General features: G+C 64.1%; 54 protein-coding genes (1 of these 54 running past the window's edge). 29 read left to right on the top strand and 25 right to left on the bottom strand.

Annotated features, from left to right (window positions below):
* On the top strand, positions 1 to 1115 hold the 3' portion of the coding sequence (locus VPH47_RS19310) for a VOC family protein (RefSeq protein WP_368851531.1). It extends 250 nt beyond the left edge of the window; the window shows 1115 of its 1365 coding nt (coding positions 251-1365); its start codon lies beyond the left edge, outside the window; it ends in the stop codon at positions 1113 to 1115.
* A 147-nt stretch (positions 1116 to 1262) separates the two neighbouring features.
* Here the strand turns inward: VPH47_RS19310 and VPH47_RS19305 are convergent, their stop codons facing one another.
* Positions 1263 to 2777 (bottom strand): acetyl-CoA hydrolase/transferase family protein, encoded by a 1515-nt coding sequence (locus VPH47_RS19305; RefSeq protein ID WP_110710856.1) that lies wholly within the window; start codon positions 2775 to 2777, stop codon positions 1263 to 1265.
* Positions 2778 to 3141: 364 nt separating this feature from the next.
* Here VPH47_RS19305 and glnE point away from each other — a divergent pair, with 364 nt between their 5' ends.
* Positions 3142 to 5937, top strand: coding sequence for a bifunctional [glutamate--ammonia ligase]-adenylyl-L-tyrosine phosphorylase/[glutamate--ammonia-ligase] adenylyltransferase (glnE, locus tag VPH47_RS19300; RefSeq protein ID WP_368851530.1), 2796 nt, complete (start codon positions 3142 to 3144; stop codon positions 5935 to 5937).
* Positions 5938 to 6343: 406 nt separating this feature from the next.
* On the opposite strand, the gene VPH47_RS19295 is transcribed toward glnE, so the two are convergent.
* The 5 genes from VPH47_RS19295 to VPH47_RS19275 all read right to left on the bottom strand — a co-directional run bounded on the left by VPH47_RS19295 (position 6344) and on the right by VPH47_RS19275 (position 9737).
* A complete protein-coding gene (locus tag VPH47_RS19295) occupies positions 6344 to 6904 on the bottom strand; it encodes a queuosine precursor transporter (RefSeq protein ID WP_087921316.1) in 561 nt (186 codons plus the stop codon).
* Between the two features lie 75 nt (positions 6905 to 6979).
* Entirely contained in the window at positions 6980 to 7492 is a 513-nt protein-coding gene (locus VPH47_RS19290; protein ID WP_368851529.1) for a hypothetical protein, read from the bottom strand.
* 29 nt (positions 7493 to 7521) lie between these two features.
* Positions 7522 to 8373: a DUF2145 domain-containing protein gene (locus tag VPH47_RS19285; RefSeq protein WP_368851528.1), complete on the bottom strand. Its 852-nt coding sequence runs from the start codon at positions 8371 to 8373 to the stop codon at positions 7522 to 7524.
* A 48-nt stretch (positions 8374 to 8421) separates the two neighbouring features.
* The gene (locus VPH47_RS19280) at positions 8422 to 8649 is read right to left on the bottom strand and encodes a hypothetical protein (RefSeq protein ID WP_110710861.1); all 228 of its coding nucleotides are present in this window, start codon (positions 8647 to 8649) and stop codon (positions 8422 to 8424) included.
* Positions 8650 to 8777: 128 nt separating this feature from the next.
* Complete coding sequence (locus tag VPH47_RS19275; protein ID WP_368851527.1) at positions 8778 to 9737, bottom strand: mitochondrial fission ELM1 family protein; 960 nt, start codon at positions 9735 to 9737, stop codon at positions 8778 to 8780.
* 126 nt (positions 9738 to 9863) lie between these two features.
* On the opposite strand from VPH47_RS19275, the gene VPH47_RS19270 reads away from it, so the two are divergent.
* Entirely contained in the window at positions 9864 to 10454 is a 591-nt protein-coding gene (locus VPH47_RS19270; protein ID WP_110710863.1) for a malonic semialdehyde reductase, read from the top strand.
* Between the two features lie 86 nt (positions 10455 to 10540).
* Complete coding sequence (locus tag VPH47_RS19265) at positions 10541 to 11248, top strand: YceI family protein (RefSeq protein WP_005415047.1); 708 nt, start codon at positions 10541 to 10543, stop codon at positions 11246 to 11248.
* A gap of 221 nt (positions 11249 to 11469) precedes the next feature.
* On the opposite strand, the gene VPH47_RS19260 is transcribed toward VPH47_RS19265, so the two are convergent.
* Complete coding sequence (locus tag VPH47_RS19260; RefSeq protein WP_180859617.1) at positions 11470 to 11871, bottom strand: hypothetical protein; 402 nt, start codon at positions 11869 to 11871, stop codon at positions 11470 to 11472.
* A gap of 208 nt (positions 11872 to 12079) precedes the next feature.
* Here VPH47_RS19260 and VPH47_RS19255 point away from each other — a divergent pair, with 208 nt between their 5' ends.
* Positions 12080 to 12913 carry a hypothetical protein gene (locus VPH47_RS19255; protein ID WP_368851526.1) on the top strand — a complete coding sequence of 278 codons (834 nt, stop codon included), beginning with the start codon at positions 12080 to 12082 and terminating at the stop codon, positions 12911 to 12913.
* A gap of 191 nt (positions 12914 to 13104) precedes the next feature.
* On the opposite strand, the gene VPH47_RS19250 is transcribed toward VPH47_RS19255, so the two are convergent.
* Positions 13105 to 13902, bottom strand: coding sequence for a siderophore-interacting protein (locus VPH47_RS19250; RefSeq protein WP_368851525.1), 798 nt, complete (start codon positions 13900 to 13902; stop codon positions 13105 to 13107).
* A 59-nt stretch (positions 13903 to 13961) separates the two neighbouring features.
* Complete coding sequence (locus tag VPH47_RS19245; protein ID WP_368851524.1) at positions 13962 to 14522, bottom strand: PadR family transcriptional regulator; 561 nt, start codon at positions 14520 to 14522, stop codon at positions 13962 to 13964.
* A 585-nt stretch (positions 14523 to 15107) separates the two neighbouring features.
* On the opposite strand from VPH47_RS19245, the gene aceE reads away from it, so the two are divergent.
* Both aceE and VPH47_RS19235 read left to right on the top strand, forming a co-directional pair.
* Positions 15108 to 17795: a pyruvate dehydrogenase (acetyl-transferring), homodimeric type gene (gene aceE, locus VPH47_RS19240; RefSeq protein ID WP_368851522.1), complete on the top strand. Its 2688-nt coding sequence runs from the start codon at positions 15108 to 15110 to the stop codon at positions 17793 to 17795.
* A gap of 152 nt (positions 17796 to 17947) precedes the next feature.
* A complete protein-coding gene (locus tag VPH47_RS19235) occupies positions 17948 to 19888 on the top strand; it encodes an NACHT domain-containing NTPase (RefSeq protein ID WP_368851521.1) in 1941 nt (646 codons plus the stop codon).
* 274 nt (positions 19889 to 20162) lie between these two features.
* On the opposite strand, the gene VPH47_RS19230 is transcribed toward VPH47_RS19235, so the two are convergent.
* From VPH47_RS19230 to VPH47_RS19220, 3 genes are all read right to left on the bottom strand, one after another.
* Positions 20163 to 20531, bottom strand: coding sequence for a hypothetical protein (locus VPH47_RS19230; RefSeq protein WP_368851520.1), 369 nt, complete (start codon positions 20529 to 20531; stop codon positions 20163 to 20165).
* Positions 20532 to 20984: 453 nt separating this feature from the next.
* Positions 20985 to 21410, bottom strand: coding sequence for an energy transducer TonB (locus tag VPH47_RS19225; RefSeq protein WP_368851519.1), 426 nt, complete (start codon positions 21408 to 21410; stop codon positions 20985 to 20987).
* A gap of 90 nt (positions 21411 to 21500) precedes the next feature.
* Entirely contained in the window at positions 21501 to 21626 is a 126-nt protein-coding gene (locus VPH47_RS19220; RefSeq protein WP_368851607.1) for a hypothetical protein, read from the bottom strand.
* Between the two features lie 679 nt (positions 21627 to 22305).
* Here VPH47_RS19220 and VPH47_RS19215 point away from each other — a divergent pair.
* The 5 genes from VPH47_RS19215 to VPH47_RS19195 all read left to right on the top strand — a co-directional run bounded on the left by VPH47_RS19215 (position 22306) and on the right by VPH47_RS19195 (position 28261).
* The gene (locus VPH47_RS19215; protein WP_368851518.1) at positions 22306 to 23352 is read left to right on the top strand and encodes a helix-turn-helix transcriptional regulator; all 1047 of its coding nucleotides are present in this window, start codon (positions 22306 to 22308) and stop codon (positions 23350 to 23352) included.
* A gap of 58 nt (positions 23353 to 23410) precedes the next feature.
* A complete protein-coding gene (locus tag VPH47_RS19210; protein ID WP_180854870.1) occupies positions 23411 to 24511 on the top strand; it encodes a chemotaxis protein in 1101 nt (366 codons plus the stop codon).
* A gap of 63 nt (positions 24512 to 24574) precedes the next feature.
* Positions 24575 to 26230 carry a hypothetical protein gene (locus tag VPH47_RS19205; RefSeq protein WP_368851517.1) on the top strand — a complete coding sequence of 552 codons (1656 nt, stop codon included), beginning with the start codon at positions 24575 to 24577 and terminating at the stop codon, positions 26228 to 26230.
* A 703-nt stretch (positions 26231 to 26933) separates the two neighbouring features.
* Complete coding sequence (locus VPH47_RS19200; protein ID WP_368851516.1) at positions 26934 to 27944, top strand: hypothetical protein; 1011 nt, start codon at positions 26934 to 26936, stop codon at positions 27942 to 27944.
* Between the two features lie 68 nt (positions 27945 to 28012).
* The gene (locus tag VPH47_RS19195) at positions 28013 to 28261 is read left to right on the top strand and encodes a hypothetical protein (RefSeq protein ID WP_368851515.1); all 249 of its coding nucleotides are present in this window, start codon (positions 28013 to 28015) and stop codon (positions 28259 to 28261) included.
* A 356-nt stretch (positions 28262 to 28617) separates the two neighbouring features.
* Here the strand turns inward: VPH47_RS19195 and VPH47_RS19190 are convergent, their stop codons facing one another.
* Entirely contained in the window at positions 28618 to 28803 is a 186-nt protein-coding gene (locus VPH47_RS19190; RefSeq protein WP_368851513.1) for a hypothetical protein, read from the bottom strand.
* Between the two features lie 79 nt (positions 28804 to 28882).
* On the bottom strand, positions 28883 to 29011 hold the full coding sequence (locus VPH47_RS19185) for a hypothetical protein (protein ID WP_368851512.1): 129 nt from the start codon (positions 29009 to 29011) through the stop codon (positions 28883 to 28885).
* A gap of 366 nt (positions 29012 to 29377) precedes the next feature.
* Here VPH47_RS19185 and VPH47_RS19180 point away from each other — a divergent pair, with 366 nt between their 5' ends.
* The 6 genes from VPH47_RS19180 to VPH47_RS19155 are packed head-to-tail and all read left to right on the top strand — an operon-like array spanning position 29378 to position 33246.
* A complete protein-coding gene (locus VPH47_RS19180; RefSeq protein WP_368851511.1) occupies positions 29378 to 29605 on the top strand; it encodes a PAAR domain-containing protein in 228 nt (75 codons plus the stop codon).
* 2 nt (positions 29606 to 29607) lie between these two features.
* Positions 29608 to 30048, top strand: a complete 441-nt coding sequence (locus VPH47_RS19175) for a DUF4123 domain-containing protein (RefSeq protein WP_368851510.1) — start codon at positions 29608 to 29610, stop codon at positions 30046 to 30048.
* Positions 30038 to 30391, top strand: a complete 354-nt coding sequence (locus tag VPH47_RS19170) for a hypothetical protein (RefSeq protein ID WP_263469223.1) — start codon at positions 30038 to 30040, stop codon at positions 30389 to 30391. Before VPH47_RS19175 ends, VPH47_RS19170 begins: the two co-directional genes overlap by 11 nt.
* A gap of 2 nt (positions 30392 to 30393) precedes the next feature.
* Positions 30394 to 31113 carry a Tox-REase-5 domain-containing protein gene (locus tag VPH47_RS19165; RefSeq protein WP_368851509.1) on the top strand — a complete coding sequence of 240 codons (720 nt, stop codon included), beginning with the start codon at positions 30394 to 30396 and terminating at the stop codon, positions 31111 to 31113.
* Complete coding sequence (locus VPH47_RS19160) at positions 31110 to 31811, top strand: Imm52 family immunity protein (protein ID WP_180854863.1); 702 nt, start codon at positions 31110 to 31112, stop codon at positions 31809 to 31811. The genes VPH47_RS19165 and VPH47_RS19160 overlap by 4 nt, the downstream gene beginning before the upstream one ends.
* Before the next feature lie 10 nt (positions 31812 to 31821).
* Entirely contained in the window at positions 31822 to 33246 is a 1425-nt protein-coding gene (locus tag VPH47_RS19155; RefSeq protein WP_368851507.1) for a GAD-like domain-containing protein, read from the top strand.
* A gap of 230 nt (positions 33247 to 33476) precedes the next feature.
* Here the strand turns inward: VPH47_RS19155 and VPH47_RS19150 are convergent, their stop codons facing one another.
* The gene (locus VPH47_RS19150; RefSeq protein WP_368851506.1) at positions 33477 to 35108 is read right to left on the bottom strand and encodes a hypothetical protein; all 1632 of its coding nucleotides are present in this window, start codon (positions 35106 to 35108) and stop codon (positions 33477 to 33479) included.
* Positions 35109 to 35444: 336 nt separating this feature from the next.
* Between VPH47_RS19150 and VPH47_RS19145 the strand changes: the two genes are divergently transcribed.
* Together VPH47_RS19145 and VPH47_RS19140 are read left to right on the top strand one after the other, a co-directional pair.
* On the top strand, positions 35445 to 36590 hold the full coding sequence (locus VPH47_RS19145) for a YncE family protein (RefSeq protein WP_368851505.1): 1146 nt from the start codon (positions 35445 to 35447) through the stop codon (positions 36588 to 36590).
* A 168-nt stretch (positions 36591 to 36758) separates the two neighbouring features.
* Positions 36759 to 37613, top strand: coding sequence for an HNH endonuclease (locus VPH47_RS19140; RefSeq protein WP_368851504.1), 855 nt, complete (start codon positions 36759 to 36761; stop codon positions 37611 to 37613).
* Positions 37614 to 37728: 115 nt separating this feature from the next.
* Here VPH47_RS19140 and VPH47_RS19135 read toward each other — a convergent pair whose 3' ends face one another.
* Positions 37729 to 38028, bottom strand: coding sequence for a hypothetical protein (locus VPH47_RS19135; RefSeq protein WP_350259799.1), 300 nt, complete (start codon positions 38026 to 38028; stop codon positions 37729 to 37731).
* Between the two features lie 177 nt (positions 38029 to 38205).
* A complete protein-coding gene (locus tag VPH47_RS19130; RefSeq protein WP_164161749.1) occupies positions 38206 to 38685 on the bottom strand; it encodes a DUF4440 domain-containing protein in 480 nt (159 codons plus the stop codon).
* A 220-nt stretch (positions 38686 to 38905) separates the two neighbouring features.
* On the opposite strand from VPH47_RS19130, the gene VPH47_RS19125 reads away from it, so the two are divergent.
* Both VPH47_RS19125 and VPH47_RS19120 read left to right on the top strand, forming a co-directional pair.
* A complete protein-coding gene (locus tag VPH47_RS19125) occupies positions 38906 to 39718 on the top strand; it encodes an alpha/beta fold hydrolase (RefSeq protein ID WP_368851502.1) in 813 nt (270 codons plus the stop codon).
* Between the two features lie 40 nt (positions 39719 to 39758).
* A complete protein-coding gene (locus VPH47_RS19120; protein WP_162621973.1) occupies positions 39759 to 39902 on the top strand; it encodes a hypothetical protein in 144 nt (47 codons plus the stop codon).
* A gap of 122 nt (positions 39903 to 40024) precedes the next feature.
* On the opposite strand, the gene VPH47_RS19115 is transcribed toward VPH47_RS19120, so the two are convergent.
* Positions 40025 to 40705 carry a hypothetical protein gene (locus VPH47_RS19115; protein WP_368851501.1) on the bottom strand — a complete coding sequence of 227 codons (681 nt, stop codon included), beginning with the start codon at positions 40703 to 40705 and terminating at the stop codon, positions 40025 to 40027.
* 132 nt (positions 40706 to 40837) lie between these two features.
* On the opposite strand from VPH47_RS19115, the gene VPH47_RS19110 reads away from it, so the two are divergent.
* Complete coding sequence (locus VPH47_RS19110) at positions 40838 to 41497, top strand: hypothetical protein (RefSeq protein ID WP_368851500.1); 660 nt, start codon at positions 40838 to 40840, stop codon at positions 41495 to 41497.
* 106 nt (positions 41498 to 41603) lie between these two features.
* Positions 41604 to 42572, top strand: coding sequence for a polysaccharide deacetylase family protein (locus VPH47_RS19105; RefSeq protein ID WP_368851499.1), 969 nt, complete (start codon positions 41604 to 41606; stop codon positions 42570 to 42572).
* Between the two features lie 3 nt (positions 42573 to 42575).
* Here the strand turns inward: VPH47_RS19105 and VPH47_RS19100 are convergent, their stop codons facing one another.
* Both VPH47_RS19100 and VPH47_RS19095 read right to left on the bottom strand, forming a co-directional pair.
* Positions 42576 to 43418: an MnmC family methyltransferase gene (locus tag VPH47_RS19100; protein WP_368851498.1), complete on the bottom strand. Its 843-nt coding sequence runs from the start codon at positions 43416 to 43418 to the stop codon at positions 42576 to 42578.
* Positions 43419 to 43601: 183 nt separating this feature from the next.
* Positions 43602 to 44021, bottom strand: coding sequence for a hypothetical protein (locus VPH47_RS19095; protein WP_368851497.1), 420 nt, complete (start codon positions 44019 to 44021; stop codon positions 43602 to 43604).
* A gap of 90 nt (positions 44022 to 44111) precedes the next feature.
* On the opposite strand from VPH47_RS19095, the gene VPH47_RS19090 reads away from it, so the two are divergent.
* Complete coding sequence (locus VPH47_RS19090) at positions 44112 to 44396, top strand: hypothetical protein (RefSeq protein ID WP_087921363.1); 285 nt, start codon at positions 44112 to 44114, stop codon at positions 44394 to 44396.
* 88 nt (positions 44397 to 44484) lie between these two features.
* Here VPH47_RS19090 and dmeF read toward each other — a convergent pair whose 3' ends face one another.
* Complete coding sequence (gene dmeF, locus VPH47_RS19085; protein WP_180847738.1) at positions 44485 to 45459, bottom strand: CDF family Co(II)/Ni(II) efflux transporter DmeF; 975 nt, start codon at positions 45457 to 45459, stop codon at positions 44485 to 44487.
* A 50-nt stretch (positions 45460 to 45509) separates the two neighbouring features.
* On the opposite strand from dmeF, the gene VPH47_RS19080 reads away from it, so the two are divergent.
* The gene (locus tag VPH47_RS19080) at positions 45510 to 45794 is read left to right on the top strand and encodes a metal-sensing transcriptional repressor (protein WP_110710900.1); all 285 of its coding nucleotides are present in this window, start codon (positions 45510 to 45512) and stop codon (positions 45792 to 45794) included.
* Between the two features lie 124 nt (positions 45795 to 45918).
* On the opposite strand, the gene VPH47_RS19075 is transcribed toward VPH47_RS19080, so the two are convergent.
* Positions 45919 to 46290, bottom strand: coding sequence for a MerC domain-containing protein (locus VPH47_RS19075; RefSeq protein ID WP_110710901.1), 372 nt, complete (start codon positions 46288 to 46290; stop codon positions 45919 to 45921).
* 69 nt (positions 46291 to 46359) lie between these two features.
* Between VPH47_RS19075 and VPH47_RS19070 the strand changes: the two genes are divergently transcribed.
* Positions 46360 to 47685, top strand: a complete 1326-nt coding sequence (locus VPH47_RS19070; protein WP_368851496.1) for a GTP-binding protein — start codon at positions 46360 to 46362, stop codon at positions 47683 to 47685.
* A 78-nt stretch (positions 47686 to 47763) separates the two neighbouring features.
* Here the strand turns inward: VPH47_RS19070 and VPH47_RS19065 are convergent, their stop codons facing one another.
* Both VPH47_RS19065 and VPH47_RS19060 read right to left on the bottom strand, forming a co-directional pair.
* Positions 47764 to 49371, bottom strand: a complete 1608-nt coding sequence (locus VPH47_RS19065; RefSeq protein WP_368851495.1) for an ATP-binding cassette domain-containing protein — start codon at positions 49369 to 49371, stop codon at positions 47764 to 47766.
* Positions 49372 to 49596: 225 nt separating this feature from the next.
* Complete coding sequence (locus VPH47_RS19060; protein ID WP_368851494.1) at positions 49597 to 50496, bottom strand: LysR family transcriptional regulator; 900 nt, start codon at positions 50494 to 50496, stop codon at positions 49597 to 49599.
* Positions 50497 to 50724: 228 nt separating this feature from the next.
* On the opposite strand from VPH47_RS19060, the gene VPH47_RS19055 reads away from it, so the two are divergent.
* Together VPH47_RS19055 and VPH47_RS19050 are read left to right on the top strand one after the other, a co-directional pair.
* Entirely contained in the window at positions 50725 to 51903 is a 1179-nt protein-coding gene (locus VPH47_RS19055; RefSeq protein WP_368851493.1) for a serine hydrolase domain-containing protein, read from the top strand.
* Complete coding sequence (locus VPH47_RS19050; protein ID WP_368851492.1) at positions 51900 to 53084, top strand: MFS transporter; 1185 nt, start codon at positions 51900 to 51902, stop codon at positions 53082 to 53084. The genes VPH47_RS19055 and VPH47_RS19050 overlap by 4 nt, the downstream gene beginning before the upstream one ends.
* Positions 53085 to 53408: 324 nt before the next feature.
* Here the strand turns inward: VPH47_RS19050 and VPH47_RS19045 are convergent, their stop codons facing one another.
* The gene (locus VPH47_RS19045) at positions 53409 to 55025 is read right to left on the bottom strand and encodes an EAL domain-containing protein (protein WP_368851491.1); all 1617 of its coding nucleotides are present in this window, start codon (positions 55023 to 55025) and stop codon (positions 53409 to 53411) included.
* Between the last annotated feature and the right edge of the window lie 4 nt (positions 55026 to 55029).

Here is a 55029-nt window from a genome sequence, read left to right as displayed (position 1 = left end):
GCCGCCTGTTCGCGGTGATGGGCATGTACCCGGTCGGCTACTACGACCTGTCCGTGGCCGGTGTGCCGGTGCACTCCACTGCGTTCCGCCCGCTGACCGGCGCCGCGCTGGCGCAGAACCCGTTCCGCGTGTTCACCTCGCTGCTGCGCCTGGAGCTGATCGAAGACGAAGCGCTGCGTGCCGAATCGGCGCGTATCCTCGAACGCCGCCGCATCTTCACCGAGGGCGCGCTGGCGCTGATCGACCAGGCCGAGCGTGACGGCGGGCTGTCGCAGGCCGATGCCGAGCGCTTCGTCGATGAAGCGCTGGAAACCTTCCGCTGGCACGGCGATGCCACTGTCGATCTGCCGACCTACCACGCGCTGCACAACGCGCATCGCCTGGTGGCCGACGTGGTCAGCTTCCGCGGCCCGCACATCAACCACCTGACCCCGCGTACGCTGGATATCGATGCCGCACAGGCGGCAATGATCGAGCACGGCATGGCGGCCAAGGCGGTGATCGAAGGCCCACCGCGCCGCACCTGCCCGATCCTGCTGCGGCAGACCAGCTTCAAGGCACTGGAAGAAGCCGTGCATTTCCCGGACAGCGAGGGTGGCGATGCCGGCACCCATACCGCGCGCTTCGGCGAGATCGAACAGCGTGGCCTTGCGCTGACCCCGAAGGGCCGCGCGCTGTACGACCAGCTGCTGTCGCAGGCCCGTGATGCCGGTGGCGAAGGCAGCACGGGCGGCGACTACGGCCAGCGCCTGCAGGCGGTGTTCGCCAGCTTCCCGGATGACCACGACACGCTGCGCCAGGAAGGCCTGGGCTATTACCGCTACCAGTTGACCGATGCCGGCCGCGCCGCGCCGGAGCGCGTGGCCGATCTGCCCGCCGAAGTACTGGTGGCCGCGGGCCTGGCCACCGCCGACCCGATCGTCTACGAGGATTTTCTGCCGGTCAGTGCCGCGGGCATCTTCCAGTCGAACCTGGGCGGCGAAGAACAGCGCGCCTATGCCGCGCACGCCAACCGCGAGGCCTTCGAGCAGGCGCTGGGCGTGGCGGTGAATGACGAGTTCGAGATCTACGAGCGGCTGCAGGCCGAATCGCTGGCGGCGCTGCGCACCGCGTGAAGGTAGAGCCGGCCGCTGGCCGGCTGTACCCGATGTCCGTACCTGGGGTCAGAGCCCTTTCCTGCGGAAAGAGATCCGACCCCGACGTTGCGCATGACCGGGGTCAGATCCCTTTTCGGCAGAAAAGGGCTCTGACCCCCAACGCAGTCAGCCCTTCATCGTGCCGGTATCCAGCCAACGCTGGTGCCACGACAGCGCTTCCGGCAGCAGGTGCGGGGTGTGCTTGCCGTAGCTCTCGCGGCTGGCACGGTCAAAGTAGTCCTGCAGCTGCGCGCGGAAATCCGGATGCGCGCAGTTGTCGATCAGCACCTGCGCGCGCTTGCGCGGGGTCAGGCCACGCAGGTCGGCCAGGCCCTGTTCGGTGACGATCACCGACACGTCGTGTTCGGTGTGGTCGACATGGCTGGCCATCGGCACGATCGCCGAGATGGTGCCGTTCTTCGCGGTGGACGGGCTCAGGAAGGCCGACAGGAAGCCGTTGCGGGCGAAGTCACCGGAACCGCCGATGCCGTTCATGATCCGCGTGCCCATCACGTGCGTCGAATTGACGTTGCCGTAGATGTCCACCTCGATCATGCCGTTCATGCCGATGCAGCCGAGGCGGCGCACCAGTTCCGGATGGTTGGAGATCTCCTGCGTGCGCATGATGATGCGTTCGCGATAGAAATCGATGTGTTCCTTGAACGTCTCGTTGGCCTGCGGGCTCAGCGCGAAGCCGGTGCACGAGGCATAGCTCAGCACGCCGTCGCGCAGCAGGTCGAGCATGCCGTCCTGGATCACTTCGGTGAACGCGGCCAGATCGCGGAAACCGCTCTTGGCCAGGCCGGCCAGCACCGCGTTCGGAATATTGCCCACGCCCGACTGCAGTGGCAGCAGGTTCGGCGGCAATCGGCCCTTCTTCACTTCGTGCTTGAGGAACTCGATCAGGTGCGAAGCGATCTGCTCGCTGGTCGCATCGATCGGGCTGAACGGGCTGTTGCGGTCCGGGCCGTTGGTGCGCACCACGGCCACGATCTTGTCCGGGTCGCAGCGCAGCGCGGTATCGCCGATGCGGTCGTTGGCGTTGACCAGCGGAATCGGCTTGCGGTGCGGCGGCAGCGCGGTGCCGTAGTAGATGTCATGCATGCCGTCGACGCCGGCCGGCTGCCATTCGTTGACCTCGACGATCACCTTCTTCGCCAGGTCCAGCCAGGTCTTGTTGTTGCCGACCGAGGTGGAGGGCACCAGCGAACCGTCTTCGCGGATGGCCGAGACTTCGATCACGGCGGTATCGATCTCGCCGTAGAAGCCGAACCACACGTGCTGGGCCACGTGGCTGAGGTGGATGTCGATGTAATCCAGTTTGCCCTCGTTGATGCGGTTGCGCGCATCCGGGTCGCTCTGGAACGGCATGCGCATGGCGATGCCATCGGCCTTGGCCAGCGCGCCATCGAGTTCCGGCGCGGTGGAGGCGCCGGTCATCAGCTTGATCTGGAAGGGCTGGCCCTGGGCGTGCACCGATTCGATGCGACGGGCCAGTTCAACGGGGACGGCCTTGGGGTACCCGGAGCCGGTAAAGCCGCTCATGGCCACGGTTTCACCGGGCTGGATCAGCGCGGCTGCGGCCTCGGCGGAGACCACGCGGTCACGGAGACGCGCGTTGGCGATGCGATCAACAGACATGACGACAGTGTTTCTGGGGGGAATCCCGATTATCGGCCATCCTCCTCCGTACGGGGGGTTCTACCTTCGTGGAATGGCTTTTCCCCGCAGGGGTTACCCCTACCCACCGGTTTTGTTTTGCAGTGCAGCGTGCAAAGTGCTTTCGCAGCCCGCACGATGGCCCTGCATCCCGACGTGGGGGAGGGAGCAGAGCCCGCTGGCAGTTCGCTGCAAGCGGGCTTTTTTATTGCCTGTCGTCCAGTATGAATACGCAGCATCCATTATTGGTAGTGCCGGCCGCTGGCCGGCAACTGCAGGAAGCTGCTGCGGAATCATCGGATCTGCCGGCCAGCGGCCGGCACTACCGGGTCGATACAATCAGCCCATGACCCTCGCCCCCGCCGATCTGCCCACCTCCCTGCAGCCCCTTGTCGACCGCGCCCTGGCGCGCCTGGCCCAGGTCCTGCCCGAGCCCGTTCCTGCCGAGCTGCTGCCGCTGTTGACCCGGCTGGCGGTGGCCAGCGACTTCGCGCTGGACACGCTGGTGCGGCAACCGGCGCTGCTGGCGCAGCTGGCCGCCCCCGGCTGCCCGCCGATCCCGGCGCCGATGCTCGATCCGCTGCAGCCCAGCGACTGGCCGGCGCAGATCCGGCGCTGGCGCACGGCGATGTCGACGCGGCTGATCTGGCGCGACCTGACCGGTCTGGACGACGTGGCGCAGACCCTGGCCGGCGCCACCGCTTTGGCCGAAGACTGCCTGCGGCTGGCGCTGGACGCCCTGCAGCAGGAATTCGCCCAGCGCCACGGCGTGGTCCGCGACGGCGAAGGCGCGCCGCAGCAGCTGGTGGTGTTCGGCCTCGGTAAGCTCGGCGGTGGCGAACTCAACTTCAGTTCCGATGTGGACCTGGTCTACGCCTACCCGCATGGCGGCGAATCCGACGGCCCACGCGCACTGGCTGCCGAGGAGTATTTCGCGCGCCTCGGCCAGCGCCTGGCCAAGCTGCTGGACGAGACCACCGTCGATGGCTTCAGCCACCGCGTCGACCTGCGCCTGCGCCCGTTCGGCAGCGCTGGTCGCGTCGCGCTCTCGTTCGCGGCGATGGACCAGTACTTCCAGCGCGAAGGCCGCGACTGGGAACGCTATGCCTGGCTGAAGGCGCGCGCGGTCGCCGGTGATATCGAGGCCGGTGAGGCGTGGCTGCAGACCCTGCGTCCGTTCGTGTATCGCCGCTACCTGGACTTCACCGCGCTCGATGGCCTGCGCGAAATGAAGGCGGCGATCACCGCCGAAGTCGCACGCCGCGAATTGCACGAAGACATCAAGCGCGGCGCCGGTGGCATCCGCGAGATCGAGTTCCTGTGCCAGGCGCTGCAGCTGATCCGCGGTGGCCGTGAACCGGCGCTGCGCGAGCGCCGGCTGCTGGTGGCGCTGGAGGCACTGGTCGCGGCCGGGCAGATCGCGCCCGAGGACGGCAGTGCGCTGCGCGAGGCCTACCTGTTCCTGCGCCGGCTGGAAAACCGCCTGCAGATGCTGCGTGATGCACAGACGCATGTGCTGCCCAGCGATGCGCTGGACCGTGAACGCATCGCGGTCGGTCTGGGTTATCCAGACTGGGAGGTGTTGCGTGCGGCGTTGGCCGAACAGCAACAGCGGGTCAGTACCGAATTCGCCGCGCTGCTGGCGCCGCGCAAGGGTCAGGCCGCGCCCGACGCGCTGGCCAACTACTGGCGCAGCCTGCCGGAAGGCAGCAATGCACCGCTGCTGGCCGAAGCCGGTTTCCTCGATGCCAACGGCGCCGACCAGTCGCTGCGCGATTTCGCCCAGGGCACCGGCGTGAAGTCGTTGTCCGATGCGGCGCGTGCGCGGCTGGACCGCGTGCTGCCCGCGCTGCTGCATGCGGCCACGCGTTCGCCGCAGCCGGATGCCGCACTCAAGCGCGTGCTCGGCCTGTTGCAGGCGGTACTGCGCCGGACCAGCTATCTGGCGCTGCTGGACGAGCAGCCCAGCGCGTTGGCGCGGTTGGTGGACGTGCTGGCGCGCAGTGCGCTGCTGGCCGAGCGCCTGGCCGCGTACCCGCTGCTGCTGGACGAACTGCTGGACGTGCGCGTGTCCGGGCCGATGCCGGATGCCGCCGGCATGCTGGCCGAGTGCCAGCAGGTGCTGGCGGTGGAAGATCCGGAATCCGCGCTGCGCTGGCTCAATGAAACGCGGCTGGCACTGAGCTTCCGCATGGCGATGGCCACGCTGGATGGCCGTCAGGGTGCAGTGGACAGCACGCGGCAACTGGCCGAGCTGGCGCAGGCGGTGGTGGTCACCGTGCTGGCGATGGCCGAGGCGGACATGCGCGCCGCGCACGGTGAGATTCCCGGTGGCCGTTTCGCGATCATCGGCTACGGCAGCCTCGGTGGCCTTGAACTGGGCTTCGGTTCCGATCTGGACCTGGTGTTCCTGCACGACAATCCAGCCGGCGTGGATGCCAGCGATGGCGCGCGTCCGCTGGAACCGGGGCGCTGGTATGCGCGGCTGGCGCAGAAGGTGATGGCACTGCTTGGGGCAGTCACTGCCGCCGGGCGCCTGTACGACATCGACGTGCGCCTGCGCCCGGATGGCGGCAAGGGTTCGCTGGTGTCTTCGTTGGCCAGTTACACCGAATACCAGCGCGAACGTGCGTGGACCTGGGAGCACCAGGCGCTGGTGCGCGCGCGTGGCGTGGCCGGCGATGCCAGCCTGTTGGCCGACTTCGAGCACGTGCGTGCGCAGACGCTGGGCCGCGAACGCGATGCCGGTGTGCTGTATGCCGACGTGCTGAAGATGCGCGGCCGCATGCGCACCGAACTGGACCGCAGCGATGCCGCGCGGCTGGACCTGAAGCAGGGTGCGGGTGGCGTGGTGGACCTGGAGTTCCTGCTGCAGACCGGCGTGCTTGCGCGCAGTGCCCAGCATGCGGCGTTGCTGCAGCCGCGCGACACGCCGTCGTTGATCGATGCGTTGGCAATTGCGGGATTCCTGCCGGAAGACACCGCGCAGGCGCTGCACGGGGCACATGCCACGCTGCTGGACGTGGGCCTCGCCTGCACGCTGGACCGTCGCCCGCGGCTGGCCCCGACCACGCCCGCGATTGAAGAGGCGTGTGCCGCGATTACGGCGGCGTGCATCGCCGCGGAGCTGCCATTCGCCTGAGGATCAATGATCTGACCGTTGGCTTGCCGTTGGTAGGTGCCAACCTTGGTTGGCACAACCCATCAGCGTTCACGACCCCGGCAACAGCGTGCCAACCAAGGTTGGCGGCTACCGGATCAATGGCCCGGCGATGACCTGCCGGATCAATGATCTGGCCGTTGGCTTGCTGTTGGTAGGTGCCAACCTTGGTTGGCACAACCCATCAGCGTTCATGACCCCGGCAACAGCGTGCCAACCAAGGTTGGCGGCTACCGGATCAATGGCCCGGCGATGACCTGCCGGATCAATGATCTGGCCGTTGGCTTGCTGTTGGTAGGTGCCAACCTTGGTTGGCACAACCCATCAGCGTTCATGACCCCGGCAACAGCGTGCCAACCAAGGTTGGCACCTACCAGAGCGCCGGCGGTCAGCTGGTGGCGCGCAGCGGCGCCATCTTCCACAACAACGCACGGAACGGGGCCAGCAGGCACACGCCGATCGCCAGCTTCACCGCCAGATCGCCGGCGGCCCAGCTCACCCACGGCAGGGTGGAACCGGCAAAGGCGATCGACCAGAAAATGGTGGTATCCACCGTCGCACTGCAGGTCGTCGCGACCATTGGCGCACGCCACCAGCTGCCACGGCGCAGGCGGTCGAATACGGTGATGTCCAGCAGCTGGGCCACGATGAAGGCCGAGCAGGAGGCAATGGCAATGCGCGGGGTGGCCACCCAGATCGACAGCAGCACTGCCACCGCAAAACCAATCCACGCCACGCGGCGCGCCGGGCCCGGGCCGAAGCGGCGGTTGATCAGGTTGCTGACCAGGAACGCGACCGGATAACTGAAGGCACCCCAGGTCAGCCAGTCATTGATCGGGTACTGCACCAGCACGTTGGACAGCAGCACCACCGCGCCCATGGCCAGTACCGCCAGCACCAGGGCGCGGGCGGTCAACGGGGCAAACACAGGGGCAGGACGCACGGACATGGCGAGCCAGGAGGACAAAGGGGATCGCCCATTATCCGCCCGGCCCACGGCAAAACCAAAACCGGCCGTTCAGCTTTACAGCGCTTCGCTCATCACATCGCCGGCGGCATAGGCGGTCGGCACATAGGCCAGCGCCTGGCCCTGTGCGCTCTTCACGGTCCAACCAGCACCGGCTTCGGTTGGGTCGAAATGCACCTGCTGGCCGACCACGAAGGCCGCCGTCTGGCCCTCGTGCACGCGCGCCGGCCAGCGCAGGGTGGCGGTCTGGTCGGCCTTGTCCGGTACCTGCAGCAGCACCTGGCGCTCGCCCTCCGGCGTGGTCTCCACCTTCTTCACTTCCATCGGTGGCAGCGGCACCGCCTTGGTGCGGCGGGCCCTGTCACGGCGTTCGCTGGCCTTGAACGGCGCCTTGGAGAGTTCGGACAGGCCTGCCGACGCCGCAAGGGGAACCGATACCACGATCAACGAGGTGATCAGCACGCTGGCCTCGCTGCTGTTCAACTGCGGCGCAGCGCCGGCATGGACGGTGGGCACCAGCAGCGCCGAGAGCAGCAGGGCAGAGGCAGGCATACGCAGGTAACGGAGCATCGGGACCTCCAGGTCGCAAAAAAGGGAATTCAGGGCGTGGCTGCGGCGGCTCCGGCCACCGGCACGTGGGGGATCACCAGTTCCTGCTGCAGCTGGCTGCGCTGGTGCAGGAAATCGAACACCGATTCCACCGTCACGACCGAGTAGTTGCCGGAGATGCGTTCGCCGGCGGGGTGGTCGGTGGTGGTGGCGTTGGCTACGAACAGGCGTGCGCCCACGCGCTTGCCCAGGCCGATATGCAGCACGCTGGGCTGGTACTTCTGCTGGCGCAGCCACTGCTGGGCCTGTTCGCGCTTGACGATGGCCGGTGCGCCATCGGCCTGTGCCATCGCTGCTGCCAGCACTTCCAGCACCCACTGGTTGGAGTTCTGGTAGTCGGTGGCGAACGGGTAGGCGACCACGTTGTACCTGGTTTCGTGCAGCGCCTTGGGCTGGATCGAGGGCGACACCAGCATCGCGCGCAGTGCTGCACGCAGCGGTGCCGACGGTACGCCGATGCGCAGATCGGTATGGCCACCGCTCTCGCCGACGAAGTTGCCCAGTCCTTCGTGGTACAGCTGCGAGCTGTCGGTCTTGCAGCGGTTGAGCAGGTGCATCGCGCGCCAGCGGCCATCGTCCTCGCGCAGCAGGAAGGCCAGGTGGCTGTGGCGCAGGCCGTAGCGGCTCAGGTCCTGACCGCCACGTGCAGCCACCACCACGTCCACATCGGGCAGCGCATCCAGACGCTCGGCGGTGGTCCACGCCACGTCCAGCATTGCCGCCTGCGACGCCACGCTGGGGTAGCGCTCGCGGCACTCGGTGCTGTTGGCCCATGCCGGTGCGGTCGCCAGCAGGCTGGCGATCAGCAGCGCGGCGCGGGGCAGGCGGGAGAAACGATCCATGTCGATACCTTCAACGGCGGGCAGGCCCGCGCGCCGATCATACGCCGGTCAGCGCAGCGGGCGGTCCACGCCCTTGCGCTTGAGTTCCTTGTCGCAGGCGTCACTGATGGGAGCCACCGGCAGTGGCGGGCGCTGGCCCTTCGGATCGCGCAGCGCCGGTTGTTCGCGGTACGCGTCCAGCTGCTGCTGGCATTGATACGAGATTGGATCCAGCTCGGTGGGCGTGGTGGAACACGCGGCGAGCAGGGCCAGGGGCAGCAGGAGCAGGGTACGCATGAAGACGTTCAGAGTGATGGGGGAAGGTGGACTCTAACCGCGCAGCTGGATCGAAATGTTCAGAAAACGCTGCGCACCCGGCATTTCCGTGATGCCAGGCGCCCAGGATTGCCGGCCAGCGGCCGGCACTACCCCGCTGCCAGGCGCTGCTTCACTTCTGCCGCGATCCGCGCGGTTTCGCGCAGTGGCTCGATGCGGTCGTACTGCCAGTCCAGCCAGCGTTCCTGCAATCGCCCGCGCTCGCGCAGCTGCTGCTGGAAACGCGCCAGCCGCCCCTGCGCGGTCTCGGCCAGGGCCACCATCACCGGCATGCGCGTGGCGCAGGCCTCAGAGAGCAGGTTCACCGAATCGGGTGAGACCACCACGCGGTTGGCCCAGCCGAGCAGGCCCCCATACGGGTTCACGCCATCGCCGCCATCACCCCAGATCACGTGCGGCAGGTCGGCGAATTTCGCGCGCAGGATCTCGGCCAATGCCGGCGGCGTGCGCCGCGAGGTGGTCGCCAGCAGGCTGCCGCCTTCGCTGCGGATCTGCTCGGCCAGCGCCTGGAACACGCGAACCATCGCCGCTTCGTCCCACGGTGCCAGCGGCGTCGGCCCGCCCACCAGCAGCGCGGTGCGTGGGCCGGGCAGGGTACTGAAGCCGGCAAACGCGGCGCGGCCCCAGGCCAGCCAGTCATCGTCCACCGGGTTGAGGCTGCCGAGCAGGGTCAGCACGTTGCTGCCACGCAGGGCATCGTGCTCGGGCACCACGACCACATCCCAATGGCGGGCGCCGATGCGCGGGTCGAGGACCTGCACCACCTGGCTGCCGCGTGCGCGCAGGACGCGCAGGGCACCGGCGGCCTGGCGGCCACAGCCGATCGCCAGCGCCGGGGCCTCGGCGGCCAGTGACGCGAAAGCCTCGCCATAGCCGTTCACATCGCCCGGCAGGCGCCGCGGCGACAGCCAGCGCCAAGGCGCGCGCGGCTGCAGGACCAGCGGTCGGTGGGTGCCCTGGCGCAGCGCCGAGGCCAGCGCGACCGCCTGGCGGACATTGCCCGCACGGCCGTCAGTGACCGTCCACGGCGCGCTCGATCGTTTCACCATTGGCATTAATTCGTTTCAGCCCTGCTGGGTGTTGCAACAGTCGCGACACTCTACACTGCGGCTCGTCGATTCGCCCCGCGCCGCCCGCGGGCACTGACTTCCCTTAGCCGCCCTGGAGATCCACCGATGTCCCACGCGCTCGACGCTGCTGCCCTCGATCAGCTGTTCCGCACTGCCCGTACCCAGAACGCCTTCCTCGACAAGCCGGTCCCGGCCAGCCTGCTGCAGGAACTGTACGACCTGGTGAAGTGGGGCCCGACTGCGGCCAACACCACGCCGGCCCGCTTCGTCTTCGTCACTTCGAAGGAAGCCAAGGAAAAGCTGGCCCCGGCCCTGTCCGAAGGCAACCTGGCCAAGACCATGGCTGCCCCGGTCACCGCCATCATCGGCTTCGACCTGGACTTCCACGAGAAGCTGCCGTACCTGTTCCCGCACACCGATGCCAAGGCCTGGTTCGACGGCCCGCAGGAAGGCCGCCACGAAGCCGCCATCCGCAACGGCAGCCTGCAGGGTGCCTACCTGATCCTGGCCGCGCGCGCGCTGGGCCTGGATGCCGGCCCGATGTCCGGCTTCGATGCGGCCAAGGTCGACGAAGCCTTCTTCGCCGGCACCGCCATCAAGTCGAATTTCCTGGTCAACCTGGGTTACGGTGACCCGGCGGGCCTGTTCCCGCGTCTGCCGCGCCTGTCGTTCGACGAAGCGGCGCGCATCGCGTAAGTCGCTGTATCGGTTTCGGGCCTGCCGTCCCGCGGCGGGCCCTTGCTGCACCGTGTACCTACCCTACGATCCGGAGAGTTCCTGAGATGAGCGCCACCCGTAAACTGCTGCTGCCGCTGGCCCTGACCCTGGCCATCGCCGCCTGCTCCAAGCCGGCCGACACCGCGGCCCCGGCTGCCGATGCTGCCGCCCCGGCCACCACTGAGCAGGCCGCCACCCCGGCTGCCGATGCCGCCGCTGCCGCGCCGGCCGCCGAAGCGATCAAGATCGCCTCGGGCACCTACAAGCTGGACCCGAGCCACACCGACGTGCTGGCGCAGTGGAGCCACTTCGGCTTCTCCAACCCGAGCGCGCACTTCGGCAACGTCGAAGGCACCCTGGTGTACAACGCCGAAGACGTGACCAAGTCCACCGTGGAAGTGAAGCTGCCGCTGAGCGGCCTGAACAGCTTCACCGCCAAGTTCGACGAGCACCTGAAGAGCGCCGACTTCTTCGACGCCGCCAAGTTCGCCGATGCCACCTTCAAGAGCACCAAGGTGGAAGCGGCCGGCACCAACAAGCTGACCGTCACCGGCGACCTGACCATCAAGGGCATCACCAAGCCGGTCACCCTGGACGTGACCGTCAACGGCGGCGGCGAGCACCCGATGGCCAAGGTTCCGGCCGCCGGCTTCGATGCCACCACCACCCTGAAGCGCAGCGATTTCGGCGTCGGCGCCTACGCCCCGAACGTCAGCGATGAAGTGAAGATCCGCATCACCACCGAAGCCACCGGCGAAAAGCCGGCGGCTTGATGCACCCCGCTCACTCGTCGTGAGAAGGCAGAAGGCCCGCTGAAAAGCGGGCCTTCTTTTTGGGTTCTGGTAGAGCCGGCCGCTGGCCGGCTGCTTGCGAGGTGCCCGATGCTGATGGGGTTGCCGGCCAGCGGCCGGCACTACCCGGTAGGTGCCAACCTCGGTTGGTACACGAGCATTTCGCGGGCCAACCAAGGTTGGCCACTACCGGGTACGCGCGTTCAGCGCAGCGCGCCCAACCATGCCACGCACGCTTCGCTCGGGCTCTGCTTGGCCTTCACCGTCATCCCGCTCACGCGCACGAAGGTCTGCGCGGCCTGCGCCACCACCTGGCGTGCGATCAGCGCGGCCTGCTTGGTCGCGGCCTGCTGTTTGCGCAGCTGCACGATGTTGATCGAAGGCCGACCGACCGGCGCGTACTTCTGGTCACGGCGCAGCACGTCGGCCACCTGTGCCACTTCGAACTCGGCCTGCAGGTAGCGGTGTTGTGCCTCCACCAGCTCACGCAGCGATGTACGCAGTGCAGCCGGATCGGTGAACGCGGCCAGTGCCGCATCACAGGCGGCGTCATCGGCGAAGCGGGTACGCAGCGCGTCCACGCTGGCCAGGGTCAGTTTGGCCATGTGGGCCTCGTTGCTGCAGGAAAGGAGCGCGATTGTCGCATTGCTTGCCGGGTAGTGCGTTGAACCAGGTGGCGGAATCCCTGTAGAGCCGAGCCCATGCTCGGCTCATCGCGCGCAGCGCGAGGGTTCTCCGATGGCGGAACGAAAAGCAGCCGAGCGTGGGCTCGGCTCTACAATGGGCTGCTGATTCATTCACGGAAGAAGACCCATGCAGGACGCGCAGTACTGGTTGAACGAATTCTGGACGGGCCTCAGCGTGCTCGACCTGCTGGGCGGCAGCCTGCTCGGCACGCTGCTGGGCTTGGTGCTGGGCATCTTCGCCTGGCGCTGGCTGCACCGCCGCGGTTGGCTGCAGCGGCGCAAGCGCTGGCATCACTGGCTGCTGGCCAGCTACGTGGTGGTGCTGCCGCTGGCCACCGCCTTCTTCGGCCTGCAGCTGGGCTTCACCGCCGGCGCGCATCGCGCGCTGTTCAAGCAGCTCGATCATTTCCAGCCACACCTGCAGACGCTGGTGGAAGGGTGGAGCGAAGGCTTCACCGATTCGCTGGACGACCCGCGCATGCGCGAGGCCCTGCGCAGCCAGGGCACGGTGGGCGATGTGGCCGATACCATCGCCTCGGCCTATCTGAGCGAGCATCCGCTGCCTGGCCTCGACCGCCTCGGCAACGGCCCACTGGCACGCGGCACCGGCTGGGTGATCGGCAAGGTGCGCGAAGGCCTGCTGCGCGGCATGGTGGAAGACACGCTGGTGGACAAGGCTGGCACGATTGGCCTGGAGCCGAAGGTGGTGCGCGAAGCGCTGACCATGCACGTGGATGAGCTGCTGCACACCCGCGGCGTGCTGCGGCTGGTGAAAGCGCAGATCAACGGCATGATGCCCGGCGTGTACTTCGGGCTGCTGTTGCCGTTGCTGATCATCGCGCTGCTGGTGGCGCTGGAGATCTGGGCCGCGCAGCGGTTCGGGTGGACGCGGCGGGTGGCATCCAACGCGGTAGTGCCGGCCGCTGGCCGGCAGCTGCAGGTTCCCGCCGAAGGTTCATGAGGTTGCCGGCCAGCGGCCGGCACTACCCCCAGGCAAAAAGTGCATGACCGCCGATGGCCCCCTGTAGAGTCGAGCCACGCTCGACTCATCGCGCGCAGCGCGATGGCGGATCCAAAAGCAGCCGAGCGTGGGCTCGGCTCTACACAGTCAAGGGCGGGCGGACCAACGGTCCGCACCCACCGGCTGCCCGGTCAATCGCCGTCGGTTTCGTCCGGGTGGGCCTTCCAGTAGCCGGTCGAACGGATCCAGTCGCGCGGCACGCCCAGGTGGCCTTCGATGAACTTGCGCATCATCCGGGCGCGGCGCGATTCGGTGGCGATCCAGTAGAAGACATCGCCGTCCGGTGCTTCGAAGTCGGTCAGCATGTCTTCCAGCAGCGTGCTGCTGGCCGCCGGGAAGCCGTTGCGTTCCAGCCAGTGGATGCGCACGTTCTCGTACTGCGGCAGGTCCTGGCGTTCCTCCTCATCGCTCACTTCGATGAAGGCCTGCACCTCGGCACCCTCCGGCAGCACGTCCAGCCAGCGGGCGATGGCCGGCAGCGCGGTTTCATCGCCGATCAGCACATAGGCGTCGTAGCTGTCGGCCACCACGAACGAGCCGCGCGGGCCGCCGATCACCAGCGTGTCGCCGGCCTGGGCCTGCTCGGCCCACGGCCCGGCAATGCCCTGGTCGTGCAGCACGAAGTCGATGGCCAATTCGCCGGTTTCGTGGTCCCACCAGCGCGGGGTGTAGTCGCGGGCCGGTGAGGGCTCCTTGCCGGCCGGATAGCTGCGGCCTTCGGCGGTCAGCACCGGCAGCACCATCTCGCCGCTGGCGTTGGGGAAGAACAGCTTGATGTGGTCGTCGGCGCCGGGCGAATCGAATCCGGCCAGATCGTCGCCACCCAGCACCACGCGGCGCATGTGTGGGGTGACCTCTTCGGTGCGCAGCACGGTCAGTTCACGGAAGCGCACATCCAGGCGCAGGCGCGTGTTGTTGTGTTCGGTCATGGGGTTACCTGCAAAGGTGTCGCGCGGGGGCGCGCGGCGTAGGGGCGACCTGGCTGGATTCAGTCTGGCTGGGTCGTTGAAAAGGGATGGCTCTCGCTACCGGCCGTACCGTTGAGCAGCGCGGACGCCCGCGTCAGCAGCGCCGCTACTTCTTCCGCCTCGCCCTCGGCCCAGCGGCCGTGGTGGTGCACCAGCGCCCGCTTGAACTCGCGCAGGGCACCGGCCAGCGGCGGCGGCAGCGAGGCCTTGGTGATCTCGCGGGCGCGGTCGAAGGCACGCCGCTGCGCCAGGCGCACCTGGGTGCGCTGCACCTTCAGCTCGAACTCGCCGGCGGCGGTGATGCGGAAGATCCGCTTGCCGTCCACTTCCTCGGCCTCGATCCAGCCGGCCTGCTCGAAGCTGGCCAGCAGCGGGTACATGGTGCCGGCGCTGGGCGTGTAGGCCTGCATGAACTGGTTGCTGATCAGCTGCATCAGCTCGTAGCCATGGCGCGGCTGTTCGCCGATCAGGGCCAGCACCAGCAGGCGCAGGTCGCCGCGGCTGAGCACGCGTGGCTGGCCGTTGCGGCGCGGCACCGCCGAATCGGTGGAACGGGTTCTGGGAGAGGCGGTGCGGCTCATTTCGATATATCGGTAAACGAGTGTGCAAACGATATATCGATATATCGAAGCCGACAACCATCGATCCGGCCACAAGCAGGTCATTTTTGGGCCATGGCCGGGCGCGCGCACAGCAAGGCGCGCGCACAGCAAAAGGGGCGCCCCTTGTGAGGCGCCCCGGGCGAAGCTGTGGAAGGGAGCGAGGCAGGGCCAGACGGCGGACCGAAGCGGGCGAGGCCAACACTCGAGGCCTACCCTGAGGGCAGGGCGGGGGCCGATCCAGAGGCGGGTGCGACACGTTGTCGCCGGTTCAGCGCCAGCGCCGGGGCGCTCGTGAGCAGGCCTGCCACGCTGCCCCACAACCGTCATCGGCAGCAGTAACACTGCGTCCTGCACATGGGCGCAGCGGTCCGGAAGCGACACCCCGCGCAGCCGCCAAGCCCCGCCAGTGCGCCCTCGCACGGTCTGGCAAGCCCCTTGCGGACACTGGCTGGTTGCATCCATACGCCAGCGTAGCCAAGTGACGAAAGCCCTTGGTGCGCTACACTTTGCGGTCTAGAAATCTATACAACAGTCGCGCGCGTGCGTGCGGTTATGGGAGCGCTAATGAACTGGTTGAACGAGGTGCTGAACAACGACCCGAATCCTGTGGAAACTCAGGAGTGGATCGAGTCGTTGAAGGCCGTTATTGATGTCGAGGGCTCCGAGCGCGCGCATCAGCTGCTGGAAGGCATGGTGGAACTGACCCGTCGTTCGGGCGCCTACCTGCCGTTCTCTCCCACCACCGAGTACGTCAACACCATCGAGCCGCAGTTCGAGGCCAAGAGCCCGGGCAATGCCGAGCTGGAATGGCGCATCCGTTCGATCATCCGCTGGAACGCGATGGCCACCGTGGTGCGCGCCAACCGCAAGCCGGGTGACCTGGGCGGCCACATCGCCTCGTTCGCCTCCGGCGCCACCCTGTACGACGTGGGCTTCAACCACTTCTGGCGCGCCCCGAGCGAGAACCACCCGGGCGACCTGCTGTTCATCCAGGGCCACAGCGCCCCGGGCATCTACGCGCGCTCCTTCCTGGAAGGCCGCATCAGCGAAGAGCAGCTGGACAAGTTCCGCATGGAAGTGGACGGCGGTGGCCTGTCCTCGTACCCGCACCCGTGGCTGATGCCGGAATACTGGCAGACCCCGACCGTGTCGATGGGCCTGGGCCCGCTGGCCGCCATCTACCAGGCGCAGTTCATGCGCTACCTGGAAAACCGTGGCCTGATCGAGAAGTCCGACCGCAAGGTGTGGTGCTTCATCGGCGACGGCGAGAGCGACGAGCCGGAAACCCTGGGTGCCATCGCCCTGGCCGGCCGTGAGGGCCTGGACAACCTGATCTTCGTGGTGAACTGCAACCTGCAGCGCCTGGACGGCCCGGTGCGCGGCAACGGCAAGATCATCCAGGAACTGGAAGGCGTGTTCCGTGGCGGCGGCTGGAACGTGATCAAGCTGCTGTGGGGCGGTTACTGGGATGCCCTGCTGGCCAAGGACAGCGACGGCGTCCTGAAGAAGCTGATGATGGAAACCGTCGACGGCGAATACCAGAACTGCAAGGCCTTCGGCGGCGCGTATACCCGCGAGCATTTCTTCGGCAAGTACCCGGAAACCGCTGCGATGGTGGCCGGCCTGAGCGACGACGACATCTGGCGCCTGAACCGTGGTGGCCACGACCCGCACAAGGTGTACGCCGCCTACCACCAGGCCGTGAACACCAAGGGCATGCCGACCGTCATCCTGGCCAAGACCGTGAAGGGTTACGGCATGGGCAGCGCCGGTGAGGCACTGAACCCGACCCACCAGACCAAGAAGCTGGACGACGAAGCGGTGCGCCACTTCCGCGACCGCTTCAACATTCCGGTGACCGACGCGCAGCTGGCCGACGGCCAGGTGCCGTTCTACCACCCGGGCCCGGATTCGCCGGAAGTGCAGTACCTGCAGGAACGCCGTGCCGCGCTGGGCGGTTACCTGCCGCAGCGCCGCCGCAAGGCCGACAAGGCCTTCGTGGCGCCGAAGCTGGAAGCCTACGAGCGCCTGCTGAAGAGCAGCGGCGAGCGCAGCTACTCCACCACCATGGCGTTCGTGCAGAGCCTGAACATCACCCTGCGCGACAAGGAACTGGGCCCGCACATCGTGCCGATCGTGGCCGACGAAGCCCGTACCTTCGGTATGGAAGGCCTGTTCCGCCAGATTGGCATCTACGCGCCGTTCGGCCAGAAGTACAAGCCGGTGGACGCCGACCAGCTGATGTTCTACCGCGAAGACCAGAGCGGCCAGGTGCTGCAGCAGGGCATCAGCGAGCCGGGTGCGATCAGCTCGTGGATGGCGGCTGGTACCAGCTACTCGGTCAGCAACGTGCCGATGCTGCCGTTCTACATCTACTACTCGATGTTCGGCTTCCAGCGCGTGGGCGACATCGCCTGGCAGGCCGCCGACATGCGTACCCGCGGCTTCCTGCTGGGTGGCACCGCAGGCCGCACCACGCTGAACGGTGAAGGCCTGCAGCACGAAGATGGCTTCAGCCATCTGGTGGCCGGTGGCATTCCGAACGTGCGCAGCTACGACCCGACCTTCGGCTTCGAAGTGACGGTGGTGCTGCAGCACGGCACCAAGCGCATGATGGAAGACCAGGTGGACGAGTATTACTACGTCACCCTGATGAACGAGAACTACACCCACCCGGAAATGCCGGAAGGCGCGGCCGAAGGCATCGTCAAGGGCATGTACCTGCTGACCGACGCCGGCAAGCCGAAGAAGGGCGAGCTGCGCGTGCAGCTGCTGGGTTCGGGCACCATCCTGCGCGAAGCCATTGCTGCTGCCGAGCTGCTGGACAAGGACTTCGGCGTGACCGCCGATATCTGGAGCTGCCCGAGCTTCAACGAACTGCGTCGCGATGGTTTCGACGTGGAACGTGCCAACCGCCTGCATCCGGAAGGTGAGCAGCGCAAGGCCTACGTGACCGAGCTGCTGGAAGGCCGCCAGGGCCCGGCGATTGCCGCTACCGACTATGTGCGTGCGTATGCGGACCAGATCCGTGCGTTCGTGCCGATGTCTTACACCGTGCTGGGTACGGATGGGTTTGGTCGTTCGGATACGCGTGCGAACCTGCGCCGGTTCTTTGAGGTTGACCGCTACTACATCGCCCATGCCGCGATTGCGGCGCTGGCGAAGGAAGGGAAGATGACCGCGAAGGATGTGGCCCGGGCGATCAAGCAGTACAAGATTGATCCGGAGAAGGCTAATCCTGTTGGGGTTTGATTTCGTCAATTAATTGACGTGAAAAAAGGCGGCCAATGGCCGCCTTTTTTTTTAAGTATGACTATGGAACTATGATGGTGGCTTAATCATGCGGCGAATTCTCAAAGGAATTTTCGCTTTCTTCAGGGTCTGGGAAAACAATGTGAGGGATCATGGCTGTGGGAACTGTTAGTGTCGCGACAAAAGCAGCAACGGCTTGGCTTGTGCCATTTCTTAAATCTTGGATTGAACAAAGAAAGACGGCCGCAGCAGAGCAGAAAGCGTGGAGAGATGTGTCGAACGCGATTATTAAGCAGACTCAGCTCCTAGTCGATCGCTACAGTAAAGTTACCACCGTGGCTTTCCCTCGTGACTCAGTTCCTCTTGATTCAATTTACGTCCCGCTCACGATAGTTCGAGCGAGGGGTAAAGGTAGCATTACGGTCGATTCTTTCCCTAACGATCTTTTCAGAGACGGACGCAAAGCTCTTCTTGTGGATGTGGCCGGAATGGGTAAGTCAACCGTGTCTAAGGTTACATATCTTAGGTCGTTAGAGGAAAGGAAATTTCTCCCTATATTGATTGATTTGCGCCGCCTAACTGATCAGATCGGAATTGAAGAGTCTGTGATGGTCCAGTTTGGAGTTAGTTCGGCGAATTTTGAGTCCTTAAAGGAGTTTTTGAGGACTCAGGCGATTCTGTTTATTCTTGATGGGTTTGATGAGATTTCCGACAAGAACAAAGCTTCGGTCGCTCGGGGGGTTCGGTCCTTTGTGGATCGCGCAGAAAATGGAAGGTTCTTAATGACGAGTCGGCCAGAGTTGCCTTTTGGTGAATACTCTGATTTCCTGCTCTATAAGATTCAAGAGTTGACTCGGGCGCAGGCAACGCAACTGATCAAGAACTACGGTGAGGCGTATGACATCGAGGACCGCGCGCGCGCACTGCTCGATGAACTGCGCGCGCGGCATGATGATTCCGTAACAAGCTTCTTAAAAAACCCACTTCTGACGTCGCTACTCTTCAGGGCCTTTGAATTTAAGTCTGTTGTCCCGGTAAAGCGTGGAGTATTCTATCGCCAGGTATTTGACGCGCTTTATGAGGCGCACGACCTGAGCAAAGAGACTGGCTACGTTCGGGAAAAAAGAACGGGCCTTCATCATGATGATTTTCATCGAGCGGTTCGGGCGCTTGCAAAGCTCTTTCGTCAAAAAGGGGAAGTCGAGGTCAGTGTCGATGAATTTACCGACATGGCTCGAACCATATCTCAATCACTCTGTCCTGACTTGTCATTCAGGCCGGAAGATCTTCTCGCAGACTTGTTGAATGCGGTTCCAATTTTCCAACGAGATGGAATGAAGATAAAGTGGGCACACAAGTCGCTTCTTGATTATTTTCTTTGTGAGTTTTTACTTAGAGATTATTCTCAGTCAAGGCCGAATGCGCTTCGCAACAGTGCATTCGGTAAAAGTGGGCTCAGCAATCACAATCTTTTAGTCTTGGCTCATGAGGCAGATCCTATTCTGTTCTCTCAGTCCGTAACAATTCCCGCCATAGATGTTCTGTTGGAAAGATATGAGGAGATGTCAGAGGTTCTCCCCTCATGGCTGTCTGGTGAACTACGACAAGATCTTCTTGAGATAATGGTATGCTGCGAGTTTGTGAGTGATGGTGACAGTTCCTTTGCCTTCTGGATGTCGGATGATTTTGAGTCAACTATAAAGGAGAAATATGGAATTGTAGGATATGTTCCTCGCTTGATCGTACATAATGACGAGAAGAGCGGGTTCTGCGTGATGGTTAGTGATGCTGTTATAGCTCTCGCTGTTCCTGTTATGCTCGGCGCGGTGGCGTCGAAGTCTCTTCATGAGCTTAGGGTTAAGTCTGAGCTAGGTAAGAGCGAGTTGCGTGAAGTTCTCGTTGGGCTCAAAGGCGTTTTCTCCCGTAGATCGGCCGGGGAATGGGCTGGCATTGAAGAGGAGTTAGCCGCCGTAGTTGCCTCTATGAAGGGGCACGATTACAAAATATTCGACATAGAAAGGCTGCGGGCAGATAGGATGGAAATATTCAATCGTGTCCAGAATTCAATGAAGGCTAGGAGTGAGCTTTTCTAATGCTATTGCCAGTTCTCGTTCTTGCCGTACATGTGGGTGGTTTATGACGTTTGTTTACTCGCAGTGCGCAGGATCTGTACGACATCTTCCTGCGCTCGACTTCAGCCACGAGCTACAGTAGCGGGTTCTGCCCTTTGATCTAGAGCGTGAACTCCTGATGATGCCTGGCCACTGACTGGTGAATAACAACGGCGGATCAACCTGCTGCGCATAGCGGCGAACTCCGTAGTTGACCTGCCTCAACTATCTGAGGCAGGTCGCTCATGCACACGCGCTACTCCCTTACCTGAACCCGCTCACTAGCCATCACAGTCAACGCCACACAAGCCATCTTCAACCCTTCCATAACCCGATCCCCCAGATACTCCTCGGGCGCGCCGTTCTGCCGAGTCCGCTCCGCAGCCAGCATCAGCTCCGCGACCACGCGCAGACCGGCCAGTGCACAGTCCGCATCCGCCAGCTGAAGGCAGCGCCCAGGCAGTTGATGCCGCTCCGGCCAAGGCTGGCCATCCGCAGCCACACCAGATCCGATGCGGCGCAGCGTGGCGACGAAGGTGTTGGGATCGGGGGACGGTTCGCGCTCGGCGTCGGCGTTGTCCGGATCGTACTGCGCGTGCAGGGAACGGAAGTCCGATGTGTTCATGGCAATGCTCCGTACAGGACAGATAGCAGCGCCACCAATAAAGGTGGCGGACGGTGCGGGCTCGAAAACCGGTGAATACCCAAGCCGGCGGGCCCGAAGGCCCCCACGCACCGCCCGCCATGGAACGCGAACGGATTACCAGCCGGCGCCATCCGAAGATGACGCCGACTGGCAAGCGCAAAGCATTGGGTATTCAGACGGGTTTTCGAGTCCCGCGCCACCCTTTTCCGGTGGCACGCCAAGAGATACCCGTGCAGCAACCAAATGCCAAGAAACCACAGGACTGATGATTGCCAGTCCTGACGCTTTCGGCATTGTCGCACACGGTGTTAAGCCAGCAAGCGATTGCGCTGCAACGGTCTTGAAGGGCTTGGCGCTATTGGCTCCAAGCGCAGGAAAGCCCGCAGCCAGGGCGATGGCCTAGAGCCAATCGCGACAGATTGGACCAGCGATTCAGCCGGGCGACGCCTCGGCCGTGGGCACGAAGGTCAGACGTACCCGTACCCGCGCATGCAACGCGACGCCCTCAACCACGACCGGATCAAAGCGCCATTGGTCCACTGCGGCAAGGGCCGCACGATCGAGCTCCCGCAGTCCGCTGGACCGCGCCACCATCACGTTGGAAACGTGGCCCAGCTCATCCAATTGAGCAACCAGCAGCACCGCCATGGGAGCCTGCAGGAAGGTGTCGGGCGGCGTGGCGAGGGCCGTTGAATACACAAAGGCGGGTGCCTGCTGCAGCTTGAAGGTGGGGTTGTCACCGGCCTCTACGAACACTTCAGTGGAAACCCGCGGGTCTGCCGCCATGGCCATGGCAGGTGTGGCGCCCAGCAGCATCAGAACGAGGGTCAGTGCCAGGGCGGTGTTCAAACGGGGCATACGTGCTTTCCATTCCGGTGCGCTACCAGCATAGCGGCCACACCCTGGCATCGCTTGCCTTGAATGCTAGGGGCCGTACTGCTGCACGGGTCATACAGGCGCACCTGGTCGTGGCCACAGCGCATCGTCGCGCTCCAGGTCGTAGTCGCTGCCGAACGCCAGCGCCGCCTCGCCCGGCGGCAGGTCTGCGTAGCAGCCCAGCAGGTACTCATCCATGCCGGCGTCTCAGTGGTCCGCAGCCACAGACATTGCGTGTGCCTTATCAGCGAAGTCGCCCTGGCCATTGCCGATGAGGTGGATCGACAGCAGAAGTACCAGCGAGTGCGGTGCCGAACGCAGATTGCCGCGAAATTCTTAATGAGTCGTCGAAGGCGCCCGGATGTAGAGAGCTGTCGTAAATGCCCGGATCTCGGCTTCAGATTGTCAGCGCATTTTCGATTAGGAAGTTAGCGGCGCCGCACAGAGGATCTTTAGGCTTGTTTCTGGTCTCCATGAGTTGCATAAATTCCTATGGAAATCAGGGCCATCCTGTCGTTCCAATGTCGTAGACTCTGCAAAAATGGATTGGCCCACAGGGGGGCTGAAGATGAAAGGGAATTCTCTCGTGGCGGCAGGGATACTGTCGCACGGCCCAGGCGCGCCTTGCGCCGCCAATCTTTCTATGGTTTTTGACCCGCCTCAACTTCGGTGCACCAAGCCGATGGCCTTGCCCACGGCTGCGCGGTAACGGGCAACGACGCCTGTACCCAAGCACGCGCCACGCACTCAACACCGATCATTTGAATCTCAGTCGTACTGATCAGTATGAGGCGACACGGATTGTCGCGTGCTCCCCGCAGTCTGTTCCCACACTTTGAGGGGGGGCGACGACTTAGGTCGGGCCCAGCAAGGAACCATGAGTCAACGCTCAAACAAGGACCCACTCGCCAGGAATCTTGTCCTGTTGCGCCTGATCCCGCGCTATCCGCGCAGCATCTCCACAGTTGAACTGCGTGATGCGCTGTGGGCGGAGGGGTTTGATATTAACTTGCGCTCGTTGCAGCGCGATCTCTCGGGAAAGCTGAGTACGCTCTTCCAGCTGGTATGCAGCTCAGAAGACAGTGATGAGGCTGTGCGTCGCTTGCGTCCCTATCGATGGTCATTTGCTGTAGACGCCCAGACGACGGTCCCCTCCATCAGTCCGGCGGCGGCGTTGGCGATGACCATGGCGGAGGAGCACCTTCGCCATATCCTACCGCCTACCGTTCTCGATCTGCTGGATCCGCATTTCAACGAGTCCCGCGCTTTGCTGCAGGCGATGGACCACAACGGCCTTTCGCAGTGGTCTCGGCGTGTTCGGGTAGTCCCCCCCGTGAAGCCGCTTCTACCTGCTTCGGTTGTGCCGGAGATCTGGGACCGCGTTGCTACCGGTCTACTCGCCGGTCGCGTACTTCAGGTTCGGTATCTCAGCCGCGCAAAGGAGACGCCGGTAGAACTGTTGCTTCATCCCGCGGGACTGGCATCGCGCGGAGCGACGACTTATCTGATTGCTCGCGTCGGCGACTTTGATGATTTTCGCCACTATGCCTTGCATCGCATCCTGGACATCTCTGTACAGGAGGAGGAAGCCGACGATCGTGGCTTCGATATGCCGAGCTATCTCCAGTCGGCGGCCTTCAGCCCTCGCAATAGTATCGGGACTACAGAGCTGCATGCCGAAGTGCATCCGCATCTAGCCTGGGCCCTGGCAGAAACGCCGCTTGCCAACGGGCAGCAACTGCAGGTCATCGAAGGAAGTGACTGGCAACGGCTGCGGGTCCAGGTGCCTGATGACCAAGAGATGATCACTTGGATTCTGGCCCAGGCCGAGCGCATCCGTGTAGTTGAGCCGGACTCCCTCCGTCGGAGCATCGCCACCCGCGTGCAAAGCGCTGCTGCGGCCTACTTGCTGACCGACGCCTGATTCACACCCCCAACGCTGTTCATACCCGAAACCACCACCACTGCCAGGAAACACGGACATGCCCCTCCCTATCATCATCGGTCTCGGCGCTGCGGCGGCCCTCTCGGTTGGCGCCAAGAAGGCTTACGACGGCTATAAGAAGCACAGTGAATCGGACGATATCGCCGACGCCGCGCGCTCGCGTTACCAGGTTCGCCGTGAGCAGTTCGATCGCCACGAGGCTAAGGCACTTGACTCACTCGATGCGCTCGGACAATTGGAACTGAGTATCGGAAAGGACTTCGAGCGTTTCTCATTGCTGTCGGCAGCATTGCTGCAGCAGCTCAACCAGAGTCGTGATCTGAAGCTCGAGGTCAAGCTGCCGCGCCACACGTTGCAGAAGATCGAAGCCTATGCGTACTCCGCGGTGGGTGTGCTGGGGAGCATTGCCGGCGCGGGTGCTGGTGGTGTCGCCGCTGGCTTCGCCGTGTATGGCGGCGTGATGACGTTTGCTGCGGCATCCACGGGTACTGCAATCTCCAGTCTGGCGGGTGTTGCGGCGACGAACGCGACGCTGGCGGCTATCGGTGGGGGCTCGCTGGCTGCTGGTGGGCTGGGTATCGCAGGCGGGACGGCCATCCTGGGGGCTGCAGTGGCCGCCCCCATCTTTGCGATTGCGGGTTGGGCCTACGACAGCCACGGCGACAAGGCGCTGAAGAATGCCAAGCAGTCCAGCATTGAGGTCGACAAGGCTGTTTCCAAGATGGAAAAGGCAGGCGTTTCGCTTGCGAGCACCGCGCTGTCCGCGCGCAAGGTCAAGGCCGCGCTGGAAGAGATCCGTGTCAGCTTCGAGCGCTACCTCGATACTCTGGAGGGCATGGACAGTCTCGTCAGCGGTCTGAGCCGTCTGGATCGAAACGTCGATGAAGAGCTTTCGAAGTTCGAGGACGAAATCATGCTGGCCATCGGGAATGGCTACGCGTTGGCGGCGATCCTCACCGACATCATTTCTACCCCGCTGTTCAAGGTCAAGATGAAGGACGGCGATGTAGTGGTAAGCACCGATGGCGTGCCGCAGATGGAGACCGACGCGGATGGATCGATGATCCTCAACAAGGACGGCATTGACGCGGCATTGGCTGAAGGTCGCAACAGCGCAATGCGGTTCAACGCCCAGTAAGTATTCAGTGGCGGGTGCGTGTCATCCGCCACCTTCATCAGATCTCCCAATTTGGACTATCCCATGACCTCATCGTATGCAGATCACGATTTCGACTGGATGCCCCAGTTGGAGAAGACCGTCGTGAACAGCCTGGCAACCAGCTTTGGCCTCGACTTCCTGTTGCTGCAGGATAAACAGGGTGGGGATGTGGACACCATCCACAATGTTCGCCAGGGGCACTACGTGGCGGATGGTGACAGCGGTGCCGCCAATACCGAGAGACGGCGGTATGAAGACCAGGAGAAGTACGACGCCACGGCTTATCACACCCATGCGAACTATAGGGAACAGGGCAGGGCCGACAAAGCGAGTCACCAGGCAGGCACGCTCAGTGACCCCTATCGTGGGAAGACCATGGGCGCGGAGGACAAGCGTGCCTTGGATCATGTCATCGCGGCCAAGGAGGTTCATAACGATCCCGGGCGCGTGCTGGCGGAGCTGGATGGCGTAGAGCTTGCCAACCGATCCAGCAACCTGCAGTCAACGCACCAGACCATGAACTCATCCAAAGGCGCCAAGCCGATCGATGCGTATCTGGCCGACGTCTCCAGAACTATCAAGGAGAATGAGCGGAAGATCGCGGCGTGGAAGCGGGAGCTGGATGCGTTGCCGCGCGACACCCCGGAACAGCAGCATCACGCAAGAACCCTGGAGGCTGGTATTGCCAAGGTTGAGAAGCGCAATGACACGCTGAAGGACATTGACCAGGAGGGAATGCGTCAGCGTGATGCTGAAGCGCGCGATGCCTATGAGCGGGAGGTCAATGTCGCTTACTACACCGGTAGCAAGTTCCTTAAGAATACTGCGTATGCGTCCGCGAACGTCGGGTTGCGTATGGGGTTGCGCCAGGTCCTGGGGTTGATTGCAAGTGAGGTTTGGTTTGAGTTGCGAGCCAAACTTCCGTCAGCCCTGAAAGGCTTGAAGAGGCGCTTCACGTTTGAGCGATTTCTTCATAGGGTCAGTGCGCTGCTCAGTGGTATCTGGCGCAGAGTCCAGCGCCGATTCCGCGACTTGCTTGCAGAATTTGGAGATTCCTTCCTTGGCGGCGTTGCGGCCAGCATAACTACGACGGTCTTCAACATCTTCGCAAGGTCGGCCAAGAATACCGCCAAGATCGTCCGCGAAATGTGGGGATCGTTGGTGAAGTCGATCAAGATCATGTGCCTCAATCCTGGCAGGTTGAATGACATCGATCAGAAGCGGGCAGCACTGGAAGCACTCACTGTGGGCGCAGGAGCGATAGCGGCCTCACTGGTTCTGAGCCAGCTGGCAGCGCTTTCTGCGACCCCCATCATCGGCGGACCGCTGGTTTCGTTCCTGGCCGCACTGGTGAGTGGCGTGGTGACGTTGGGCTTGACCTGGTCACTTCTGCATAGCCCTTTGGCTGCCAAGATTTGGGACTTCATGGCGCGCAGCGCACATGTCCAGACCCTGGCGGACTTCATTGAGATCAATCGGCGACTTGATACCTACCTGATGGAACTGGCAGCCATTGAACTGAATGTTGATCCGTGCGCGATGGTTGAGTTTGCACAGGACCTGACGGCCTGCAATGCCGAGTTTGAGCGCTCGTTGGTGCTGGCGATTGAGATCGAGCGACGTGGCATTGCATTGCCATACGAGGTTGGCAACGTATCTGGCACGCGCGCGTGGCTTTCTGGACTGGCCAGGGCGTGAACGCGCCGTTTCCGTGCAGCGGCTGCGGACTTTGTTGCCAGCAGGTCCATGTGGCTGAACAGACGCGCTACTTGGACCGAGGGGATGGGGTATGCCGCCACTACTGCGAAGAGCAGCGGCGCTGTGGCATATACGAAGATCGGCCCGACATTTGTCGGGTCGATCTTCAATTCCAGAGGCACTATGCGGCAACAATGTCTTGGGATGCCTTCGTTGAGATCAACGTACAGGCATGCCGCTTTTTGCAGGCACAGCCTTCGCCTGGGTCTGATCAGCGCAGTTCCTGATCGTGACCCACCCCCGAAAAACCGGGCCAGCGTAAATTGGAGACTTCGTCCCGCATGGGCCCCCGCGGATCACGAGGATTCAGGCGATGAAGAGGAGCGCCCCACAGTGCACTGGCATTGAAAACCCCTGCGGAACTCGCCCGAGAACACGGGTTCCAAGCGAATTCCCTGGTGCCAAAAGAGGGCGAAATCTCTACCGGCTGATGGCCCTGCTATTGGCGGTTGGCCAGTCTGGAGGCATGACCTATCGGCACGACCTCACTAATCTTTAGATTGAGAATGGGCGGCGCTGAGAGATTCAATGTTCCTCTTGCGGGGTCAGTTCGCCTGAGTTGCCGTGAGGGCGCCACTGCTATGATCTTCCCAGGACGCTGGCGCTGACAGATGGCCTGAAGGAAACCGTTAAATGACAGGGGATGTTGATGTTCATCATGCTTGAACAGCGTGCAGAGATCGCGCGCGCCCAGGAGCTGCTTGAGCTGACGCTGGAACAACAAAGCGACGGTAACGTGGTTCGTGATATCGGTTATCCCGGTGGTCGACGCCCGGGCGAAACGATCAAGACCTTCGGCAAGTACTGGTATTGGCCCGGCGCGCTGAAGGCGGGCTCCACCACGACCCCGCGCCGGTTGAACTGGTTTGGTCTCTATTCTGACAATGATGGTGTCAGCATCACCGTCGAGGTCAATGTCGTAGAAGAAGGCCGCAATGATCGAGTAGGCGGATTCTTCGCCCGCGATTCGGACACTGGCCGGATCTACCTTTTTCACTCTGCGCGGATCGGTGGTGGCCGGACAGGTGTGGGCAAAGAAGCATTTCTTGCCTGGAGCAACGAACCCCTGCGCCAAGTGATGGACTCGGAGGGCGCCTATCGTGAGGGCGTGCTGATGGGGCCGGTGGGGGGCAAGGGTGCTGCGCGCACGTTGCTGCGCTACGTAGGCATAGTTGCAGCGTTCAAGGATGCTGTACGCGAAGGCGAAGTGGACTCACCCGAATTCCAGCGCCGATTGGCGCAATTGCGGGAGTACTACGCCGAGCCCATGGGCCCCCGTTCCGGCCATCGCGGCCGCGTGCTGGATTACATATCGCGGCACGGCGAGGTGGTCGATGCGCTGAGCACGTGGCTTCAGGAAGCGGGCCTCAAGCGAGGGCGACGGCTGGTGAAGAACGTGCTGATTGACCTGGGTGTCGCCAAGGGCGATCAACTTGAGGACGTCTTTGAGATAAAAACTTCGACCGATCGGTCGAGTGTTTATGCTGGAATCGGGCAGTTGATGGTGCACGGCGTGCGAGCCGGTCGCCGCGTGCTCGTCCTGCCGGAAGAAGGAGTATTGCCGGCTGGTATTGAGGAAGCGCTGGAAGAGCTTGGAATAGAGCTGCTGCGTTTTCGCCTTACACCCAATGACGTCGTGCTACCCATGGCGTAAGCCACCAAGCAGCTACGGGCGCGGGTTAGCCAGGTGTAGCGTGATACTTGAACACTTCAGGGGGGATCATGGACTGGGGCTACAAGGAGCTGGGAAAGGCGTGGCGCAAGATCAGCGACGCATCTGGCGCAGGCGAGACCACGAAAGCCTGTGCATCGTTTGCGGGCGATCTGTTGTGGAATGCCGGGCGGTATGTGGTGACCGAAGGGCCTGGCGTCATGGCCAAAGCGGTAGAGAAGCAACTGAATGAGAACAAGGATCTGGCGCCCGAGAGGCGTGAGCAGATGCAGGAATTTGTGGACAAATACAAGAAGTAGACTGCCATTACGGCGGCCCGCAACAAGTGTTGGATGACCGAACCAAACCCAAGCGGTGGGGCGTGATGGGCAAGTATCAGATTATCTTTGATGTACGAAAGGGCAGCGACTCGACGGGCGTTAATCCTGTCGTGCAGGCAGATTCGGACTACATGGCGGCAAGGCTTGCCGAGGCAAAGCTGCGCAGGTCCTGACCCAGCTATTCCGCGTCATCCCCAAGGCGGATGTAGGAGAGTTCTGGGCCGATCCCATTGATGTCTCGGAACCTCAGCGACGACAGCCCCGCCACAGCACCGAAACGCGAAACGTGCCGATTGGGACGCGGCTTAACTCTGCAGCGCCAGTGCAGGCATCGGCTACAGGAACGGCGTGCGGGGCAGATCGTAGTCGTTGCCAAAGGCCATCGCCGCCTCACGCGGTTGCAGATTCGCGTAGCAGTTGAGCAGGTACTCATCCATGCCTGCATCGCTGTGGCCGACGGCAAACAGGCCCAGAAGGGCCTCGTCAAAGTCCTCCAGCCACTCGGCGTCGATCTTGGCCATGGTTATCCTCCTCGGGGCAAGGGGGGCGTGGCGGTATCTCACGGACTGGAACGGGGCGAGCTGCGGGCAAAGACCAGGCTCACGCGGCCCCCGATCGGCATGGCGTGGCCACCTGAGGGGAGGCGAACCGCCATTGCCCCACCGCCGCAAGCGCGGCGCGGTCGAGATCGCGCAGGCGACTGGAGATGGCGATGGGGACGATCTGCACGTTCCCGAGTGGTGACGCTTACGGCATTGTTTCACGCTGTGCATTGCCCGAATGCTCTGCTGTGAGATGGTGCCGGGTGTCGTTGAGTTGCTGCCCCAAAGCATCTGACGAGGAACAGCCAACAAAGCCCTGTAATTCCGACCACGACAGCCCCGCTGCAGCGCCGAAATGGAAAACGGGTCGATTGCGATATGGTTTGAATTCTCCGCGATAGATCCAGTCCAACGTTTCCAGTCATGGGTTGGAGATCGCAGTTCATCTTTCACTACAGGGCGCTAGACGCATCATGTGATAGCGTGAAATCCAATGCGCAGCGAGACCACAATGCTGAAGTCATTGACAGTCATGCAGAGTTGACTAGCAAGAATGTTCATCGCTTTAGGTCACAGGAACACTGGTGGCGGAACGGTCATCACGGGATCACCCGATACAGACATTGATGGAATGCAAGTCGCCCGAATAGGTGATAAAGCCGTGTGCCCGCTGCACAAGGGTGTTTTCCCCAGAGTCACGGGTGATGGCACGCTGATTATCGACGGTCAGGCAGTGCATTGTCAGGTTGGCAAGAGCGCTGCGGCATATCTGGAGCACTAACCATGTATACCTATCTCATCGTTGACTGTGCCGTTAGGCCAGATGCCGCTCGCACGTTGCGCTTCTATGCCCAGGATCTCCTGCACCGTTCCTTGTTCCGTGGCCAACCGGAGGCCAAGCACGCTGATGTAGGCCCATGGCTGGTCAAGCTGGACGGAGTAACAACACTGGATGGGTGGCTTAACGCCCTGGAGGGGACTGGGGATTGTGTGCCGTGTGTTAGCCATCTGAAGAGCAGCTGTGATTTTGAAACAGTCTTCGCGCACCTTCAGTCGTTCCTGGACTTGCATCTATCCGATGGCTCGCGTGCGCTATTTCGCTTCTGGGATCCCAGGGTGTTCACGCGCTTGCAGTGCGTTCTGACCCGCGAACAGCTCCAGGGTCTCATGGCGCCATTTTCCGAATGGTGCACCGCCAAAGGAATATTGAAGAATGCCTATTGAGCTGACCGCAGAGCAGGAAGCCCTGCTGCGCTTGCCAGAGCCTGAATCGTTTACCGGACGCATTGCTGCGGAACTCCGACGCGACATGCCTGAAGATATCCACCATACGTCGGATCAGCAGTTGTCGAGTGCGGTGCGCGAGTCGTATGACTTTGCGACCTACGAATTGCATATTACTCGCGTGCCGACTCTGGTGCGGTGGGTGCGAGCAGACACGACCCACAATGGATTGTTGCGGCGAGAACCCGCCGTGGTCCTGAAGATGAAGGTTGCTGCCAACCCCAATCTAACAGCGGAGGATCTGTTGTCGATCTTCCGTGCACAGACAAATTGGAGGAACTGACGATGGCCAGTGCGCTGCCAATTGGAGGGCGAGCTATCGGCGAAGTCATTCGGCGTTCTGCGTCGTTGGAGCGGTTGCGGCGTGCCATTGGTGTCATACCAATTGAGCAAGCAAAGGAGGGGGATTGCACAAACCAAAGCAGCTCAACCGAATGCAATCAGTGCAAGCTGGATCAAGGTGTGTTGGTGCCTGCCGTGCCGCGTCGAGCGGTTCGCCGCGAGAACAAGGTCAATTGGGACTACCAGTTACAGATCGCCAACATGAATGCTGGGCCCGAAAGGTTCAGCTATTGTGACAAGAACACTGGCTTGCCGATCACTGATTTCGACACATCCCTTGCCGGGCGAGCATGGTCCGCACTCAAGGGCGGATCTCAACCAGACGCCGAGCAATTGAACCTCTTGGAATGGCTGTATGGCGGCGTCTACTTCGATGGCTTCTGGAGGGCCCAATGTACCGTGGTGGATGCGAAGGGCCGTTACGCGCAATTCCTCTCCCGGGACGACGGGGCGCCCAAGCTGGGGTTCCCAAGTCGATTCGTATTCCCGGGCATGATTGAGGAGGCTGGTCGGCAGATTGCGGCCATCAACACCGCTTCGCCGCAAGGAAAGCTGCAATGGCATTTCATGGAGATAGAGGTCTATAGATGGGCCTCATCCAGCATTCCGCCACCCGTTGTCTGTGTCCACACCCCATACATTCAGCAGGTTGTCCACGCATGATATTCGCGATCCTTCGTTTCGACATCGGTCAGCGAGTCGAGACCGACTTTCGTGGCGCCTACCGTCAACTGTTGGCAACGCTACGGCGCATCCCTGGTAACAACGAATGGTTCTGCGGGGAGAACACACCTAAGCAGAAGCTCATTCCCTTTGAGGATGAGGACGCCGTTGTGGAGAGGTTGCGGGAACGCGCCGATCGAATGGGGTCAACGTCATTCAGTGCGTCCGTGGTCAACGACAACGGAACCAAGCGGCGGCCAGGGCTGATCGAAATAGACTACATCCCGGCAATGGGGTACATGACGGTCTCCCTGTATCGGCCAGATCAGTTGCACGCCAACCCGAGCCGTTTGGTTGCAGAGACCTTGCTTTCATTGCTTGAGGGAGAGCCGGGAACCACGTTTGCCTTTGCTGACATCTACGACAAGGTGGATGGTGAATTTCAGTTCTATAAGACCAAGTACGCTACCTTCCCGCATCGGCAGTGCGTGGGCTGGATGGCGTACGTACGCCAGGCGGTCAGTCGACAGCAGCTCCCTCTGGCCGCAGACGTGCTGCCCGCTCCAGGCGGCTCCATCGTGGTGTCCATTGATCAGGCATTTGATCTGTCGAACAAGGAACACATCCAACGCGCCAACGAAGTCGAAATGGAAATGAACGACCTGGGCCTGCTTGCCGTCACAGATCCAACGTTCTAGGGGTGCTTGCGTGGTCTTTCTTCGCCGACTCACCCTACATCGCTTCGTAAAGGTGCACCCTCCATCACGGCAGGTTTCGCCGGCTTCCCGTGAGCTTGTTTCCGCCTATGAGGGTGTTGTTCCTGCCAGCCTTCTCGAACTGTGGCGTCGAAAAGGTCTCGGATTTTATGGCGACCTTCAACTTGCCCTGATCGATCCCCGGCCATGGCAACCCGTGCTCGATCGGTGGATCGTCTCGCCGCCCGACACCGTACGGCGCGTTCCCATCGCGCTTACGCCTTTCGGCACACTTCTTTACTACCGAAAGCTGACGGAATCTGACGAGGATGTGGTCTACATCGATCCCGTGTCAAAAAGGACGGGTGACCTGGCGTGGAGTCTCGATGACTTCTTCAACGAGCTCCTGTGTGAGCAGGAAGCGCTCGAATCGCTCATTTCACCAGCGTTGGTTCGCACCGCAAGAGAAGAGTGCGAAGCACTGGCCCCCGGCGAAGTCTACGAAGTCGATCAGATGCTGCTTTCCATGCAGATGCTACGGATCGCAAGGGTCGATGGGCTCGACATGCATCGCCGCCTTCGCGATGCCGTTGATTCGCCCAAGCCGAAGGCCGGCAAGCCGACGACAGTAGCCCACGCGCTGCCGGTCGGACATCTGTCCATGTTCGAGGGTATTGCAACAGGCCCGGGACTCGCTGGTCTGTATCTGTCCTCTTACATCGACTGGCATCGGCTGCTGGCGCTATTGCCGAGCGGACAGTACCGTCTGCTCTTCTGGCGTATTCATCACGAGACGTTCGAGCGAACGGAGATACGTGTTTACAGCGGCTGCTACGAAATCTCCGGTAACTCCGCGGGAGATGACATCGTTTCGCTGGACGTCACCCTGCGCAGCTATTCGCTAGGCAGTGACGCCAATGATGATGAACTGGTGGCGATGCATGCAGATGAAACGACCTTCCTGCTGCGTACCAATGAGTTGGAGGACATGGCAACCGCCATCGGCGGTCGCGACGTGATGGGGCGAAGTGAACACTATTTCCGTCGCGTTACGCTGGACGACCCATTCGTAGAAGAGCCTAGCGATGGCCGCGCAGCATCATCATTCACGAATTTGCCACATGCGCTACGAGCTTTGATACATGTCGCCCCCCTTCTGGCGACCATTACTCATGTCGGCGATCCAGACCCCGACGAAGAGTGTGAAGGCGAAGGCACCGTCATGTGCACGCTCAATCTAGGCGAGGATGACGGGTTGCGCATGAACATGCCGCTCTATTCGCCTGGCAATGCCAGTCGTCAGCTCAAGGGATGGGTTTGGGACATGGCACCGCGTGCTTGCAAGGCCGGCATCACATATCGGCGCGGGGACGATGGTGTCATTGAATGTGGGCCTATGGTCGGAGACGTGTTGACGACCCGGGCTCCGGATAGGTGATCCGTGCGACTGAACATTCACTTCGCGGCTTGATCACTACATGTTTTAGAAAGCCGAAAGACTTTTCACTTAGCGCCAAAGACATCAGGAGAAGGTCACTGCGGTACACGCTTTCGAAGCTCGGCGGCATTGAAAAGCGCAGGTGAGCGGGTAGTTCTTGGAGTCGCAGGCTTTAACGTAGTACCGCATCAAAGAAGAATGCCCCCGAGGTAAACCTTGGGGGCATCTCGTCAAACAGGTACGACCGGCTGCTGTGCCTGCGGCAATTCCGGTGGCCGTCCGCCGTGGCTCATCGCCTCGCGCACCTGATGTTCCTGCTGATAGAACTGCCCGGCGCGCTCCTGTGCATCACGGGTATAGTCCTGCAGTACATCGAACAATGCCTGCGATTCGTTGGGCAGCAGGTCCAGCGCGGTCACGTGCCGTCGGCCGCCACGTGCGAACGCCACTGAAGTGATCTCGGCCACGCATACGGCCACGCGCAGCGGCCCGAAGCGCACCGCGCCCTCGGCCAGCGTGCCATTGCCGGCGTACGCGTTTCCCGCCACGCGCTTGGCGCGGTGGAAGGTGCCGCGATAGCTCGCGCGGTACACGGTCGACTGGAAGTCCACGCGGTTCCACAGCTTGTGGGCAGACGCCAACGCGAACTGCGCCGAAGAAATGAAGCCCAGGGCGATCAGGCCCATCATTGCAGCGCCGCTGCTGCGTGCGTAGACGAAGGCGAACACCACGCCGGCCAGGCCCAGCACCAGCCCGAACAGGCCCAGCGCCAGCAGTGGGCGCTGCGTGTCAGAGTTCCACGCGGCCGCGAAGGCATCACCCAGCCGCGACGTGCTCTGCTCGGCGCGTACCACCGGCTCGGTTTCCAGCAGCAGGTGGCCATCGTAGGCGTCGTCGCTGACGTTGTGATACTCGGCGTGGTACTCGCTGGGGTAGGGCATGCGCGTCTTCAGGCGCTCCAGCAGGCCACCGGTCAGATCGGGCATCTGCAGATCCTCACGCACGATATGGCGTGCGGCAGAAGCGCTGTAGCTGCCGGTCTGTGCGATGAGCGAAACGGTGAACAATGCACTGGCGATCAGCGCGCTGCCCAGCACGGCAATCGTTGGTAGCACCACGGTACTGACCGCGAACGGTGGAGCGGGCACCTGCACTGGCGACAACGTAATCGCCAGCGGACCAGCAATGGAGAGCAGCAGCAGGACAACCATGGCGCCCCAGCGCGGGGGCGGCACGGCGTCAGGTGCGGCTTCCATCGCGCCGCGACGGATGGCTGCCAGCGTGGCGAACGGCTTCAGCAGCACCACTGCAAGTGCGAAGTAGAGGCCTGCCATCCATGCAAATGCGGCGGGCTGGGCGAATACCCAGGCCAGCGTGAAACTGATCAACACCGCGGCCAGGTAGACCGCGCGGCGCAGCTGCACTTCAGCATGCCAGCGGATGGCCGACGGTGCATGGATCAGATGCGGAACGAGGCCGTACAGCATGGACAACAGCGGATCATCCGGGCGCTGGCGCACCGTGATGCCGTCGTTGATCAGCCCCACCAGGTGATTGCTGACCGAAACGCCATCCGGCGCGGCGATCTTGCCCGCTTCGCCGGGCATGACGGTGAAGCGGAAGTAGCGCATCGCCACACCCACATGCACGCCGCCCAGCAGCAACAGCGTCAGGCCGGTGGCTGCGCGGCCTACCAGGCCCAGGCCCATGGCGCGCGCCTGTTCGGCGTTGCTGACACCGAGCAGCAGCACCAGGCCCAGCACCAGTGCGAACAACCCCAGGGTGAGATGAAGGGTATTGGGCAGCCGCATCGGGTTGACGGTGGCGGACTGGGACGGCGGTGTGCTGTATTCAGTGCTCATCGGATTCTCGAACGGACGCTTGAACGGCATTAGCGGCCGCGCCGGGAGGATCTTGAGCGGTGAAAGGCGAGATGAAGCGCCGTTGTGGAAGGCGAGCAACGCCAATCGTCCGCAATCGTTCTGCTCAATTCGCGACTTCAACGCACGAGGCTGGGGAGGGCTATGCCCTCACGTCGAACGCCTGCCACGCGTGCGCAGACGCACGCCACGCCCCCCCACCTGCTACCATTCCCCCGCTACCCCAGCCAGCCTTTCCGTGCGCACACGCCGGAACGGCCGTCTCCGTACGGCCCAGCGAGCCAGGACACCCTCCCGTGCCCTTTCAAGGATGCTCGCATGTTCCGTCATTCCGCTCTCCGCTCGGCCGCCCTGGCCCTTGCCGTCTCGCTCAGCCTTGGCGTGCCGTCCGCGTTCGCCGATAACGCCCCCGCCGCCAGTGCCACTACCGCCGTGCAGCGCCAGGCCGTGGCCAAGGGCCTGTACGAACTGGCCTACAGCCCGAAACAGAACGCCGTGTTTGTGGCCTCGTCCGGTGGCTTCGGCGATGACGCCGGCCCGGCCCAGGTGCTGCGCCTGAACCCGGCCACGCTGGCCGTGGAAACCCGTATCCCGCTGGAGCGCAAGGCCTTTGGCGTGGTGCTCGACGACGCCCACAACCGCCTGTACGTGGGCAACACCGTGGATCTGTCGGTGACCGTGGTCGACACCGCGCAGAACAAGGCCTTCGGCACCATCCAGCTGATGGAGAAGAAGACCGGCAAGGACGGCAAGGCCGCCTACACCCATGACCTGCGCGAGCTGGTGGTCGACAGCGCCGGCAACCGCCTGTACGTGACCGGCCACAGCAGCCAGCCGGACGTGAGCAGCGTGCTGTTCGTGATCGATACCACCACGCTGAAAGTGATCAACACCATCGACGGCTTGGGCAATGCGAAGGCACCTGGCCTGGCGTTGGATGCGGCCAACAAGCGCGTCTATACCAGCAACCTGCTGGCCGACCTGGTGGTGGTGGGCACCGATTCGAACAAGGTAGTGGCACAGCACAAGATCGCCGCCGAGCAGCCGATGAACATCGCGCTGGACCCGGCCAGCAAGCGCCTGTTCGTGACCGACCAGGGCTCGGAATTCCTGCGTGGCTACCAGGCCAAGAGCAGCGGCCTGGTCAGCAAGCATCCGGGCCAGCGCGTGCTGGTGCTCGATCGCAGCACTGGCAAGGAACTGGCCAGCATCCCGACCGACGCTGGCCCGCTGGGCATCCTGCTGGATGCACCGCGCAAGCGCCTGTACGTGACCAACCGCGAAGCGGGCACGGTGACGGCGTACAACAGTGACAGCTACCAGAAGGTGGCCACCTACAAGGTGCCGACCCACCCGAACAGCCTGGCGCTGGATGCGAAGAACAATGTGTTGTTCGTGAGCATCAAGAACGGCGAGAAGGATGACAAGGGCGCTGACGAGAGCGTGGCGCGGATTCAGTTGTAAGACATTCCGCAGCACTAAGGCGTAGCGAAGGCAGGGTATTCCCCTGCCTTCTTTGCATTTGGCAAAAGCGTGCCGATTACGACATCGAAAGGTACTATCCCGTCTCTAAGGCCAATAGGCCACATCAATTAGATGAGACAGGGGGAAGCAGGGATGGCGTACTGGTGGGTGAACCAGAAGAAGACCTTTGAGGCCTCGGCAAAGGGAGGCTTTCTGTGGTCGCCAAAGAAAAAGACCGACGGCCATCGCAGCGCCTTCTACGAGAACATGACCTTGGTACGGCCAGGCGACGTGGTCTTCGCCTTTGCCGACAAGCAGATCAGGGCTCTTGCCATCGTGAGTGGAGCGCACGCCGAAATGGCGCGTCCCGAGAGCTTCAAGACTGCCGACAGCGACTGGAACAACGACGGCTGGACGGTGCCGGTGCAATACCAGCTGGTCGAAGTCCCGCTTGAAGTGCGCAATCACATGGACCTGCTGGGACAGCATCTGCCCTACAAATACGCCCCCATCAAGGCGAGCGGAAAGGCCAATGAGGCGTATCTGTGCCCGGTGCCAGAGGGGATGGCGGAAGACCTTCTTGATCTGTTGAATACTGACCGCGAGGAGCTTCGTCAGTGGCGCGAGGAGGTGCCGATCTCTAGTGCAATTCGTTCGATTCAGAACGATGAAACGCTCTCGACGACCCAGAAGAAGCAGTTGATCAACGCGCGCGTTGGACAGGGCAAGTTCCGCAGTAGCGTGTGCGAGATCGAACCGATGTGTCGTGTAACCGGAACGACGAACCCAAATTTCCTTGTTGCCAGTCACATCAAGCGCTGGGCCGATAGCGATAACCACGAACGCCTCGACGGCAACAACGGGCTGATGCTTGCACCCCACATCGATCGACTGTTCGACCGTTGGCTCATTTCTTTCACGGACGATGGTGTGATGATCTTCAGTGAGGCGCTGCCGGATGGAATTCGCGCTCAGTGGGGATTGGAGCAGAAGATCGCGCCGAAACCGTTTAACGCAGAGTAGTTGCGCTACCTACAAGGACATAGGGAAAGGTTGGTTTCTATCTAAGTCGCAAAGTGCCGCCGAGCTTACCCCGGCAGCACCACTATTAGACTATTGCCGTGCGGATGGACGCAGGTCAATCTGCTTTGAAGAGGCCAAGACGATCGGACTCGCTCTTCGCGATGGTGGTGAGGAAATCACATCTATCGCGAATCTCGGGGAACTCTTCAGCCATCCACTCTGCCGGGACATAGGGGTGACCATCCAGCATCGCTACTATGGTGGGACTGTATTTCGCACACATAAGAACGACGTGCTCGGATTCAGCCAGCAGGGCCGGTAGGAACACCGTGCCGTCCCTCTTAGCGATGCCAAGAGTCAACAACTGCTTGGGGAACTTCTTTTCGGCTGGCTGCTCGAAGTCAATCCAGTACATCGACGTGTATCTCCTTTCTGGTGCAAATGTGCCAGCAAAGGATGAAGGTTGACCAGCCGAGATCCAACAAGCGACCCATGTAGAAGGCTGCGTTACAGATCACACTTTGTCGCGCATCGTTGGATGGCGACCCAGAACCATTGAAGTATGGCCGCATGTCACACGACGCTGCGCCGCTCAATCCGCCGGCCGATGGTCGTAGCTGATCACCCGCTCCACCTGCCACTGCCCATCCACCCGCCGCCAGACCTGGATGAAGCGGGCCTGGCCGGTCCAATGCTCCACACCCTTCGCATCGCGCTCGTGGAAGCGGTGGTCGCCGATCTCCAGCGCCCGCTCGTCGTGCAGCGGAAACACCTGCAGTGAGCTTTCCACCAGCTCACGGCGCAGATGCGTGTGGTTGGCGCGGGTGCTTTCACACAGCGCGGCCACGCTGCGGCGGAAGTCGTCGCGGTTGCTGGCGGACTTGCCGGCCTTGTCGTGGAAGAACTCCATGTCGTCGGTGGTCATCGACGCGGCCTTGTCGGCGTCACAGGCATCGAACGCGGCAGCGAACAGCTGCATGTCCGCTTGGCGGATCTGCTCGCGCAACGTGTCGGGTGCGGTCGGGGCGGCAGCCAGGCCGGCGGCCAACAGGGGCAGGGTGAGCAGCAGCATGACGAATCTCCCGGAAGTGGTCCGCGCAGGCTGGCACGGTCCACCGCACTCTGCCGCCGTGTTGCGACGAAACCGGCGCTGGACGCGATGGAGCGGGGATTTGGCGGTGCGGTCCACCCTTCAGCCTGTGCACGCCATGTCATAGCGCGCCTCGATTCCCTCACGGGCACCATAGGGCCGGGGTCCTAGCCTGCAACCCTGCCCTTCCACAGGAGCCCCCATGCCCACTTCCCGCATCCGCCTGCACGTTGAAGACACCGGCGGCGATGGCCGCCCGGTGATTCTGATCCATGGCTGGCCGCTGTCGGCCGATGCCTGGAAACCGCAGGTGTCGATCCTGCGCGATGCCCAGCATCGGGTCATCAGCTACGACCGCCGTGGCTTCGGGCGTTCCGACAAGCCTGCCGACGGCTACGACTACGACACGCTGGCGGCGGACCTGGCCGCGCTGATCGAGGAGCGCGACCTATGCAACGTGACCCTGGTCGGCTTCTCGATGGGCGGCGGTGAAGTGGCGCGCTACGTGGCCAACCACGGCCAGGACCGCCTGCACAGCGTGGTGTTCGCCGCCGCAGTTCCTCCCTGCCTGCTGCGTGGCGACAACAACCCGGAAGGTCCGCTGACCCAGGAAAAGGCCGATGAAATGCGCGGTGGCCTGGAGCAGGACCGCGAGGCCTTCTTCGATGGCTTCACCCGCGATTTCTTCAGCGCCGATGGCAAGTTGATGGTGACCGAAGATCAGCGCCAGGCGGCAATCGCGCTGTGCCACCAGTCCGACCAGACGGCTGCACTGGGCTGCATGCAGGCCTTCGCTACGACTGACTTCCGCGATGATCTGAAGAAGATCACCGTGCCGACGCTGATCCTGCACGGCGACAGTGATGCCATCGTGCCGTTCGAAGGCTCGGGCCAGCGCACGCACCAGGCCATCGCGGGAAGCGAGGTCGTCATCCTGGAAGGTGCGCCACATGGCTGCAACACCAGCCATGCCGATCACTTCAATCTGGCATTGCTGAACTTCCTGAAGAAATAATCCTGCGGCCATGCGCGCACCCCGAACACCCCCCTGGAAAATGCCCAACCCCAAGGGCCAGAAATCGCAGCCGCTGTCGCCGGCGCAGAAAGACGCCGCACGGCAGCGGGCGGAGGAGAACGGCCGTCCGTACCCCAATCTGGTCGACAACATGTGGGCGGCGAAGCTGCCGCGTAAGTCCTGATCTATCGAGGCCGAGCGTGGGCCAGTGCTATCTGCAGAGTCGAGCCATGCTTGACTCCGTCATGACGGCCATCCACGCGTGGCGTGGATCCACTGCAACCGCCGCCGAGCCTAGGCTCGGCTCTATCGTTCGGTCAGGGGCGTCCAGCCCGATTCCAGCCAAGGTGAGATCTGGCTCTGGCGAACGGTGATTGCCTCCCTCGGAACCCCCGCCAGGCGCGCGAGCTCCGCATGCAGTCGCTCGGCATCCACCGGCACGGCCGAGGCAATCTGCAGCCGATCAGCCTGGTGCCTCACCTGCACGGGCAGCGTGGCGCGTGCGGTGTGCTCGCCGCCGGTTCGCCCGATGGGGTAGCGCATGGCCACCGGCCGCGACAGCTGTGCGAGCACAGGCTGCCACGCCTGCAGCACGGCGGCCTGCGCGGTGGCGGGAACCTGTGCTTCCGCAATCGTGGACGGATAGCCGGAGATGCTCTCGACCATCACCTGGAAGCGTGCGCCATCGGGCACGACGAGGGCGGCAGCAATCAGTGCGCACAAAGCAATGATCGCTGCGGCGAAGTTCCAGCTGCGCGGGGCGGTTGCGGGCAGGGTTGCAGTACGCAGCCCTGGCTTGCGCCGCAGCTTGCGTTCGTAGATGCGTCGATCCTTCTTGCGTGGGCTGCTGCTGTGTTCCGGCAGATTCAAGGGGACGCGCGGAAGGCGGGCGACGCGGGCCTTGATCAGGCGCGACAGCAGCATCCAGGCGAGCACGAAGATCAGCAACGGGAACAGCGTTCGCACCAGCAGATACATCGTCACCATTCCATTGCTCCATCACATGCCTGTTCGTCCCTCAGGACATCCTACCGGGACGGACCAGAAGTTGTCGCATACGCCCGCCGACAATCCGGAAGCGCTTGGTTAGGATGGACCCTTGTTGTCATGGATGAACCGATGGCCTCTACTGCTTCACGTTTCTGCCGCATCTGTGGGCCCGGGCCCATCCTGCTGGTACTGCAGATACTGGTCGTGCTGGCGGTGGCGATGGCGGTCGGCTTGTTCCACTACAGGGTGGACCTGTTGCTGGAACCAGTGGGCGAGGCCTGTGGGGGCCCGGATCCGGTGGCACGCATGCAGGTGGCTGAGCAGTTGATGGCACGTTCCAATGCGCTGCAGGGCTGGTACCCGCTGCATCTGATTCCAGTGGTCGGCGTTGGGCTGGCATTGCTGGGGGCGATGGCGATCTGCGCCTATCGCCTGCGTCGCGCGTCGGGGCGCCTGCGGCAGGCCAGCTGGGGGCTGCTGGCATTGCATGGCCTGGCCCTGGCGTTGTCACTCAGGGCGCTGCACTTGTACGAGAGTGCCTGGCTGAGCGTGGCAACGCTGTCTCCGGCAGCATGCCTGGTGGATCTTGCCGCAGACGGCAGGATGCCACTGGCCCAGGCGCAGCACGTAGTGTTCGACATCCTCACCCGCGAGCACGCGCCGCTGCTGCGCAATCCTGATGATCTGGCGATGGTGCTGGCGGCATTGCTGCTGGTGGCCATGGTGGCGGGAGTGATGCTGTGGCGGGCGATCGTGCGTGAGCGCCGGGCGGGATCATCGGCCCCATAGGGGGAATTGTGCTGTACGCGCACTGCATCGCCAGCTGGGCCCTGAGCCGGCTGCGCATCCGCAATCGCGCTACAGTTCACGCCTCGCCCCCTGCAAGGAAGTGCTGATGCGTTGGTTGCTGCGGACTGTGCCGTTGCTGCTGTGCTCGTTGGCGGTACACGCCGCCGAGGTGGACCGCCGGATTGCGGTGACCATCGATGACCTGCCGTGGGCGCGGGTGGACGAGATCGTGCCGCCGGACCTGCAGGCGCGCCATGAGGCACTGATGGCCCAGTTGCGGCAGGCGGGTGTACCGGTGGTGGGTTTCGTCAACGAGAACAAGCTGGAGATCGATGGGCAGGTGCAGCCGGCGCGGGTGCAGATGCTGCGCGACTGGCTGGACGCCGGCTATGTGCTGGGCAACCACACGTACTCGCACATGGATCTGAATGCCAAGGGCGTTGCGGCCTTCCAGCAGGATTTCCTGCGCGGCGAAACGGTGCTGCGGCCCTTGCTGGCCGAGCGCGGACTGAAGCCGCAGTGGATGCGCCATCCCTATCTGCGTGCTGGCCGCACGGCGGAAGAACGTGCGGAGATGGATGTGTTCTTCAAGGCACACGGCTACCGCGTGGCTCCGGTGACGGTCGACAACGGTGAGTGGGTGTGGGCGTTCGCCTATGCAAACGTGATGAACGAGCAGCCTGATTCGCCCGAGCGCGAAGCGACGCTGGCACAGCTGCGCAAGGGCTATGTGCCGTACATGCTGAACAAGCTGGATTACTACGAGAAGCAGTCGCAGGCGCTGCTGGGCTATGCGCTGCCACAGGTGTGGCTGATGCACGCCAATGAGCTCAACGCGGCCACGTTCGCCGAACTGGTGGCGGCGGCCAAGCGCCGGGGCTATCGCTTCGTGTCACTGGACGAGGCGATGCATGACCCTGCCTATGCGCGTGGTGCCGAAGGCTACAGCGGCCGCTATGGCCCCAGCTGGCTGCACCGCTGGGCAATGGCGGAGAAGAAGCCCAAGGACTTCTACGCGGGTGAGCCGGTGGTGCCGGCGTGGGTGATGAAGCTGGCCAAGGTGGATTCGGAGTGAGGCTCAGCGCTTGACGGCCAGCACACCATCAAGCGCCAGTTCTGCCTTGAAGCCGGCCTTTTCCAGACGCTTGGCCACTTCGCGCGGGACATCGCGCCCGCTGGTCAGCTTGTTCGGCGCACCGGTGTAGTGGAACAGGCGACCGCCCTTGCGGATGACGCGGGCGAGGTGGTCGTAGAACACCTGGGAGTACAGTTCGCCGGCGATGCCGAAGCGCGGCGGGTCGTGCAGGATCGCGTCGACACTGTTGCTGGCCACCTGTTCGATCTGCTGCGAGACGTCACCGTGGCTGAACTGCAGGCGGCCACCGGCGGCAGCCGAGTCTGGATCCGGCGACCACGGATTGAGCGTACGCAGCCACATCACGTCGGCGTTCTTCTCGAACGAACGGATCTGGCCGACACCGGCCTCCAGCGCGCACGCGGCGAAGTAGCCCAGGCCGCCGCAGGTATCGAGGATGACCTTGCCTGCCGGGGCAACCAGCTCGACCTTGCGGCGCGCATCCTCGAACGGTGACAGCTTGGAGGTCGGCAGCATCTTGATGCCGTCGATCTCGAAGGTCGGTGCACCCCATTCGGTCGGCACCAGCTTGATCAACGAGCCGCTGTAGCGCGAGATCGGTGCGAAGTCCTCGCCGTCCCAGTAGTACAGCGTGCGGTCCTTCAGCTTGCCCGGCCACGGGTAGAGCTGGCCACGGAAGTGGAAGCCGTCGGCGTTCAGGGCCATGGTGTCCTGGCTCCGGCCCAGGTCGAGCGAGCCCTGCCATTCAGCAGCGCCCTTGTCATGGGCACGGCGCAGGGTGTCAGCGCTGTCGCGGGTCAGCAGGGGGCCGGTGTAATGGGGCACGGCGGGTACCGGGGCGGTTCGGGGGAGGGCATGGTACCGCAGCTGTTGTAGCGCCAAGCCGATGTCACAGTAGATCCACGCCATGCGTGGATGCAGGCAGGGCGGAGTCGAGCATGGTTCGACTCTACTGTTCATCTCTACTGTTCATCGCGCCATTGCCGGCTTGGCGTACTGCGCGTTCACTCAATCGCACTTCACCGCATATACCGGCCCAGCGCCGATCAGCATCAGCGCCATGTAGTCACTATCACTGGCCTTGCCCTTCAGCGTCGCGCCCTTGTTGAAGTGAAAGATGCCGAAGCCGCCGGCCATGCGGATCAGGGCGCTGTCGATCTGATCGGCATCATCGCGGAAGTAGCGGCTGATCTCGCTGCGGGTGGCCTTGTGCAGGGCATTCGGCTCGCGCTGCCATTGGTCGCCGCGGCTGAAGGAAACGTAGTACTGGCCACCTTCCTTTTCGACGCGGAAGTCGGCCGGTTTGCGCGCGCTGGTGGCGAAGCAGCCTTGCAAGGGGTCGGCGGAGAAGGGAAGCCCGGCGTCACCGCTGCAGGCGGTGATCAGCAGCAGGAGGGCACCGGGCAGCAGCAGGCGGAGCGTGCGCATGGGATGTCCCTACGGGGCAGGTGCGGCTAGTGTAGGCACTACGCGGGCGTGGCCCGTACAGGAATTCGGCAAGAACACAGGGGTTTTCGGATGGCGCAGGGCAAGGCACCGTGGTGCGGCGTGGCCAGTTGGCTGGGGATCGCTGTGGGGTGGGGGGCAGGCACGTTGGCAGCGCAGGCAGCGGTGGCTGCAGGTGGCAACGGTATGGCCGCAGGGCTGGGCGTGGGCGTGCTGGGCGCGGCGCTGGTGGGCGGAGGCCTGGCGGTGGCCTCGCGCGTGCGCGGCGAGCGCTGGCCGTGGATCGGCATTGCTGGTGCAGTGCTGAGCGCGCTGCCGCTGCTGATGTACCTGCTGCGGATGATGTTGAAGTTGTAGCGGTAGAGCCGGCCGCTGGCCGGCACCTGCAGGTTGCGTGCGGCGTTCATGGGGTTGCCGGCCAGCGGCCGGCACTACCCGGCGCGGGTCACGCGCTGCGGTGGATCTCCACCGTCACGTGCACCAGCTCTTCATGGATGGCCAGCGCGTTGCGCACGGTATCGGCATCCAGGCTGGCGTCGCTGGTGACCACGCTGGCGCTGACCGCGTACTTGCCGCGGCCGACCTGCCAGACGTGCAGGTCGGCCAGGCGTGCCGGCCACGGGCCCTGCTCGATCACTTCGCGGACTTCGGCCACCACCGGCGCGTCCATCTGCGCGTCGAGCAGGATGCGGCCGCTGTCGCGCAGCAGGCCGATTGCCCAGACCGTGACCAGTACGGCGCCGACCAGGCCCATCACCGGGTCCAGCCAGGTCAGCCCCAACAGCTTGCCGCCGAGCAGTGCGACGATGGCCAGCACCGAGGTGGCGGCGTCGGCGAGCACGTGCACGTAGGCCGAGCGAAGGTTGAGGTCGTGACCATGCGCATGGCCGTGATCGTGGTGATCGTGATCATGCGCGTGGTCATGGTCGTGCCCATGCCCATGATGGTGATGCGCGTGGCCAGGGCTGTCGTGCAGCCACCAGGCACACAGCAGGTTCACGCCCAGGCCCACCGCAGCGATGACGATGGCTTCGTTGTAGTGAATGGGGGCGGGCACCCACAGCCGTTCCAGCGATTGCACGGCCATCAGCGCGGCGACGCCGAGCAGGGCGATGGCGCTGGTATAGCCGGCCAGGATCTCGATCTTCCAGGTGCCGAAGGCGAAGCGCGGGTCGTGCGCGTAGCGGCGTGCGCAGCGGTAGGCGAAGACCGAAAGGCCCAGCGCCAGTGCGTGCGAACTCATGTGCCAGCCGTCGGCGAGCACGGCCATGGAGTTGAACCACCAGCCGCCGACGATCTCCACCAGCATCATGCTGACGGTGAGCCACAGGGCGCGGCGGGTGTTGCGTTCGGCCAGCGGGTTGCCGTCGTCGAAGTGGTGTTCGTGACGACGGGCGGCGGCGAGGGCGTCCAGGTGCATGTGGAGACCAGAGGGTGGAAGGATACCCCCATAGGGTATACGATCCACTCATGGCCCATGTACACAAGCATCGAAAGCAGCTGCTGACCCGGGTACGCCGGATCGGCGGCCAGGTGGCGGCGTTGGAGCAGGCGCTGGACACGCCCGAGGGGGAGGCAGGCGACTGCGCGGACGTGCTGGTGCAGGTTGCCGCGGTGCGCGGTGCCGCCCACAGCCTGCTGATGGAGCTGCTGCACGAGCATCTGCAGGAGCACGTGGTCGGCGCTGAAGACCCGCAGCAGCGGGCGGCGGAGGCCGAGGTACTGGTGGAGCTGCTGCGCCGCTACGGCAAGTAGGCCGGTAGTGCCGGCCGCTGGCCGGCACCTGCAGGTTGGGTCCGAAGCTCATGCAGTTGCCGGCCAGCGGCCGGCACTACCGGGTATGTCCGGCGTTCATGGGGATGCCGGCCAGCGGCAAGCACTACCCGTGCCGGTGCCGTGCGTTCCAGACATGCGTGGCGGCCAGCAGCAGGCTGCCGGTGACGGTCATCGGCGTTTCCCAGTCGTGCGAGGGCAGCGCCAGCGCGCCGGCCAGCAGCAGACCGAGCCCGGCGCCGGCAGTGGCCCAGGCCAGTACGGGCAGCGGGTGACGGCGCTCGGCGCGCCATAGTGCGTAGCCGGTCAGCGGCAGGGCGATGGCCACGAACAGCAGGTGCACCCATTCCGCCTCGGCCCAGGTGCCGAACAGCGGCAGTGCGGCGGCAAGCAGGGGCAGCGCCAGGCAGTGCAGCAGGCACAGGCTGGACAGGGCGACCGCGCCGGCATCGAGCAGGGCGGCAGAAGGCGACTTCATCGGGGGAGATTCCTTGCGCAACAATTGTTATACAGTAACATTTCCGTTCCGCAGCCAACCCGCTCCGACATGAACACTGTTTCCCGCGCCGACCGTCGCCTTCCGGTCACCGTGCTGTCCGGCTTCCTGGGGGCCGGCAAGACCACCCTGCTCAACCAGATCCTGCGCAACCGCGAGGGCCTGCGCGTGGCGGTCATCGTCAACGACATGAGCGAGGTCAACATCGATGCGCAGCTGGTGCGCGAAGGTGGCGCCGAACTGCGCCGCACCGAAGAGACGCTGGTGGAGTTCAGCAACGGCTGCATCTGCTGCACGCTGCGCGACGACCTGCTGCAGGAAGTACGGCGGCTGGCCGATGCCGGTCGCTATGACTACCTGCTGATCGAATCGACCGGCATCGGCGAACCGATGCCGGTGGCAGCCACCTTCGCAGTGCGCGACGAGCACGGCTTCAGCCTGAGTGACATCGCGCGGCTGGACACGATGGTGACGGTGGTCGACGGCAGCGCGTTCCTTGCCGACTTCGGCTCGACCCTGCGCCTGGCCGAACGTGGCCAGCAGGCCGGCCCGGATGACGACCGCGGCGTGGTTGATCTGCTGTGCGAGCAGGTGGAGTTCGCCGATGTGATCGTGGTCAGCAAGATCGACCAGGTGGATGACGAAGTACTGCAGGACACGCTGGCGGTGCTGCGCGGGTTGAACCGTGATGCGAAGCTGCTGCTGTCCAGTTTTGGCGACGTGCCGTTGCCCGAGCTGCTGGATACCGGCCGCTTCGATATGGAACGTGCACAACGCGCGCCGGGTTGGGTGAAGGAGCTGCGGGGTGAGCACACGCCGGAAACCGAGGAGTACGGCATCGGCAGCTTCGTCTACCGTTCGCGGCGTCCGTTCCACCCCGCGCGCTTTGCTCGCGCGCTGCAGTCGGGCATGCCCGGCGTGATCCGCAGCAAGGGCTGGTTCTGGTTGGCCAATCGGATGGACTGGGTGGGCGAGCTGAACACCGTGGGTGCAGCGACGCGCACGCAGGCGGCGGGCTTCTGGTACGCAGCGCGTGACCGCGTGCGGGCCGGGCTGGAAGACACCACGCCGCTGTTGCCGCCGACGCCGCTGCCCTACAGCGACCTCGGTTGGGCACGGCAGCAGGCCGACTGCTGGAGTGCGCCGCTGCCGGGGCTGGAGGAATTCCCGGACAGGGCCGCGCATTCGGCGATGCAGCGGCTGTGGCACCCGCTGTGGGGGGATCGGCGCCAGGAGCTGGTGGTGATCGGCGTGCACATGGACGAGCGCGCGGTGCGCGCGGAACTGGATGCGTGCCTGCTCAACGACCAGGAGCTGCGTGCGGGACCCTTGTTGTGGCAGCAGTTGCCGCAGTCGTTCCCGACGTGGAAGCGTTGACGGTGCATTGAGGATCCATGGGTTGCCGGCCAGCGGCCGGCACTACCCGCCATGCATCCATCCACGCATGGCGTGGATCTACAAGGCATCGCGCCACTGCCAGCCATCGGCGCCTACCTGCAACACCTGCGTCGGCTGCAACGCCTGCAGCAGATGCAGGTCGTGGCTGACCATCATCAGGGCACCCGGCCATGCCGCCAGCAGTTCTTCCAATGCCTGCAATGCGCTCAGGTCCAGTGCATTGCCAGGCTCGTCCAGCAGCAACAGCTGCGGCGCGGGATCGGCGTACAACACGCTGGCCAGTGCGCCTTTCACCCGTTCGCCATCGCTGAGGCTGCTGGCGGGGCGCTGGATGCGCTGTGCGTCCAGACCCAACAGGGCCAGGCGGGTGCGCAGCTCCCCGGGGTCGGCACTCGGGTTGGCGGCCTGCACGCTGTCGAGGATGCTGCATTCGCCGGACAGCCCCAGCAGCTGCTGGTCGAGCAGCGCCAGCGGTGCGTGACGCTGCACGGTCCCATCACGCGCGGACAATTGGCCTGCCAGCACCCGCAGCAGGGTCGACTTGCCGCTGCCGTTGTCACCCACCACGGCAATGCGCTGGCCGCGACGGACATCCAGCTGCAATGGAGCATCGCAGCCATGCGGCAGCACCAAGGCCTCGGCCTGCAGCAGGCGCGTGCTGCCACGTTCCCCCGCACCGGCAAACAGCGCCAGTTCCGGCGCGGTGTGAACCGCCGAGGCCGCAGCGCGCAGCTGATCGGCGCTGGCCTGCAGGCGCTCGGCCTGTACCTGCTGTGCGCGGCCGTGACTGGCTTCGGCGCGCTGCTTCTGCCGGCCGAGCAGGATCGGTGCCTGGTTGGCCTGCTTCGCATCGCGGTTGCCGCGTGCCTGGCGCTGCTGCTGGCGTTCGTGCTGTTCGCGCGCGCTGCGTTGCTGTTGCCGGTGCTGGGCGCGCGCATGGTCGAGCTGCGTGGCAGCCGCGTCACGTTCGGCGGTCCGCGTGTCGGCGTAGTGCTGCCACGGTCCACCATAGCGACGCAGTCCGCGCGCATCGAGCTCGACGATCTGCTGCATGTGCCCCAGCAGTTCGCGATCATGACTGATCGCCAGCAGGCCACCGCGCCACTGCTGCAATTGCTCGTACAGCTGTTGGCGATGGCGTGCGTCGAGGTGGTTGCTGGGTTCGTCCAGGATCAACCAATCAGCACCGCTGGCCCAGGCGCCGGACAAGGCGACCTGCATCGCTTGGCCGCCGCTGAGGCGCGCGGCCGGCTGGGCGGGATCGAGGTCGTCGGGAAGCTGCAGTGCCCGCCATTGCTGCTGCAGGCGTTCGCGCAGATCCCAGCGGTCGCCGACGCAGGCGAAGTCGGTCTCGTCCACGCTGCCGGCTTCGATGCGTTGCAGCGCGGCCAGTTCCGCGCCGACGCCGGCCAGTTCACCGACCGTGCCGGCGGGTGGATAACCGGGCGTCGGCAACAGGAACACGCGGCCACTGCCGCGAACCTGGCCGTTGTCGGGCAGCAACCGGCCGGCCAGCAGGCGTGCGAGCACGCTCTTGCCGGCGCCGTTGGCACCGACCAGGCCGGTAGCGACCGGTTCGAAGGAAAACGTCAGATCGGAAAACAGCGGACGGCCGTCGGCCAATCGATACGACACGCGATCGAGCGTGAGGGAATGCGGGGTCATGCGACCTCCATGGATGCCGGGTTCTCCCCTGCGCGCAGGGGCGGGAAGAGTCAGGCCGTCTGGTGGGAAGACGGCGGCATCAATGGCGCATTGGTCGCGAGCCTCTGGGAGGAATGAGGGGGCAGTATAGCGGGGCTGGCTGAATGGTTTGATGGCGCGACTCTACAAAGGCATCCACGCATGGCGTGGATCTACTGTGGGCCGGGCATGGTGTGGATCGATGGCCTAGGGCACGGTTTCCAGGCGTGCGCTGACGAAGTCGATGAACACGCGCAGTTTCGGCAGTACGTGGCGGCCCGAGGGCCACAGCAGGTGGAAGATGCCGCAGGAATGCACGTGCTCGTCCAGCACGGTGACCAGGCGGCCATCGGCCAGTGCATCGCGTACCGAGTGCACTGGCACGAAGGCCAGGCCGATGTCACGCAGGGCCAATGCCACGCGCGCTTCGATGGTGTTGGCCACCATGTGCACCGGCAGCTCCTGCGGGGTTTCGTCATCGGGCCAGTGGATCGGCCATAGCTCCAGCTTGCCGGTGCTGGGGAAGCGATAGTGCAGCAGCGTGTGCTGCATCAGTTCGGCCGGCGTGCGGGGAACGCCGCGCCGCTGCAGGTAGGCCGGCGAGGCGACGATGCGGCGTGGGAAGACCCCCAGGCGCCTGGCGTTCATGCGTGAGTCGCTGGGCTCGCCGACGCGCAGCACGGCATCGAAACCTTCCTCGATGACATCGACCAGCCGATCGCTGAAATCCAGATCCAGGCGGATGTCCGGGTACGCGGCCATGAACTCGGCCATCAACGGCAGGGTCAGGTCGCCGACCAGGGGCAGGCTGATACGTAGCGTGCCACGTGGGGAGGCATGTGGCTGTGCCAGCTCGGTACGCGCGGCATCACGCTCGTCGAGGATGCGCCGGCAGCGTGCCAGGAACAGCTGCCCCTCGGCGGTGAGGGTGATGCTGCGTGTGCTGCGATGGAACAGGCGCACGCCCAGTGCGTGCTCCAGCCGCGCCACGCACTTGCCGGCGGCCGAGGCGGAAACGCCCTGCAGGCGCCCGGTCTCGACGAAGCTGCGGGTATCTGCGGCGTGCACGAAGGTCTGCAGATTGGCGAGGTTGTCGAGGACTGACATGGGTATGCGGGCAATGAAAGCGGCAGGGTAGGTCGGCGCGGCTGTAGCGGGTGGCTCCGCCATCGCAACACTGTGGTGCGGGGTGGCGCGGGGATCGTTGCGGCCTTGCAGTTCCGGCCATCATGCCGATTGCGGACTGCACGGTCCATGATGCCCGGAGCGGCAACCGGCTTTTTGCGTGCTGGCGTGCTGCCTAACGTGGCGGGCCTCTCCCCACGGATCACCGCGATGAACGCTGCCCTTTCCCTTGAACCCACGCCGACCCTGCCGTCGGTGCAGCGGCTGCTGCAGCAGGTCCACCCGCAGCGCCTGGTCGGTGCGGTGGTGCTGGTACGCGAGTACGGTGTGCTGCGTCATGCCAGCGCCAGCGGCCTGGCCGATCGCGAGTCGGCCACGCCGATGCAGCGCGACCAGCTGTTCCGGCTGGCATCGGTAAGCAAGCCGCTGCTGACCACGGTGATCCTGCGCCTGGTGGCCGAGGGCGTGCTCGACCTCGACGCGCCGGTGCAGCGCTGGCTGCCGGATTTCCACCCGGCACTGGCCGATGGCAGCACGCCAGCGATCAGCCTGCGCCAACTGCTCAGCCACAGCAGCGGACTGGGTTACCGCTTTCTGGAAGCCGACGCCGACGGCCCGTATGCGCGCGCCGGTGTCAGTGACGGCATGGATGCCAATCCCGTGAGCCTGGCGGACAACGTGCAGCGTGTTGCCCAGGCACCGCTGTTGTTCGTCCCCGGCAGCCAATGGATGTATTCGTTGGGCGTTGACGTGGCCGGTGCGGTGGCCGAAGCCGCGACCGGTGAAACGCTGCAGGCGTTGTTCGCACGCCTGTTGGCCACGCCGCTGGGCCTGCGCGATACCGCGTTTGCCATCGACGATGCTGCGCGGCTGGCCACGCCCTATGTCACCGACATGCCGCAGCCGCATCGCCTGCAGGAGGGCGAGGTGGTCGCGCCGTTCGAGGGGACGGTGGGTATCGACTACAGTCCCGCGCGTGCCACCGACGCCAGCCGTTTTGCTTCTGCGGGTGCGGGCCTGGTCGGCACGGCCGATGAGGTGATGACCGTGCTGGAAGCACTGCGCGACGTGCAGGCATCGGGCCTGTTGCCGGTCGCGCTTGCTGCGCAGATGGGCACCCCGCAGGTGGGCGAGCAGGGACCGCCGGAACCGCCCGGCTGGGGCTTCGGCCTGGGTTTTGCGGTGCTGCGCGATGCGGCTGCCAGTGGCACCCCGCAGCGCGAAGGCACGTGGCGCTGGGGAGGTGCCTATGGCCACAGCTGGTTCGTCGACCCGTCGCGCGGGCTGAGCGTGGTGGCACTGACCAATACCCTGTACGAAGGCATGGATGGTGCCTTCGTCGACGAACTGCGTGATGCGGTCTATGCCGATCTGGAGGCCGTGCGATGAGCGGCCATGCCATCGATGCGGCCAGCCCGGCCGGTGAGGCCACGCGCCTGCCGTGGGCAGGCCTGCTGGCGCTGGCCGGCGGCGGCTTCATCACCCTGCTGACCGAGACCCTGCCGGTCGGTGTGCTGCGGCCGATGGGTGAAAGTCTCGGCGTGAGCGACGCCGCGGTGGGCCAGCTGGTCAGCGTGTATGCGCTGGGTTCGGTGATGGCCGCGTTGCCGATGACCGCGCTGACCCAGCGCCTGCCACGACGCCCGTTGCTGCTCGCTGCGATCGCTGGCTTCGTGGTGGTCAATACGTTGACCGCACTGAGCAGCAGCTATCCGCTGATTCTTGCCGCGCGCTTCCTGGCGGGCGTGAGTGGTGGCCTGCTGTGGTCGCTGGTGGCGGGGTACGCAGCACGCATGGTGGTGCCCTCGCTGCAGGGCAGGGCGATTGCAGTAGCGATGGTCGGTTCGCCGCTGGCGTTGTCGCTGGGCGTGCCGGCCGGTACGTTGCTGGGCCAGCAGATCGGCTGGCGCTGGGCGTTTGCGCTGATGAGCGTGCTGGGCGTGGGCCTGCTGGCGTACGCGCGCTGGGCACTGCCGGCGCTGCCAGCAGCCGGTGCCGGTCAACGTACGTCGCTGGGTACGGTCTGGCGCATGCCCGGCGTGCGCAGCGCGCTGCTGGTGATGGTGTTGTACGTGCTGGCGCACAACGTGCTCTACACCTACATCGAACCGTTGGCGGTGGAGGCGGGTGCCGGCCCGTGGCTGGACCGCCTGCTGCTGGCCTTCGGCGTGGCAGCCATCGCTGGCATCGGCATCGCAGGCTGGGGCGTGGATCGTCATCTGCGCACGCTGGTGTGGGCGGCCGTGATCGGTTTCGTCCTGCCGGTGCTGACGCTGCTGCTGTGGCCAGGACAGGCCACACCGCTGCTGCTGGCGACGATCCTGTGGGGCGTGGCCTTCGGGTCGGTCGCGACCCTGTTCCAGACCGCGCTCGCACGCCGTGCCGGTGCCGCCGCAGACCTGGCGCAGTCGATGCTGGTGACCGGCTGGAACCTGGCCATTGCCGCCGGTGGCGTAGCGGGCGGTGTGCTGCTGCAGGCCAGCGGCCCGAGCCACCTGGGCTGGCTGCCGTTGCTGCTGCTGGCGGTGACCGTGGTCTGGCTGCTGGCACGGCCGAAGGCCTGGGCGTAGGCGCAGACCAGACGCTACGGAGGTGCCGGCCAGCGGCCGGCACTACCGTGGTCCACGCCATCCACGCATGGCGTGGATCTACCGAGCGCAGCGACCCGCGTTTGCTTTTGCTTTTGCTTTCTTCTGTTGATTCCGTGGTGGGACGCCGCCGCAATGTGTCCGTGGCCGGGTGGGTGGGTTGCGCAGGGGCGTGAGCCGCATGGATGCGGCGACCGAGCTTACATGGACGTACTTGCAGCGCCCCCTGCGCGACCCATCCACCCGGCCCCAACTGATGGATCCACTGGGCGCGACCCACCACGAGGGGCTCTGCCGTTGGCCGTCCTACTCGATCCCCTCACGCTCGATCGGCACGCTGCGCGGATTCTGCATGTGCTCCCGCGCCGCACCGTATCGCTGCTGCCGCTTGTGATGGAACGCCACGAACTCATCACGGGGCAGCGGCCGCGAAAACAGCCAGCCCTGCCCGAACTCCACGTGCCGGCTGTGCAGGTAGGCCAGCTGCGCCTCGGTCTCCACGCCCTCGGCGACCACCCACAGGCCCAGTTCCTTGGCCATGTCGATGATGTGCGGGGTCACCGGGCTGGTCGCGCTCTCGGTGCCGATCGCATCGATGAACGATTTGTCGATCTTCAGCGCATCCAGCGGCAGCTGTTCCAGGTACTGCAGGCTGGAGAAGCCCACGCCGAAATCGTCGATGGCCACGCTGTGACCGGCACGGCGTGCCTGCGCCAGCATCGTGCGGGCGCGGTCCAGGTCGAGGAAGCCGCGCTCGGTGGCCTCCATCCAGATCTGCTGCGGCAGGATGCCGCTGCCGGCCATGTGCTTGGAGATCATCTTCAAGGCACGGCCGCTGCTGATGTCCTCGGCGGCAAGGTTGATCGCGATGTGCGCGCTGCGGTCGGCCACCAGCAGTTCGCGCATGTCGCGCACCACGTTCTCGATCACCAGGTCGGTCACTGCCGCGATCATGCCGGCCTCTTCGGCCAGTGGAATGAACAGGTCCGGCCGCACCTGGGTACCGTCCGGACGCTGCCAGCGGATCAGGGCCTCGGCACCAACGCAGATGCCGGTGTCCAGTTCGATGATCGGCTGGTAATGCAGGTACAGCTCGCGGCGACGGATGGCGGTGGCCAGCTCGCCACGCAGCGACAGGCGCCGCCGCGACAGCCAGATCACCAGGCCGGCGCCGGCGGCCGCCAGCAGGAGGCCCAGCGGCACGAACAGCCAGGCCTGCTGGCGGAAGGTGGCGGCCAGCGCAGTGCGTGGCGTGGTGGCGATCGCCAGCCATTCCTCGTTGCGGGCGGTGGCGTAGAGCGTGTTCTGGTCCAGCCCTTCGCCGGGATTGCGCAGCAGGGCCTCCAGCAGTGCCGGGTCCATGCCGTCCTGCTTGGCCAGCAGGCGCCCATCCGGGCTGGCCAGCGCCAGGCGCACATGCGGATCCACGATGACATCGACGAAGCGGCGCGGATCTACCAGCACGTCGTAGGAACCGTACAGGATCGACAGTACCTGGCGACGGCCGCTGGCTTCGGGACGCACGTCCACCGCAATGCCGGCGCCGTCACTGGTCACGTGGTCGGCCTTGGGCTGGTTCACGTCGGAGCGGAACGGGCCCCACGAGGTGCAGCGCAGCTTGCCGCCTTCGAAGTAACCCATCTGGTCGGCCGACGGCGTGGTCATCACCAGCGTCTGCATGCGCCGGATGTGTTCGTCGTCGCAGCCCGAGGTGGTGCTGGCCTCGGCCGATTTCAGCGCAGCCAGCGCCTCGTGGTAGGACAGGTCGGAACGGCGCAGGGTGCGCAGGGCGATGTCGTGCAGCCGTTGCTGTTCGACATTGATCGTGCGGTCCCAGGTGGCGTAGGCCATCACCGCGATCGGCAGCGCCGCCGCCAGCAGCGCCAGTGCGGTGCCGCCGATGATCACGCGCAGCCGACTCATGGCC

Source organism: Stenotrophomonas sp. WED208 (assembly GCF_040984485.1).
Classification (GTDB): Bacteria; Pseudomonadota; Gammaproteobacteria; order Xanthomonadales; family Xanthomonadaceae; genus Stenotrophomonas; species Stenotrophomonas riyadhensis.
Note: the sequence above shows the minus strand (reverse complement) of the source record. Positions and strands in the feature narration are given on the sequence as shown.

What these genes read in the sequence shown, in the direction of transcription:
- VPH47_RS19265 (WP_005415047.1), top strand. Translation starts at nt 10,541, where the DNA reads ATGAGCGCCACCCGTAAACTGCTGCTGCCGCTGGCCCTGACCCTGGCC.
- VPH47_RS19190 (WP_368851513.1), bottom strand. Translation starts at nt 28,803, where the DNA reads ATGGCCAAGATCGACGCCGAGTGGCTGGAGGACTTTGACGAGGCCCTT.
- VPH47_RS19110 (WP_368851500.1), top strand. Translation starts at nt 40,838, where the DNA reads ATGGCCTCTACTGCTTCACGTTTCTGCCGCATCTGTGGGCCCGGGCCC.
- VPH47_RS19075 (WP_110710901.1), bottom strand. Translation starts at nt 46,290, where the DNA reads ATGAAGTCGCCTTCTGCCGCCCTGCTCGATGCCGGCGCGGTCGCCCTG.
- VPH47_RS19150 (WP_368851506.1), bottom strand. Translation starts at nt 35,108, where the DNA reads ATGAGCACTGAATACAGCACACCGCCGTCCCAGTCCGCCACCGTCAAC.
- VPH47_RS19225 (WP_368851519.1), bottom strand. Translation starts at nt 21,410, where the DNA reads ATGCCCCGTTTGAACACCGCCCTGGCACTGACCCTCGTTCTGATGCTG.
- VPH47_RS19275 (WP_368851527.1), bottom strand. Translation starts at nt 9,737, where the DNA reads ATGGTGAAACGATCGAGCGCGCCGTGGACGGTCACTGACGGCCGTGCG.
- VPH47_RS19080 (WP_110710900.1), top strand. Translation starts at nt 45,510, where the DNA reads ATGGCCCATGTACACAAGCATCGAAAGCAGCTGCTGACCCGGGTACGC.
- glnE (WP_368851530.1), top strand. Translation starts at nt 3,142, where the DNA reads ATGACCCTCGCCCCCGCCGATCTGCCCACCTCCCTGCAGCCCCTTGTC.
- VPH47_RS19220 (WP_368851607.1), bottom strand. Translation starts at nt 21,626, where the DNA reads ATGGATGAGTACCTGCTGGGCTGCTACGCAGACCTGCCGCCGGGCGAG.
- VPH47_RS19060 (WP_368851494.1), bottom strand. Translation starts at nt 50,496, where the DNA reads ATGTCAGTCCTCGACAACCTCGCCAATCTGCAGACCTTCGTGCACGCC.
- VPH47_RS19250 (WP_368851525.1), bottom strand. Translation starts at nt 13,902, where the DNA reads ATGACCGAACACAACAACACGCGCCTGCGCCTGGATGTGCGCTTCCGT.
- VPH47_RS19095 (WP_368851497.1), bottom strand. Translation starts at nt 44,021, where the DNA reads ATGCGCACGCTCCGCCTGCTGCTGCCCGGTGCCCTCCTGCTGCTGATC.
- VPH47_RS19180 (WP_368851511.1), top strand. Translation starts at nt 29,378, where the DNA reads ATGTTCATCGCTTTAGGTCACAGGAACACTGGTGGCGGAACGGTCATC.
- VPH47_RS19145 (WP_368851505.1), top strand. Translation starts at nt 35,445, where the DNA reads ATGTTCCGTCATTCCGCTCTCCGCTCGGCCGCCCTGGCCCTTGCCGTC.
- VPH47_RS19195 (WP_368851515.1), top strand. Translation starts at nt 28,013, where the DNA reads ATGGACTGGGGCTACAAGGAGCTGGGAAAGGCGTGGCGCAAGATCAGC.
- VPH47_RS19210 (WP_180854870.1), top strand. Translation starts at nt 23,411, where the DNA reads ATGCCCCTCCCTATCATCATCGGTCTCGGCGCTGCGGCGGCCCTCTCG.
- VPH47_RS19115 (WP_368851501.1), bottom strand. Translation starts at nt 40,705, where the DNA reads ATGGTGACGATGTATCTGCTGGTGCGAACGCTGTTCCCGTTGCTGATC.
- VPH47_RS19205 (WP_368851517.1), top strand. Translation starts at nt 24,575, where the DNA reads ATGACCTCATCGTATGCAGATCACGATTTCGACTGGATGCCCCAGTTG.
- VPH47_RS19280 (WP_110710861.1), bottom strand. Translation starts at nt 8,649, where the DNA reads ATGCGTACCCTGCTCCTGCTGCCCCTGGCCCTGCTCGCCGCGTGTTCC.
- VPH47_RS19175 (WP_368851510.1), top strand. Translation starts at nt 29,608, where the DNA reads ATGTATACCTATCTCATCGTTGACTGTGCCGTTAGGCCAGATGCCGCT.
- VPH47_RS19105 (WP_368851499.1), top strand. Translation starts at nt 41,604, where the DNA reads ATGCGTTGGTTGCTGCGGACTGTGCCGTTGCTGCTGTGCTCGTTGGCG.
- VPH47_RS19255 (WP_368851526.1), top strand. Translation starts at nt 12,080, where the DNA reads ATGCAGGACGCGCAGTACTGGTTGAACGAATTCTGGACGGGCCTCAGC.
- VPH47_RS19230 (WP_368851520.1), bottom strand. Translation starts at nt 20,531, where the DNA reads ATGAACACATCGGACTTCCGTTCCCTGCACGCGCAGTACGATCCGGAC.
- VPH47_RS19120 (WP_162621973.1), top strand. Translation starts at nt 39,759, where the DNA reads ATGCCCAACCCCAAGGGCCAGAAATCGCAGCCGCTGTCGCCGGCGCAG.
- VPH47_RS19235 (WP_368851521.1), top strand. Translation starts at nt 17,948, where the DNA reads ATGGCTGTGGGAACTGTTAGTGTCGCGACAAAAGCAGCAACGGCTTGG.
- VPH47_RS19055 (WP_368851493.1), top strand. Translation starts at nt 50,725, where the DNA reads ATGAACGCTGCCCTTTCCCTTGAACCCACGCCGACCCTGCCGTCGGTG.
- VPH47_RS19160 (WP_180854863.1), top strand. Translation starts at nt 31,110, where the DNA reads ATGATATTCGCGATCCTTCGTTTCGACATCGGTCAGCGAGTCGAGACC.
- VPH47_RS19170 (WP_263469223.1), top strand. Translation starts at nt 30,038, where the DNA reads ATGCCTATTGAGCTGACCGCAGAGCAGGAAGCCCTGCTGCGCTTGCCA.
- VPH47_RS19270 (WP_110710863.1), top strand. Translation starts at nt 9,864, where the DNA reads ATGTCCCACGCGCTCGACGCTGCTGCCCTCGATCAGCTGTTCCGCACT.
- VPH47_RS19285 (WP_368851528.1), bottom strand. Translation starts at nt 8,373, where the DNA reads ATGGATCGTTTCTCCCGCCTGCCCCGCGCCGCGCTGCTGATCGCCAGC.
- VPH47_RS19200 (WP_368851516.1), top strand. Translation starts at nt 26,934, where the DNA reads ATGTTGATGTTCATCATGCTTGAACAGCGTGCAGAGATCGCGCGCGCC.
- VPH47_RS19295 (WP_087921316.1), bottom strand. Translation starts at nt 6,904, where the DNA reads ATGTCCGTGCGTCCTGCCCCTGTGTTTGCCCCGTTGACCGCCCGCGCC.
- VPH47_RS19260 (WP_180859617.1), bottom strand. Translation starts at nt 11,871, where the DNA reads ATGGCCAAACTGACCCTGGCCAGCGTGGACGCGCTGCGTACCCGCTTC.
- VPH47_RS19245 (WP_368851524.1), bottom strand. Translation starts at nt 14,522, where the DNA reads ATGAGCCGCACCGCCTCTCCCAGAACCCGTTCCACCGATTCGGCGGTG.
- VPH47_RS19135 (WP_350259799.1), bottom strand. Translation starts at nt 38,028, where the DNA reads ATGTACTGGATTGACTTCGAGCAGCCAGCCGAAAAGAAGTTCCCCAAG.
- VPH47_RS19215 (WP_368851518.1), top strand. Translation starts at nt 22,306, where the DNA reads ATGAGTCAACGCTCAAACAAGGACCCACTCGCCAGGAATCTTGTCCTG.
- VPH47_RS19050 (WP_368851492.1), top strand. Translation starts at nt 51,900, where the DNA reads ATGAGCGGCCATGCCATCGATGCGGCCAGCCCGGCCGGTGAGGCCACG.
- VPH47_RS19290 (WP_368851529.1), bottom strand. Translation starts at nt 7,492, where the DNA reads ATGCTCCGTTACCTGCGTATGCCTGCCTCTGCCCTGCTGCTCTCGGCG.
- VPH47_RS19070 (WP_368851496.1), top strand. Translation starts at nt 46,360, where the DNA reads ATGAACACTGTTTCCCGCGCCGACCGTCGCCTTCCGGTCACCGTGCTG.
- VPH47_RS19090 (WP_087921363.1), top strand. Translation starts at nt 44,112, where the DNA reads ATGGCGCAGGGCAAGGCACCGTGGTGCGGCGTGGCCAGTTGGCTGGGG.
- VPH47_RS19130 (WP_164161749.1), bottom strand. Translation starts at nt 38,685, where the DNA reads ATGCTGCTGCTCACCCTGCCCCTGTTGGCCGCCGGCCTGGCTGCCGCC.
- VPH47_RS19125 (WP_368851502.1), top strand. Translation starts at nt 38,906, where the DNA reads ATGCCCACTTCCCGCATCCGCCTGCACGTTGAAGACACCGGCGGCGAT.
- VPH47_RS19065 (WP_368851495.1), bottom strand. Translation starts at nt 49,371, where the DNA reads ATGACCCCGCATTCCCTCACGCTCGATCGCGTGTCGTATCGATTGGCC.
- aceE (WP_368851522.1), top strand. Translation starts at nt 15,108, where the DNA reads ATGAACTGGTTGAACGAGGTGCTGAACAACGACCCGAATCCTGTGGAA.
- dmeF (WP_180847738.1), bottom strand. Translation starts at nt 45,459, where the DNA reads ATGCACCTGGACGCCCTCGCCGCCGCCCGTCGTCACGAACACCACTTC.
- VPH47_RS19305 (WP_110710856.1), bottom strand. Translation starts at nt 2,777, where the DNA reads ATGTCTGTTGATCGCATCGCCAACGCGCGTCTCCGTGACCGCGTGGTC.
- VPH47_RS19165 (WP_368851509.1), top strand. Translation starts at nt 30,394, where the DNA reads ATGGCCAGTGCGCTGCCAATTGGAGGGCGAGCTATCGGCGAAGTCATT.
- VPH47_RS19045 (WP_368851491.1), bottom strand. Translation starts at nt 55,025, where the DNA reads ATGAGTCGGCTGCGCGTGATCATCGGCGGCACCGCACTGGCGCTGCTG.